General features: G+C 72.5%; 52 protein-coding genes and 1 pseudogene (2 of these 53 cut by a window edge). 35 read left to right on the top strand and 18 right to left on the bottom strand.

Going from position 1 to position 57,308, the window contains the following annotated elements:
• The 6 genes from AB0950_RS15740 to AB0950_RS15715 form a co-directional block, all read left to right on the top strand.
• On the top strand, window positions 1–357 hold the 3' end of the coding sequence (locus AB0950_RS15740; protein WP_366778714.1) for a histone H1-like repetitive region-containing protein. Its footprint begins 1,158 nt before the window's first position; the window shows 357 of its 1,515 coding nt (coding positions 1,159–1,515); the start codon falls outside the window, past its left edge; the stop codon is at window positions 355–357.
• Between the two features lie 59 nt (window positions 358–416).
• Entirely contained in the window at window positions 417–986 is a 570-nt protein-coding gene (gene lspA / locus AB0950_RS15735) for a signal peptidase II (protein WP_366778713.1), read from the top strand.
• A 73-nt stretch (window positions 987–1,059) separates the two neighbouring features.
• Window positions 1,060–2,004 (top strand): RluA family pseudouridine synthase, encoded by a 945-nt coding sequence (locus tag AB0950_RS15730; RefSeq protein WP_360150087.1) that lies wholly within the window; start codon window positions 1,060–1,062, stop codon window positions 2,002–2,004.
• Window positions 2,001–2,468 (top strand): GNAT family N-acetyltransferase, encoded by a 468-nt coding sequence (locus AB0950_RS15725; RefSeq protein WP_366778712.1) that lies wholly within the window; start codon window positions 2,001–2,003, stop codon window positions 2,466–2,468. Before AB0950_RS15730 ends, AB0950_RS15725 begins: the two co-directional genes overlap by 4 nt.
• Before the next feature lie 95 nt (window positions 2,469–2,563).
• The gene (locus tag AB0950_RS15720; RefSeq protein WP_366778711.1) at window positions 2,564–4,150 is read left to right on the top strand and encodes a Na+/H+ antiporter; all 1,587 of its coding nucleotides are present in this window, start codon (window positions 2,564–2,566) and stop codon (window positions 4,148–4,150) included.
• Between the two features lie 101 nt (window positions 4,151–4,251).
• Entirely contained in the window at window positions 4,252–4,992 is a 741-nt protein-coding gene (locus tag AB0950_RS15715; protein WP_360150096.1) for an SDR family oxidoreductase, read from the top strand.
• A 14-nt stretch (window positions 4,993–5,006) separates the two neighbouring features.
• On the opposite strand, the gene AB0950_RS15710 is transcribed toward AB0950_RS15715, so the two are convergent.
• Window positions 5,007–6,113: a mechanosensitive ion channel domain-containing protein gene (locus AB0950_RS15710; protein ID WP_360150099.1), complete on the bottom strand. Its 1,107-nt coding sequence runs from the start codon at window positions 6,111–6,113 to the stop codon at window positions 5,007–5,009.
• A gap of 104 nt (window positions 6,114–6,217) precedes the next feature.
• Between AB0950_RS15710 and AB0950_RS15705 the strand changes: the two genes are divergently transcribed.
• Window positions 6,218–6,796, top strand: coding sequence for a dienelactone hydrolase family protein (locus tag AB0950_RS15705; protein WP_366778710.1), 579 nt, complete (start codon window positions 6,218–6,220; stop codon window positions 6,794–6,796).
• Window positions 6,797–6,817: 21 nt separating this feature from the next.
• On the opposite strand, the gene AB0950_RS15700 is transcribed toward AB0950_RS15705, so the two are convergent.
• From AB0950_RS15700 to AB0950_RS15685, 4 genes are all read right to left on the bottom strand, one after another.
• Complete coding sequence (locus AB0950_RS15700; protein ID WP_360150103.1) at window positions 6,818–8,488, bottom strand: alkaline phosphatase D family protein; 1,671 nt, start codon at window positions 8,486–8,488, stop codon at window positions 6,818–6,820.
• A 126-nt stretch (window positions 8,489–8,614) separates the two neighbouring features.
• Window positions 8,615–9,427 (bottom strand): DsbA family protein, encoded by an 813-nt coding sequence (locus AB0950_RS15695; RefSeq protein ID WP_360571446.1) that lies wholly within the window; start codon window positions 9,425–9,427, stop codon window positions 8,615–8,617.
• Window positions 9,428–9,546: 119 nt separating this feature from the next.
• Complete coding sequence (locus tag AB0950_RS15690) at window positions 9,547–10,236, bottom strand: hypothetical protein (protein ID WP_360150109.1); 690 nt, start codon at window positions 10,234–10,236, stop codon at window positions 9,547–9,549.
• Window positions 10,237–10,303: 67 nt separating this feature from the next.
• The gene (locus tag AB0950_RS15685) at window positions 10,304–11,629 is read right to left on the bottom strand and encodes a DUF2252 domain-containing protein (RefSeq protein ID WP_360150112.1); all 1,326 of its coding nucleotides are present in this window, start codon (window positions 11,627–11,629) and stop codon (window positions 10,304–10,306) included.
• Between the two features lie 209 nt (window positions 11,630–11,838).
• Between AB0950_RS15685 and dnaE the strand changes: the two genes are divergently transcribed.
• The gene (dnaE, locus tag AB0950_RS15680; protein ID WP_360150115.1) at window positions 11,839–15,378 is read left to right on the top strand and encodes a DNA polymerase III subunit alpha; all 3,540 of its coding nucleotides are present in this window, start codon (window positions 11,839–11,841) and stop codon (window positions 15,376–15,378) included.
• Between the two features lie 115 nt (window positions 15,379–15,493).
• Here dnaE and AB0950_RS15675 read toward each other — a convergent pair whose 3' ends face one another.
• Entirely contained in the window at window positions 15,494–15,673 is a 180-nt protein-coding gene (locus AB0950_RS15675) for a hypothetical protein (protein ID WP_330340615.1), read from the bottom strand.
• 225 nt (window positions 15,674–15,898) lie between these two features.
• Here AB0950_RS15675 and AB0950_RS15670 point away from each other — a divergent pair, with 225 nt between their 5' ends.
• The 4 genes from AB0950_RS15670 to AB0950_RS15655 all read left to right on the top strand — a co-directional run bounded on the left by AB0950_RS15670 (window position 15,899) and on the right by AB0950_RS15655 (window position 19,789).
• On the top strand, window positions 15,899–17,113 hold the full coding sequence (locus AB0950_RS15670; protein ID WP_360150118.1) for an NYN domain-containing protein: 1,215 nt from the start codon (window positions 15,899–15,901) through the stop codon (window positions 17,111–17,113).
• A 100-nt stretch (window positions 17,114–17,213) separates the two neighbouring features.
• Window positions 17,214–18,227 (top strand): ABC transporter ATP-binding protein, encoded by a 1,014-nt coding sequence (locus AB0950_RS15665; protein ID WP_366778709.1) that lies wholly within the window; start codon window positions 17,214–17,216, stop codon window positions 18,225–18,227.
• A gap of 64 nt (window positions 18,228–18,291) precedes the next feature.
• Window positions 18,292–19,113 carry an ABC transporter permease gene (locus AB0950_RS15660; RefSeq protein WP_360150124.1) on the top strand — a complete coding sequence of 274 codons (822 nt, stop codon included), beginning with the start codon at window positions 18,292–18,294 and terminating at the stop codon, window positions 19,111–19,113.
• Between the two features lie 34 nt (window positions 19,114–19,147).
• Window positions 19,148–19,789, top strand: a complete 642-nt coding sequence (locus AB0950_RS15655; protein ID WP_360571444.1) for an AAA family ATPase — start codon at window positions 19,148–19,150, stop codon at window positions 19,787–19,789.
• Between the two features lie 168 nt (window positions 19,790–19,957).
• On the opposite strand, the gene ybaK is transcribed toward AB0950_RS15655, so the two are convergent.
• The 4 genes from ybaK to AB0950_RS15635 all read right to left on the bottom strand — a co-directional run bounded on the left by ybaK (window position 19,958) and on the right by AB0950_RS15635 (window position 24,019).
• A complete protein-coding gene (gene ybaK / locus AB0950_RS15650; protein WP_360150130.1) occupies window positions 19,958–20,458 on the bottom strand; it encodes a Cys-tRNA(Pro) deacylase in 501 nt (166 codons plus the stop codon).
• An 18-nt stretch (window positions 20,459–20,476) separates the two neighbouring features.
• Window positions 20,477–21,217 (bottom strand): LON peptidase substrate-binding domain-containing protein, encoded by a 741-nt coding sequence (locus AB0950_RS15645; RefSeq protein ID WP_360150133.1) that lies wholly within the window; start codon window positions 21,215–21,217, stop codon window positions 20,477–20,479.
• Window positions 21,218–21,228: 11 nt separating this feature from the next.
• A complete protein-coding gene (locus AB0950_RS15640; RefSeq protein ID WP_360150136.1) occupies window positions 21,229–22,275 on the bottom strand; it encodes a hypothetical protein in 1,047 nt (348 codons plus the stop codon).
• 166 nt (window positions 22,276–22,441) lie between these two features.
• Complete coding sequence (locus AB0950_RS15635) at window positions 22,442–24,019, bottom strand: oxidoreductase (protein ID WP_360150139.1); 1,578 nt, start codon at window positions 24,017–24,019, stop codon at window positions 22,442–22,444.
• 174 nt (window positions 24,020–24,193) lie between these two features.
• Between AB0950_RS15635 and hisD the strand changes: the two genes are divergently transcribed.
• From hisD to AB0950_RS15585, 10 genes are all read left to right on the top strand, one after another.
• Complete coding sequence (hisD, locus tag AB0950_RS15630) at window positions 24,194–25,519, top strand: histidinol dehydrogenase (RefSeq protein ID WP_360150142.1); 1,326 nt, start codon at window positions 24,194–24,196, stop codon at window positions 25,517–25,519.
• Complete coding sequence (locus AB0950_RS15625; protein ID WP_366778708.1) at window positions 25,516–26,622, top strand: histidinol-phosphate transaminase; 1,107 nt, start codon at window positions 25,516–25,518, stop codon at window positions 26,620–26,622. Before hisD ends, AB0950_RS15625 begins: the two co-directional genes overlap by 4 nt.
• Window positions 26,619–27,212: an imidazoleglycerol-phosphate dehydratase HisB gene (hisB, locus tag AB0950_RS15620; protein WP_030783530.1), complete on the top strand. Its 594-nt coding sequence runs from the start codon at window positions 26,619–26,621 to the stop codon at window positions 27,210–27,212. The genes AB0950_RS15625 and hisB overlap by 4 nt, the downstream gene beginning before the upstream one ends.
• A gap of 4 nt (window positions 27,213–27,216) precedes the next feature.
• Window positions 27,217–27,381, top strand: coding sequence for a hypothetical protein (locus AB0950_RS15615; protein WP_360150148.1), 165 nt, complete (start codon window positions 27,217–27,219; stop codon window positions 27,379–27,381).
• Entirely contained in the window at window positions 27,372–28,016 is a 645-nt protein-coding gene (hisH, locus tag AB0950_RS15610; RefSeq protein ID WP_360150151.1) for an imidazole glycerol phosphate synthase subunit HisH, read from the top strand. Before AB0950_RS15615 ends, hisH begins: the two co-directional genes overlap by 10 nt.
• 4 nt (window positions 28,017–28,020) lie before the next feature.
• Window positions 28,021–28,743 carry a bifunctional 1-(5-phosphoribosyl)-5-((5-phosphoribosylamino)methylideneamino)imidazole-4-carboxamide isomerase/phosphoribosylanthranilate isomerase PriA gene (gene priA, locus AB0950_RS15605; RefSeq protein ID WP_366778707.1) on the top strand — a complete coding sequence of 241 codons (723 nt, stop codon included), beginning with the start codon at window positions 28,021–28,023 and terminating at the stop codon, window positions 28,741–28,743.
• Window positions 28,744–28,759: 16 nt separating this feature from the next.
• A complete protein-coding gene (locus tag AB0950_RS15600) occupies window positions 28,760–29,152 on the top strand; it encodes a RidA family protein (protein WP_360150157.1) in 393 nt (130 codons plus the stop codon).
• A gap of 6 nt (window positions 29,153–29,158) precedes the next feature.
• On the top strand, window positions 29,159–29,914 hold the full coding sequence (hisF, locus tag AB0950_RS15595) for an imidazole glycerol phosphate synthase subunit HisF (protein WP_360150160.1): 756 nt from the start codon (window positions 29,159–29,161) through the stop codon (window positions 29,912–29,914).
• A gap of 85 nt (window positions 29,915–29,999) precedes the next feature.
• Window positions 30,000–30,587, top strand: a complete 588-nt coding sequence (locus AB0950_RS15590) for a helix-turn-helix domain-containing protein (RefSeq protein WP_360150163.1) — start codon at window positions 30,000–30,002, stop codon at window positions 30,585–30,587.
• 13 nt (window positions 30,588–30,600) lie between these two features.
• A complete protein-coding gene (locus AB0950_RS15585) occupies window positions 30,601–31,833 on the top strand; it encodes an MFS transporter (RefSeq protein ID WP_366778706.1) in 1,233 nt (410 codons plus the stop codon).
• Window positions 31,834–31,853: 20 nt separating this feature from the next.
• On the opposite strand, the gene AB0950_RS15580 is transcribed toward AB0950_RS15585, so the two are convergent.
• Complete coding sequence (locus AB0950_RS15580; RefSeq protein ID WP_360571440.1) at window positions 31,854–32,489, bottom strand: TIGR03085 family metal-binding protein; 636 nt, start codon at window positions 32,487–32,489, stop codon at window positions 31,854–31,856.
• Window positions 32,490–32,572: 83 nt separating this feature from the next.
• Here AB0950_RS15580 and hisI point away from each other — a divergent pair, with 83 nt between their 5' ends.
• From hisI to lgt, 10 genes are all read left to right on the top strand, one after another.
• Window positions 32,573–32,974: a phosphoribosyl-AMP cyclohydrolase gene (gene hisI, locus AB0950_RS15575; RefSeq protein WP_360150172.1), complete on the top strand. Its 402-nt coding sequence runs from the start codon at window positions 32,573–32,575 to the stop codon at window positions 32,972–32,974.
• Window positions 32,975–32,985: 11 nt separating this feature from the next.
• The gene (locus AB0950_RS15570; RefSeq protein WP_366778705.1) at window positions 32,986–34,464 is read left to right on the top strand and encodes an anthranilate synthase component I; all 1,479 of its coding nucleotides are present in this window, start codon (window positions 32,986–32,988) and stop codon (window positions 34,462–34,464) included.
• 71 nt (window positions 34,465–34,535) lie between these two features.
• On the top strand, window positions 34,536–35,174 hold the full coding sequence (locus AB0950_RS15565) for a TIGR02234 family membrane protein (protein ID WP_360150178.1): 639 nt from the start codon (window positions 34,536–34,538) through the stop codon (window positions 35,172–35,174).
• 178 nt (window positions 35,175–35,352) lie between these two features.
• The gene (locus tag AB0950_RS15560) at window positions 35,353–35,613 is read left to right on the top strand and encodes an HGxxPAAW family protein (RefSeq protein ID WP_366778703.1); all 261 of its coding nucleotides are present in this window, start codon (window positions 35,353–35,355) and stop codon (window positions 35,611–35,613) included.
• Between the two features lie 188 nt (window positions 35,614–35,801).
• Window positions 35,802–36,194 carry a DUF2752 domain-containing protein gene (locus AB0950_RS15555; protein ID WP_366778743.1) on the top strand — a complete coding sequence of 131 codons (393 nt, stop codon included), beginning with the start codon at window positions 35,802–35,804 and terminating at the stop codon, window positions 36,192–36,194.
• 133 nt (window positions 36,195–36,327) lie between these two features.
• Window positions 36,328–37,137, top strand: a complete 810-nt coding sequence (gene trpC / locus AB0950_RS15550) for an indole-3-glycerol phosphate synthase TrpC (protein WP_360150184.1) — start codon at window positions 36,328–36,330, stop codon at window positions 37,135–37,137.
• A 323-nt stretch (window positions 37,138–37,460) separates the two neighbouring features.
• Entirely contained in the window at window positions 37,461–38,744 is a 1,284-nt protein-coding gene (trpB, locus tag AB0950_RS15545) for a tryptophan synthase subunit beta (protein ID WP_360150187.1), read from the top strand.
• A complete protein-coding gene (gene trpA, locus AB0950_RS15540; protein WP_360150190.1) occupies window positions 38,741–39,559 on the top strand; it encodes a tryptophan synthase subunit alpha in 819 nt (272 codons plus the stop codon). The genes trpB and trpA overlap by 4 nt, the downstream gene beginning before the upstream one ends.
• A gap of 111 nt (window positions 39,560–39,670) precedes the next feature.
• Window positions 39,671–40,450: a thioredoxin domain-containing protein gene (locus tag AB0950_RS15535; RefSeq protein ID WP_360150193.1), complete on the top strand. Its 780-nt coding sequence runs from the start codon at window positions 39,671–39,673 to the stop codon at window positions 40,448–40,450.
• 100 nt (window positions 40,451–40,550) lie between these two features.
• The gene (gene lgt / locus AB0950_RS15530; RefSeq protein ID WP_366778702.1) at window positions 40,551–41,567 is read left to right on the top strand and encodes a prolipoprotein diacylglyceryl transferase; all 1,017 of its coding nucleotides are present in this window, start codon (window positions 40,551–40,553) and stop codon (window positions 41,565–41,567) included.
• Window positions 41,568–41,642: 75 nt separating this feature from the next.
• On the opposite strand, the gene AB0950_RS15525 is transcribed toward lgt, so the two are convergent.
• From AB0950_RS15525 to AB0950_RS15495, 7 genes and pseudogenes are all read right to left on the bottom strand, one after another.
• Window positions 41,643–42,455 carry a CoA ester lyase gene (locus AB0950_RS15525; protein WP_366778701.1) on the bottom strand — a complete coding sequence of 271 codons (813 nt, stop codon included), beginning with the start codon at window positions 42,453–42,455 and terminating at the stop codon, window positions 41,643–41,645.
• Complete coding sequence (locus AB0950_RS15520; RefSeq protein WP_366778700.1) at window positions 42,452–43,648, bottom strand: CoA transferase; 1,197 nt, start codon at window positions 43,646–43,648, stop codon at window positions 42,452–42,454. Before AB0950_RS15520 ends, AB0950_RS15525 begins: the two co-directional genes overlap by 4 nt.
• Window positions 43,645–44,538 (bottom strand): ribokinase, encoded by an 894-nt coding sequence (gene rbsK, locus AB0950_RS15515; RefSeq protein ID WP_360150205.1) that lies wholly within the window; start codon window positions 44,536–44,538, stop codon window positions 43,645–43,647. The genes AB0950_RS15520 and rbsK overlap by 4 nt, the downstream gene beginning before the upstream one ends.
• On the bottom strand, window positions 44,535–45,965 hold the full coding sequence (locus tag AB0950_RS15510; RefSeq protein WP_366778699.1) for an ADP-ribosylglycohydrolase family protein: 1,431 nt from the start codon (window positions 45,963–45,965) through the stop codon (window positions 44,535–44,537). The genes rbsK and AB0950_RS15510 overlap by 4 nt, the downstream gene beginning before the upstream one ends.
• A complete protein-coding gene (locus tag AB0950_RS15505) occupies window positions 45,953–47,140 on the bottom strand; it encodes an ADP-ribosylglycohydrolase family protein (RefSeq protein WP_366778698.1) in 1,188 nt (395 codons plus the stop codon). The genes AB0950_RS15510 and AB0950_RS15505 overlap by 13 nt, the downstream gene beginning before the upstream one ends.
• Before the next feature lie 20 nt (window positions 47,141–47,160).
• Window positions 47,161–48,279: an ADP-ribosylglycohydrolase family protein gene (locus AB0950_RS15500; protein ID WP_360571427.1), complete on the bottom strand. Its 1,119-nt coding sequence runs from the start codon at window positions 48,277–48,279 to the stop codon at window positions 47,161–47,163.
• Between the two features lie 548 nt (window positions 48,280–48,827).
• A pseudogene (locus tag AB0950_RS15495) lies at window positions 48,828–49,817 on the bottom strand (ADP-ribosylglycohydrolase family protein); the annotation flags it as partial.
• A gap of 289 nt (window positions 49,818–50,106) precedes the next feature.
• Here AB0950_RS15495 and AB0950_RS15490 point away from each other — a divergent pair.
• The 3 genes from AB0950_RS15490 to AB0950_RS15480 form a co-directional block, all read left to right on the top strand.
• Window positions 50,107–50,838: a VIT1/CCC1 transporter family protein gene (locus AB0950_RS15490; RefSeq protein ID WP_360150220.1), complete on the top strand. Its 732-nt coding sequence runs from the start codon at window positions 50,107–50,109 to the stop codon at window positions 50,836–50,838.
• Window positions 50,839–51,319: 481 nt separating this feature from the next.
• Complete coding sequence (gltB, locus tag AB0950_RS15485) at window positions 51,320–55,915, top strand: glutamate synthase large subunit (protein ID WP_360150223.1); 4,596 nt, start codon at window positions 51,320–51,322, stop codon at window positions 55,913–55,915.
• A protein-coding gene (locus AB0950_RS15480; protein WP_360150226.1) for a glutamate synthase subunit beta crosses the window boundary here: on the top strand, window positions 55,908–57,308 show its 5' portion. It continues 63 nt past the right edge of the window; only the first 1,401 of its 1,464 coding nucleotides appear in the window; its start codon is at window positions 55,908–55,910; its stop codon lies beyond the right edge, outside the window. The genes gltB and AB0950_RS15480 overlap by 8 nt, the downstream gene beginning before the upstream one ends.

Here is a 57,308-nt window from a genome sequence, read left to right as displayed (position 1 = left end):
GCGGACGAGGTCGCCGGGGCCCGTGCCGAACTGCTGTCCGAGGCGGAACGGCTGCAGGAGGAGATCAGCTCCTCCGAGGCGTCGCTCGCGGGTCTGATGCGGGACTCCGGGGACGGCGCGGGCGACGACCAGGCCGACATCGGCGCCAAGAACATCACCCGTGAGCACGAGATGGCGCTGGCCGCGGGCGCGCGCGACATGCTGGTCCAGACCGAGCGCGCCCTGGAGCGGCTGGACGCGGGCACCTACGGCCTGTGCGAGAGCTGCGGCAACCCCATCGGCAAGGCCCGGATGCAGGCCTTCCCCCGGGCCACCCTGTGCGTCGAGTGCAAGCAGAAGCAGGAACGCCGCTCCTGAATGCGCGCGGCCGTGTCGTAGTCTCGTCCTCAGTCAGGCACCTAGGTTGAGGGACTCACGTGGCAGAGGCGGAGCGCATCATCGGTACGCCGGACACCCCGGACGGAAGCGGCGAGCAGGCCCCGGCCCAGGAGCGGGGGCGTCGCGGGCGCCGGATCGCCCTGCTGTTCGCGGTGGCCGCCTTCGCGTACGCCCTCGATCTGATCAGCAAGCTGCTCGTGGTCGCCAAGCTGGAGGGCCGTGAGCCGGTCAAGCTGCTCGGGGACTGGCTGGAGCTGAACGCCACCCGCAACCCGGGTGCGGCCTTCGGCTTCGGCCAGGCCTTCACGATCATCTTCACCCTGATCGCCGCGGCGGTGATCGTGGTGATCATCCGGCTGGCCCGCAAGCTCTACAGCTACCCCTGGGCCATCGCGCTCGGCCTGCTGCTCGGCGGCGCGATCGGCAACCTCACCGACCGGATCTTCCGGTCGCCCGGCGTCTTCGAGGGCAAGGTCGTCGACTTCATCGCGCCCAAGGGCTTCGCGGTGTTCAACCTGGCCGACTCGGCGATCGTGTGCGGCGGCATCCTGATCGTGCTGCTGTCCTTCCGGGGCCTCGACCCGGACGGCACGCTCCACAAGGACTGAGCCCGGGGCCGTCCACGGCAGGTTTTCCACAGGCTCGTGCGGGCCGGTTCCGCCCGTCCGGCATACTCGACGGGTGAGCACGATTCCCGAGATCCGTACCCTGCCCGTGCCCGACGGCCTGGAGGGCGAGCGCGTCGACGCCGCCATCTCCCGCATGTTCGGCTTCTCCCGCAGCAAGGCGGCTGAGCTGGCCGCCGCCGGCAAGGTCCAGGTCGACGGCGCGGTGGTCGGCAAGTCCGAGCGGGTGCGCGGCGGCGCCTGGCTCGAGGTCGAGATGCCCCAGGCGCCCGCGCCGGTGCAGATCGTCGCCGAGCCGGTCGAGGGCATGGAGATCGTGCACGACGACGAGGACGTGGTCGTGATCGTCAAGCCGGTCGGCGTGGCCGCGCACCCGTCGCCGGGCTGGAGCGGCCCCACCGTCATCGGCGGTCTCGCCGCCGCCGGATACCGGATCTCCACCTCCGGCGCCGCCGAGCGCCAGGGCATCGTGCACCGCCTCGACGTGGGCACGTCGGGTCTGATGGTGGTCGCCAAGTCGGAGCGGGCCTACACCTCGCTCAAGCGCCAGTTCAAGGAGCGCACGGTCGACAAGCGCTACCACACCCTGGTCCAGGGCCACCCGGACCCCACGAGCGGCACGATCGACGCGCCGATCGGCCGCCACCCGAACCACGACTACAAGTGGGCGGTCACGGCCGACGGCAAGCCCTCCGTCACGCACTACGACCTCATCGAGGCGTTCCGCGCGGCCTCGCTGCTGGACGTGAAGCTGGAGACCGGCCGTACCCACCAGATCCGCGTCCACATGGCCGCCCACCGCCACCCCTGCGTCGGTGACCTCACCTACGGCGCCGACCCGACCCTCGCCAAGCGGCTGCGCCTGACCCGCCAGTGGCTGCACGCCGTGCGCCTCGGCTTCGAGCACCCCGGCGACGGCCAGTGGGCGGAGTTCGAGAGTGAGTACCCCGCGGACCTGCAGGAGGCCCTCGACCAGGTACGCGAGGAGACGTACGCATGAGCGTGCCGTACACCGTCCGGGTCGCCGAGGATCCCGCCGACCGCGAGGCCTGCTTCGCGGTCCGCAAGGAGGTCTTCGTCCGCGAGCAGGGCGTCGCCGAGGACATCGAGTACGACGCCTACGACGCGGTCGCCGTGCATGTGCTGGCGGTCCGCGACGACGGCGTGCCGCTGGGCACCGGGCGGCTGCTGCACGGCGAGGCCGCCGCGGCCAAGACGGGCGGGGATGCCTCGGTGGGCTCCCTGGGGCGGCTCGCCGTGACCCGCGAGGCCCGCGGGCTCGGCGTCGGCGCGGCCCTGGTGCGGGCCGTCGAGGACGCGGCACGCACGCGAGGCCTCACCGCGGTCGACCTGCACGCCCAGACCCACGCGCTGGGTTTCTACGAGCGCCTCGGCTACACGGCGTACGGCCCGGAGTTCCCGGACGCCGGGATACCGCACCGGGCGATGCGCCGCGCCCTGTAGAGGCCCGAGCCGGGCCCGGGGGCGGCGGGCGTTCCCGCCGGCCGGATGGCAGTCTTGAAGCCTGCGAGATGATCGTCGACCCCGGAGCGCCGTCCGTGGATCAGTTGGCTCTGCTGTTCGTCCTGCTGCTCGGGGCCCTGGTGAGCGTCCCGCTGGGAGACCGGTTCGGGGTGCCGGCGCCGGTCCTGATGACCCTGTTGGGCGGGGTCCTCGCGGTGGCCGACTTCGTGCCCGACGTGAACATCCCGCCGGAGCTCATCCTGCCGGGGCTGCTTCCGCCCCTGCTCTACGCCGCCGTACGGCGCACCTCATGGCGGCAGTTCGCGGCCAACATCCGCCCGATCCTCCTGCTGGCCGTCGCCCTGGTCTTCATGACGACGGTGTGTGTGGCGGTCGTCGCCCACGCGATCGTGCCGGGCCTGACGGTCGCCGCCGCCGTCGCGCTCGGCGCGCTGATCGCCCCGCCCGACCCGGTCGCCGCGACCAGCGTCGCCGGGCAGCTCGGGCTGCCGCGCCGCCTGGTGTCCATCCTCGAGGGCGAGGGGCTCTTCAACGACGTCACCGCCATCGTGCTGTACCACGTGGCGATCGCCGCGGTGCTGAGCGGGTCGTTCTCGGCCTGGCGGGCCGGCGCGGACTTCGTGCTGTCCGCCGTCGTCGCCGTGGTCGTGGGCCTGGTGCTGGGCTGGGGCGCGAACAGGCTGATGGACCTGCTGGGCGATCCGACCCTGCAGATCGGCATGACCCTGCTGGTGCCGTACGCCTCCTACGTGCTCGCGGAGAAGCTGCACGGCTCCGGGGTGCTCGCGGTGCTCACCACGGCGCTGTTCCTGGCCGAGTACGCCACCGACGCCGACGACGTGATGACCCGGCTGGCCGGGCACGCCTTCTGGGACATCATCGACACCCTGGTCACCGGGGTGGCCTTCGGGCTCATCGGTCTGGAACTGCACAACGCCATCCGCACGGCCCAGGGACGCTGGGGCGAGTTGCTCGGCTGGGCCGCCGTCGTCGTGGGCGTGGTGATCGTCGTACGGCTGGTGTGGCTGCTGCCCGCGACCTGGCTGACCAAGCGGCTGCACGCGCGGCGGGACTCCGACGAGGAGATCCCGGTGAGCTGGCGCGAGACCGTCGTGATGTGGTGGTCCGGGATGCGCGGGGTGGCCTCGGTGGCGCTGGCGCTGGCCGTCCCGCTGAAGACCGACGACGGCTCCCCGTTCCCCGACCGGGACGAGATCGTCTTCATCGCCTTCGGGGTCATCATCGTCACGCTGGTCCTGCAGGGGCTCACCCTGCCGTCGCTCGTCAGGTGGCTCGGGGTGCGGGCCGACTCCGAGCGGGAGAAGGAGTTCGAGAAGGAGCTGGCGGTACGCGCCGCGAAGGCGGCCAAGCGCCGGCTGCGGGAGATCGAGCAGGTGGAGGAGCTGCCCGAGGAGCTGTCCGAGCAGATGCTGCGGCGCGCCTTCGACATCGGGATCCGGATCAGCCCCGACATGGGGGAGGAGGAGCGGCGCGAGGCGCAGCACCAGCGGGTCAGGCGGCTGAAGCGGATCCGGAAGATCCAGAACGAGATGCTGAGCGCGGCGCGGCACGAGGTGCTGGCGGCGCGGAGCGAGCCGGGCGCGGATCCGGAGATCGTGGACCGGGTGCTCAGGCATCTCGACGTCCGCAGCCTGCGGTGATCAGGGGCACGCATAGCCCCTGTGGATGAATAGTCATATGAACATGCCGAGCCTGTGGATAAATCCGGGCGCGGCCGGTGACTCGCTCCTACTCTCGGATCATGACTCGCAACATCGTGATCAGTGGGGGCGGCACGGGCATCGGGCGGGCGACGGCGCAGACGTTCGCGGCGGACGGCGACCGGGTGCTGTTGCTCGGGCGGCGCGCGGAGGTGCTGGAGAAGGCCGCGGTGCCCGGGGCCCTGACCCACGCCGCGGATCTCTCCGAGCCGGACCAGGTGCGCCGGGCGGCGCGGTTCGTGGCCCAGGAGCTGGGCACCGTGGACGTCCTCGTGCACGCGGCCGGCGGCGCCGGGTACCGGGAGCAGCCGGCCGCGGGGGACGACCCTCTGGACCGGGTGGCCCACGACTGGACCGCCGCCTTCCGGCAGAACGTCCTGACCGCCGCCCTCCTGACCGAGGCGCTCAAGGACCGGCTCGCCGCGCCCGGCGGCCGGGTGCTGTTCATCAGCTCCATCGCCGCCTACCGCGGTTCCGGCAGCGGCGCCTACGCGGCGGCCAAGGCCGGGCTGCATCCCTACGCGCACGACCTGGCCCGGCAGCTGGGACCGCGCGGCATCACCGTGAACGTGGTCGCGCCGGGATACGTCGAGGACACCGAGTTCTTCGGGGACTCCATGGGCGAGGAGCGGCGGGCGCGGCTCATCGCCGAGACGCTGAACGGCCGCCCCGGGATACCGGGCGACGTCGCCGCGACCCTGCACTGGCTGTCCTCGCCCGGCGCCGCGCATGTCACCTCGCAGATCATCCAGGTCAACGGCGGTGCCGAGCGCGGTCATTGAGACGGCGGCGCCGGTCAGCCCCGGCCGGTGCGCGGCAGGTCGTAGTCCTTGCGCAGCGACGTGCCGTCGGGCGACGGGCGCCGCTGCGGCGGGAGCACCGCGTCGGAGTGGTTGACGCGGGGAAGCGCGTAGGGGTGCTCGGCCACCAGCCACGAGATCATCTCCTCGCGGACCGCGACCCGCACCGTCCAGATGTCGTCGGCGTCCTTGGCGGTCACCAGGGCGCGCACCTCGATGGTGTTGGGTGTGCTGTCGGTCACCACCAGGCCGTAGGCGCGGCCGTCCCAGGCCGGACACTCGCGCAGGATGTCGCGCAGCTTCTCGCGCATCGCCTCGACGGGCGCGGTGTGGTCGAGGTGCCAGAAGACGGTGCCGGTCATCTGCGGGGTGCCCCGCGACCAGTTCTCGAAGGGTTTGGAGGTGAAGTACGACACAGGCATCGTGATCCGGCGCTCGTCCCAGGTCCGTACCGTCAGAAAGGTCAGGGTGATCTCCTCGACCGTGCCCCACTCGCCGTCCACGACGACCGTGTCGCCGATGCGCACCATGTCGCCGAAGGCGATCTGCAGCCCGGCGAACATGTTCGACAGGGTCGACTGGGCGGCCACACCGGCGATGGCGGCGATGATGCCCGCCGAGGCCAGCAGCGAGGCGCCGGCGGCGCGCATCGCCGGGAACGTCAGCAGCATGGACGCGACGGCGACCACGATGACGATCGCGGACACCACCCGCATGATCAGCTCCACCTGGGTGCGCACCCTGCGCACCCGGGCCGGATCCCGGTGCGCGCGGGCGTAGCGGCTGTAGGTGGTCTCGACGATCGCCGCGGCGATGCGGATCACCAGCCAGGCGGCGGAGCCGATCAGCACCAGGGTCAGTGTCCGGCCGATGCCCACCTGGTGCCGCTCCAGCACCTTCGCCTGGTCGTAGGAGCCGCGGAGCAGGGCGGCGCAGAGCACGAGCTGGTAGGGGATGCGGCCGCGGCGCAGCAGTTCCCACAGGGGTGAGTCGTGGTCGCGTTCGTCGGCCTTGCGCAGCAGCCGGTCGGTGACCCAGCCGACGGCCAGGGTGAGCAGCACCGAGCCACCGATCACGATCACGGGGCGGACCAGATTCATCATGCCACCGCTCCTAACCGGTGGTCGGCGGGCATGAACATGTGAGTTCTGGCTGTTCCCGGGTACGGCGGCCCCGGCGCTCCGGCATCGGCTGGCACCATGGCCTCATGAACATCATGCTTTTTCACTCGGCGTACGGGCTCAGGCCCGCGGTGCGCGACGCCGCGGACCGGCTGCGCAGGGCGGGCCACGAGGTGTGGACGCCGGACCTCTTCGAGGGGCGCACGTTCGACACCGTCGAGGAGGGCATGGAGTTCAACGAGTCGGTCGGCAAGGAGGAGCTGCTGAAGCGGGCCGTGCTGGCGGCGGCCCCGTACTCCGACCGCGGGCTGGTGTACGCCGGGTTCTCGCTCGGCGCGTCCGTCGCCCAGACCCTCGCGCTCGGCGACGACAAGGCGCGCGGGCTGCTGCTTCTGCACGGCACCTCGGACATCGCGCCGAACGCCTCCACGGACGGTCTGCCGGTGCAGCTGCACGTGGCCGAGCCGGACCCGTTCGAGACGGACGACTGGCTGACCGCCTGGTATCTGCAGATGGGCCGGGCCGGAGCCGATGTGGAGGTCTACCGGTACCCCGCCGCCGGGCACCTCTACACCGACCCCGGTCTCCCGGACTACGACCGCGAGGCCGCCGAGGCCACCTGGCGGGTGGCGCTCGGCTTCCTCGACGCCCTGCCGGCCGGGTAGCCGCAGGCCGGCCGGCGCCGGCTACACCGGGTCGTAGGTCCGCTCGACCTTCTGCGTGCCGCTGCGGGTGCGGTAGGAGCGCACCCACTGCGCGGTCGCGTCCGGGTCGGTGCGGTCGGACAGGACGTAGTAGTCCATCTGCGCGCGGTCGGCGGTGATGTCGAGTACGCCGTAGCCGTGCCGGTCGGTGTCCACCCAGTGCACATGCCGGTTGGCGGCCTCGATGAGCGGCGCGGCGACGGCGGAGAGCGTGCCCTCGGGAACCTTGACGATGTCGTCGAGATTGTCGGAGGTGACCGAGGTGATCACGAACTCGGTGGCCGCCGACGGCGACAGCGGGTAGGTGCCCGCGTCCACCGGCACGTCGTTGGCCCAGGACATGTGGATGTCGCCGGTCAGGAAGACGGTGTTGCCGATGCCGTTCGAGCGCAGATGGTCCAGGAGTTCGCGGCGGTCGTGGGTGTAGCCGTCCCACTGGTCGGTGTTGACGCCGACGCCGTCCTGCGGCAGGTCCAGCAGCTTGGCCAGCGGCTTGAGGAGGTCGGCGGTGAGGGAGCCGATGACGAACGGCGCGATCATCACCGAGTTGCCGACCAGCCGCCACCTGGTGTCGGAGGCCTTCAACCCCGCCTTGAGCCAGTCCAGTTGGGCCCGGCCGGTGATCGTCCGGTCCGGGTCGTCCACCGAGCCGCTGCCCGTGGAGGCCTGCTGGGAGCGGAAGGACCGCAGGTCCAGCAGCGACAGATCGGCGAGCTTGCCGAAGCGCAGCCGGCGGTAGGTGGTGCCCTCGATCGCGGGGCGGACCGGCATCCACTCGAAGTAGGCCTGCTTGGCGGCGGCCTTGCGGGCGGTCCAGGTGCCCTCGGCGCCCTCGGTGTGGTTGACGGCGCCGCCCGACCAGGCGTTGTCGGCGAACTCGTGGTCGTCCCAGATCGCGATGACCGGCGCCTTCAGGTGCAGGGCCTGAAGGTCGGGGTCGGTCTTGTACCTGGCGTGCCGGATCCGGTAGTCGGCGAGCGTGATGGTCTCGTTGGCCGGCGCGTGCGGGCGGACGACCGTGCCGCGCGCCGCGTACTCGCCGGACTTGTACTCGTAGACGTAGTCGCCGAGATGCAGCCAGGCGTCCAGGTCACTCCGGGCGGCGAGGTGGCGGTAGGCGGCGAAGTAGCCGGCCTCCCAGTTGGCGCAGGTGACCACGCCGAAGCGCAGGGAGGACACGTTCGCGTCCGCCGCGGGTGCGGTGCGGGTGCGGGCCACCGGGGAGTCGGTGCCGCCGGCCGAGAAGCGGAACCAGTAGTCGGTCGCCGGCGCGAGACCGCGGACGTCGGCCTTCACGGTGTGGTCGGAGGCCGCGGTCGCGGTGACCGAGCCCTTGGCGACGATGCTGGTGAGCGCCTTGTCCCTGGCGACGACCCAGCTCACCTCGGTGTCCGGGCCGAGCCCGGAGCCGGGTACGGCCTCCGGGGCCGGGGTCACCCGGGTCCACAGCAGGACGCCGTCGGGCAGCGGGTCACCGGAGGCGACGCCGTGCAGGAAGGCGGGGGCCTGGGCGGCGGCGCGCGCCGGAAGGGAGGCGGCGAGCGGGCCGGCCAGGACAGCGGTCGCCGCCGCGGCCTTGACGACCGTACGGCGGCGGGGCGAAAGGGAGTTGCGGCCCTCGGAGGCCGGAAGCGATCTGTATCGACTGGTCACGACCGATCAGGTTACTGATCGGTATGCGCACGAGCGGGCGAACTCCCAAAGTTCGCCCGCTCTTCACGCGGCGCGAAGGCCGGTTTCCGACGGGCCGTCAGCCCACGGAGCCGGTCACCAGCGTCATCAGCCCTTCAGGGCCGCGTCGACGGCCGTGTTGAACTCGGCCACGGTCATCGGCGGGTTCTTGCCGTCGGCGCCCGTCAGCGTCTTGCCGTCCATCTTCAGGGTCGGGGTGCCCTGGATGCCGTCCTTGTCGAAGATCTTGGACTCCTCCAGCGCCCACCGGTCGTAGGTGCCGTCCTTCACCGCCTTCTGGAACGCCGCGTTGCCCTTCAGGGCGGGCACCGTGTCGGCGATCTTGATCAGGTAGGAGTCGTCCTTGAACTTGTCGTCGTTCTCGTCGGGGTGCCACTTCGTCGAGTACATCGCGGCCTTGTACTCGAGGAACGCCTCGGGGCTGACGTTGAGCGCGGCGCCGAGGGCGCTCAGGCCGTTCTTGGAGCCCACCCCGGGCAGGTTCTTGTCGAGGAAGGTGGCGCCGACGTAGCGCAGCTTGAACGTGCCGTCGTCGACGTCCTTCTTCACGGTCGCGCCGACCGTCTGCTCGAACTGCGCGCACACCGGGCAGCGCGGGTCCTCGTAGATGGTGAGGGTCTTCTTGGCGGTGCTCTTGCCTATGAGGACGGTCGTCCCGTCCGCGCCCGTGGTGTTGGCCGGCTTCACGAGCGGCTTGCTCTTCGCGGCGTCCCACCCGGTGGGCTTGTTGGCCTGGACGACGGCGTAGCCGATGCCGCCGGCGGCGGCCAGCACGGCCACCACCGAGGCGGCCACGATGATCTGCCGCTTGGCCTTGGCGCGCTTGGCCTGCCGCTCGCGCTCCTGGCGCAGCCGCTCCCGGGCCGCCGTCTTCGCCGACTGGTTGTTCCGCTTGCTCATGGTGGTGATCTCCGTATGGGACGCGCACATGCCGTACGCGGGAAAGGTGTGGGACTGGGGTGCTCGGTGCCGCCGTCCGGACGGGCGCCGCGGAGCGGATGTCGCTCAGGCGGCGCCGCTCAGCGGAGGGCGAGGGCGGGGGAGCACGGCGGTCCACGCCGTCCCAGGGAGTGCACGAGGAGCCGGTCGCGGGCGGCGGCCCGGCGCGGGGCCGGGCGCGGCAGCCGGCGCACCGGCGCGGGCCGCACGGCGACCGAGGCCACCGCGAGCAGCAGCGGCCGGAAGGTGCCGGCGGCGACCGCGCGCAGCAGCTGCACCAGCGCCCGCTCGCCCCGGCGCAGCCAGGCGGCGGCGAGCAGGCCCACGCCGACGTGCGCGGCGAGCAGCAGCCAGGCGGCCGCCGGGGTGGCGTGCGCGAGCAGCGCGTCGGGGCGGCCCTGCGCCGCGGTCATCCGGGCCAGCGGGGAGCCGACGGCGCCGCCCTGGCACAGCACGTTGAAACCGAACGCGTGCAGCGGTCCGGCGACCGGGCCGCCCGCCCGGCCGTAACAGGTGTTCTGGCCGGTGGTGAAGACGGTGTCGGCGGCCAGTTCCACCGGGACCAGCAGGGCCGCGATCCGGCCGAAGCCGCGCTCGCGGCCCGCCAGCGCGTACGCGGTGACGAAGACCCCGGCGCAGACCACCAACACCGTAGCCACCGGCAGCGGGGCCCGGGACAGCAGGACGTGCGACGCGGTGCTGAGCGTCACGACGACAGCCGTGAACAGCGCCGCGCGCACGGCTCTGAGCTGGGTCCCGGATATGTCCATAACGAGAGAGAGTCTGGCACGTGGGCGGGTAAGCGACCCTTAAAGGGTGCCTGTGAGTGTGCGGAGCTTACAGCCCCGGAATCCGGCCGTTGCGGAACAGGTCGACGAAGATCTGGTGGTCGGCACGCGCGCGTGCGCCGTAGGCGTGCGCGAAGTCCACCAGAAGGGGTGCGAAGCCCTCCTCGTCGGCCGCGATGGCCGCGTCGATGGCCCGCTCGGTGGAGAACGGCACCAGGGACTCGCCGGAGGTGTCGTCCGCCGCCGCGTGCATCGCCGCCGTGGCCCGGCCCAGGTCGGCGACGACCTGCGCGATCTCCTCGGGGTCGTCGATGTCGCCCCAGTCCAGGTCGACCGCGTACGGCGAGACCTCGGCCACCAGCTGGCCCGCCCCGTCCAGCTCGGTCCAGCCCAGCCACGGGTCGGCGTGCGCCTGCAGGGCGCGCTGGGAGATCACGGTGCGGTGGCCCTCGTGCTGGAAGTAGCCGGCGATGGCCGGATCCGTGACGTGCCGGGAGACGGCCGGGGTCTGGGCCTGCTTGATGTAGATGACGACATCGTTCTCCAGGGCGTCGCTGTGCCCCTCCAGGAGGATGTTGTACGACGGCAGCCCCGCCGAGCCGATGCCGATGCCGCGGCGTCCGACGACGTCCTTCACGCGGTAGGAGTCCGGGCGGGCCAGCGAGGAGTCCGGCAGCGTCTCCAGGTAGCCGTCGAAGGCGGCCAGCACCTTGTAGCGCGTCGCCGCGTCCAGCTCGATGGAGCCGCCGCCCGGCGCGAAGCGGCGCTCGTAGTCGCGGATCTCCGTCATCGACTCCAGCAGCTCGAAACGGGTCATCGAGCGGGCGGCGCGCAGGGCGCCCAGCAGCGGACCCTCGGCGGTGTCCAGCGTGAACGGCGGCACCTCGTCGCTCTTCGCGCCCGTGGCCAGGGCGTGGATGCGCTCGCGGTAGGCGCCGGCGTAGATCCGCACCAGCTCGGTGATCTGCTCGTCACTGAGCGCCTTCGCGTACCCGATGAGCGCGACCGACGCCGCGAAGCGCTTCAGGTCCCAGGTGAACGGGCCGACGTAGGCCTCGTCGAAGTCGTTGACGTTGAAGACCAGGCGGCCGCCCGCGTCCATGTACGTGCCGAAGTTCTCCGCGTGCAGATCGCCGTGGATCCACACGCGCGAGGTGCGGTCGTCCAGGTACGGGCCGCCGCGCTTGTCCGCGTCGAGGTCGTGGTAGAAGAGGCACGCCGTGCCCCGGTAGAACGCGAAGGCCGATGCCGCCATCTTCCGGAACTTCACCCGGAACGCGGCCGGGTCGGCGGCCAGGAGCCGGCCGAAGGCGGTGTCGAAGACGGCGAGGATCTCCTCGCCGCGCTGCTCGTCGTTGAGCCGGTGGACCGACATCGCTGGGTGCCTCCTGGTGCTTGCCTGTATGACCTGTACGACAGCGTTTCTGCCGTCTTCAACGGGCGACGCCACGCGGGAGTGCCCGGTTCCCGGATGAAGGTACGCGGGGAAGACCGCCGAGTGTCAGTGCCCGGGCATAGACTTCGACGCTGACCCCAGAACTGTCCGCCAGCCCGTCGCCGAGTGTTTCCCCCGGAGGCTCAACCGTGTCGAAGCCGCCCTTCACGCACCTGCACGTCCACACCCAGTACTCGCTGCTGGACGGTGCCGCGCGGCTCAAGGACATGTTCAACGCCTGCAACGAGATGGGCATGACGCACATCGCCATGTCCGACCACGGCAACCTCCACGGGGCGTACGACTTCTTCCACTCCGCGAAGAAGGCCGGAATCACCCCGATCATCGGGATCGAGGCGTATGTCGCCCCCGAGTCCCGGCGCAACAAGCGCAAGATCCTCTGGGGCCAGCCGCACCAGAAGCGGGACGACGTCTCCGGTTCCGGCGGTTACACCCACAAGACGATGTGGGCGGTGAACAAGACCGGCCTGCACAACCTCTTCCGGCTCTCCTCCGACGCCTACGCCGAGGGCTGGCTGCAGAAGTGGCCCCGGATGGACAAGGAGACCATCGCCCAGTGGTCCGAGGGCATCGTCGCCTCCACCGGCTGTCCCTCGGGCGAGGTGCAGACCCGGCTGCGCCTCGGCCACTTCGACGAGGCCCTGAAGGCCGCCGCCGACTACCAGGACATCTTCGGCAAGGACCGGTACTTCCTGGAGCTGATGGACCACGGCATCGAGATCGAGCGCCGGGTCCGCGACGGCCTGCTGGAGATCGGCAAGAAGCTCGGCATCCCCCCGCTGGTCACCAACGACTCGCACTACACGTACGCGCACGAGGCGGGGGCGCACGACGCCCTGCTGTGCATCCAGACCGGCAAGAACCTCTCCGACCCGGACCGCTTCAAGTTCGACGGCACCGGCTACTACCTGAAGTCCACGGACGAGATGTACGCCATCGACTCCTCGGACGCCTGGCAGGAGGGCTGCGCCAACACGCTCCTCGTCGCCGAGATGGTCGACACCACCGGCATGTTCGAGAAGCGCGACCTCATGCCCAAGTTCGACATCCCCGAGGGCTACACCGAGGTCACCTGGTTCCAGGAGGAGGTCCGCCGCGGCATGGAGCGCCGCTTCCCGGGCGGCATCCCCGAGGACCGCCAGAAGCAGGCCGAGTACGAGATGGACGTCATCATCCAGATGGGGTTCCCGGGCTACTTCCTCGTGGTCGCCGACTTCATCATGTGGGCCAAGCGCCAGGGCATCGCGGTCGGCCCCGGCCGAGGCTCCGCCGCGGGTTCGATCGTCGCCTACGCCCTCGGCATCACCGACCTGGACCCGATCCCGCACGGCCTGATCTTCGAGCGGTTCCTCAACCCCGAGCGCATCTCGATGCCCGACGTCGACATCGACTTCGACGAGCGCAGGCGCGTCGAGGTGATCCGGTACGTGACCGAGAAGTACGGCGCCGACAAGGTCGCCATGATCGGCACCTACGGCACCATCAAGGCCAAGAACGCCATCAAGGACTCCGCGCGCGTGCTGGGCTATCCGTACGCGATGGGCGACCGCATCACCAAGGCCATGCCCGCCGACGTCCTCGGCAAGGGCATCCCGCTGTCCGGCATCACCGACCCCAGCCACCCCCGCTACTCGGAGGCGGGCGAGGTCCGCGCGATGTACGAGAACGAGCCGGACGTGAAGAAGGTCATCGACACCGCGCGCGGCGTCGAGGGCCTGGTGCGGCAGATGGGCGTGCACGCCGCCGGCGTGATCATGTCCAGCGAGACCATCACCGAGCACGTCCCGGTCTGGGTGAGGCACACCGACGGCGTGACCATCACGCAGTGGGACTACCCGAGCTGTGAGTCGCTCGGCCTGCTGAAGATGGACTTCCTGGGCCTGCGCAACCTGACGATCATGGACGACGCGGTCAAGATGGTGAAGGCCAACAAGGGCCTCGACATCGACCTGCTGTCCCTGCCGCTCGACGACCCCACGACCTTCGAGCTGCTCCAGCGCGGCGACACCCTCGGCGTCTTCCAGTTCGACGGCGGCCCCATGCGCTCGCTGCTGCGGCTGATGAAGCCGGACAACTTCGAAGACATCTCCGCCGTGTCGGCCCTGTACCGCCCGGGCCCGATGGGCATGAACTCCCACACGAACTACGCGCTGCGCAAGAACGGGCAGCAGGAGATCACGCCGATCCACCCGGAGCTGGAGGAGCCGCTCAAGGAGGTCCTGGACGTCACCTACGGCCTGATCGTCTACCAGGAGCAGGTGCAGAAGGCCGCCCAGATCATCGCGGGCTACTCGCTCGGCGAGGCCGACATCCTCCGCCGCGTCATGGGCAAGAAGAAGCCCGACGAGCTGGCGAAGAACTTCGTCCTCTTCCAGGAGGGCGCTCGTAAGAAGGGCTTCAGCGACGAGGCCATCCAGGCCCTGTGGGACGTGCTGGTCCCCTTCGCCGGCTACGCGTTCAACAAGGCGCACTCCGCCGCGTACGGCCTGGTGTCGTACTGGACCGCCTACCTCAAGGCGAACCACCCCGCCGAGTACATGGCCGCGCTGCTGACCTCCGTCAAGGACGACAAGGACAAGTCGGCGGTCTACCTCAACGAGTGCCGCCGCATGGGCATCCGGGTGCTCCCGCCGAACGTCAACGAGTCCGAGGCGAACTTCGCGGCCCAGGGCGACGACGTGATCCTCTTCGGCCTCTCCGCCGTCCGCAACGTCGGCACCAACGTCGTCGAGTCGATCATCAAGACCCGCAAGGCCAAGGGGAAGTACATCTCCTTCCCCGACTACCTCGACAAGGTCGAGGCCGTGGTCTGCAACAAGCGCACCACCGAATCGCTGATCAAGGCGGGCGCGTTCGACACCATGGGCCACACCCGCAAGGGCCTCATGGCGCAGTACGAGCCGATGATCGACAACGTGGTCGCGGTCAAACGCAAGGAGGCCGAAGGGCAGTTCGACCTCTTCGGCGGCATGGGCGAGGACACCAGCAGCGAGCCCGGCTTCGGACTCGACGTGGAGTTCTCCCCCGACGAGTGGGACAAGACGTATCTGCTCGCCCAGGAGCGGGAGATGCTCGGTCTGTACGTCTCCGACCACCCGCTCTTCGGCCTGGAACACGTCCTCGCCGACAAGGCCGACGCGGGCATCGCGCAGCTCACCGGTGGCGAGCACGCGGACGGCGCGGTCGTCACCATCGGCGGCATCATCTCCGGCCTGCAGCGCAAGATGACCAAGCAGGGCAACGCCTGGGCCATCGCCACGGTCGAGGACCTCGCCGGCTCCATCGAGTGCATGTTCTTCCCGGCGACCTACCAGCTGGTGTCCACCCAACTCGTCGAGGACGCCGTGGTGTTCGTCAAGGGCCGCCTCGACAAGCGCGAGGACGTGCCCCGGCTCGTCGCCATGGAGCTGATGGTCCCGGACCTGTCCAACGCGGGCACCAACGCGCCCGTGGTCCTCACCATCCCGGCCGTGAAGGTCACTCCGCCCATGGTCAGCCGCCTCGGTGAGATCCTCAGCCACCACAAGGGCGACAGCGAGGTCCGCATCAAGCTCCAGGGCCCGCGCAAGACCACGGTGCTGCGCCTGGACCGGCACCGGGTCAAGCCCGACCCGGCGCTCTTCGGCGACTTGAAGGTGCTGCTCGGCCCGTCCTGCCTGGCCGGCTGACCCGTCACCACAAGCGTCACCACAGGCGTCACCCCACACGTCGCCGCACGAGCACGCGCGAAGGGGCGCACCCGTCAAGGGTGCGCCCCTCCTGTGTGCCGGGCTTCAACTGCCCTTAGTTGTGGCCGAAGCTCTTCCGCTTCTTACCAGCAGCATCCGCGGGGCTGCTCGCGACGCCCGCCATCGGGGACTCGTGCTCCTCCGCCGACGGACGCTGTGCGCGCTCCTGCGTGTGCTCGCTGTGCTGAGCGCGGTTCTGCGGGCCAGCCTGCTTGCGGTTCTTGTTCTTGGCCATGGTGATCTGCCTCCTGTGGGGGATCTAGGGGCCAGGGCCGGGACCAGATTCACATACGCTGACATCAAGCGCATGTCGGATAATTACCGTGTGTGACAGGGCAGGTGGGCGAGCGGGCCCCGCAAACGCCACGCCGAAGATCGAGTTCGGGCCGTTAACCCCCGCGCGGTCGGGCAGACTCGAAGGAAGTCCGAAGCAAAACCTGCCGGGAAGAGGGTGAGTCGCGTGGACCGCTGCATCGTCCTGGTGGACGCCGGGTACTTGCTGGGAGCCGCCGCCAGCCTCCTCGCCGGTGAGCCCTCGCGGTCCCGGATCACCGTCGACCACACCGCACTGATCCAGGCACTGCGGGTACGCGCCGAGTCGGAGACCGAGCGCCCGCTGCTGCGCATCTACTGGTTCGACGGCGCCCCGGACCGGGTCCCCCAACCGGAGCATCGCCGGCTGCGCGTGATGCCCCGGGTCACCGTCCGGCTCGGCGCCCTCACCCGCAGCGACGGACGCTGGGCCCAGAAGGGGGTGGACGCCGCCATGCACGCCGAGCTGACCGAGCTGGCCCGCAACCGCGCCTGCTCCGACATCGTCCTCGTCACCGGCGACGGCGATCTGCTGCCCGGCATGATGGCCGCCAAGGAGCACGGCGTCGCCGTCCACCTGTGGGCCGTACAGGCCGCCGACGGCGACTACAACCAGTCCGAGGACCTGGTCGCCGAGGCCGACGAGCGGCGCGTGCTGGACCGCGCCTGGATCATCCAGGCCGTCCGCGCCAAGGAACTGACCGGCGTCTGCGCCCCGCCGCCGGCGCCCCGGCCCGAGATCGCCGCGATCCTCTCCGCGCCGCTGCCCGAGTCCGCGCTCGGCACGGCGGCCGAGCGGCCGGCCGACCAGGGCGCGCCCCAGCCGGCCGCCGCCACGGAGAACGGCTCCCAGGAGCGGGTCACCGCCCACAAGGGCGTCCCCACCCCCAAGGACCTGGCCGCCCTGCGCGCCCCCGGCGCCCAGCCCGCCCAGCACCCGGCGACCGCGACCCTGCGCTGGTCCTCCGACAAGGGCTGGGTGGACCGGCCGGGCGCCGTCGCCGAGCCGCCCGACGTCGCCGCCATGCCGACACTGGCCCAGCTCACCACCGCCGAGCAGCGGTGGGCCGACCGGGAGGAGGACATCACCACCGTCGGCGGCGACCCGTACGAGGTGGGGCAGGTCTTCGCCCGCCGCTGGATGTCCCGGCTCGGCGACCAGAGCCATCTGCAGAAGCTGTCGCAGATGTACCCGCGCATCCCGCACCGCATCGACGGGGAGCTGCTGCGGTACGCCGCGCGGTTCGGGCTGCTCGCCCACAAGGACGACCAGATCGACGAGCACGACCGCTACGCCATTCGGGCGGGCTTCTGGCGGGAGATCGACGTGCCGGCGGCCGCGGAGAGCGCGACGGGGGAGTGACGCGGGGTTCCCCACCGGGCGGGCAGGGCTCCTTACCGGTCGCGTACGGAACCGGCCCCAAAGGCGAGTAAAGGGCCCCGACCCCGTACCCTCGTCCCTTGTGAGTACGCGCGCGGCACAGGCACTTCGGCAGGACGAGGTCGTCCGTGTGCGCGGGCTCGGCAAGACCTATCCGGCCGTGAAGGGCCGGCGCGGCGCGCCCGGCACCCCCGCGGTGCGGGCCACCGACGGCGTCGAGCTGGACGTGCGGCGCGGCGAGGTCTTCGGACTGCTCGGGCCGAACGGCGCCGGCAAGTCCACGCTCGTCCGGCAGCTCACCGGGCTGCTGCGGCCGGACACCGGCAGCGTCGAGATCCTCGGGCACGACATCGTCCGGCACCCCGAGCGGGCCGCGCGCCTGCTGGCCTACCTGGGCCAGGAGTCGTCCGCGCTGGACGAGCTGACCGTCTCCCTCGCCGCCGAGACCACCGGTCGCCTGCGCGGCCTGGACGTGACGCGGGCGCGGGCCGAGCGGGACGCCGTACTGGAGGAGCTGGGGCTCACCTCGATCGCCGGGCGGGCGCTGAAGAAGCTGTCCGGCGGGCAGCGGCGGCTGGCCTGCTTCGCCGCCGCCCTGGTCGGGGAGCGGCCGCTGCTCGTGCTGGACGAGCCGACCACCGGCATGGACCCGGTGGCCCGGCGCGCGGTCTGGGCGGCCGTGGACCGGCGGCGCGCCGAGCGCGGTACGACCGTGCTGCTGGTCACCCACAACGTCATCGAGGCGGAGACCGTGCTGGACCGGGTCGCCGTCATCGACCGGGGCCGGGTCATCGCCTGCGACACCCCGGCCGGCCTGAAGGAACAGGTGGCCGGCGAGGTGCGGGTCGAGCTGGTGTGGCGGGAGCGGGCGCCGCTGGAGGTGCCCGAGGTGGCCGTGCTGCGGGAGCGCGCGGTGGAGTCCGGCCGGCGCTGGACGCTGCGGCTCGCGCCCGAGGAGGCCCGTGCCGCCGTCGCCACCGTGACCGGCGGGGCCGCCTTCGCCGCCCTGGACGACTTCACGCTGGCCACGCCCAGCCTGGAGGATGTCTACCTGGCGCTGGGCGGAGCGGCCCGGCAGGGACTGGTGAAGGCGTGAGCGCGCGGGGCGCCGCATCCGTATGGGTGGGGGCGACCGCCGTAGGGAAGGGGAGCAGCTCGTCGTGAGTGTCGTACCCGCGGAGGTGCTGCCGGGCGGCGGCCGGGTCGTGCCCGAGCCGGCGCGGGGCGCGGCCGGACTCGCTCCGGCCGCGCGGCTGTGGCCGTCGCTGGCGGCCGTCTACCGGGCGCAGCTGTCCCGGGCCCGGGTGGCGCGGATCCCGCTGCTGTTCGTGGCCACCTTCCAGTCCGTCGGCATCACCGTGATGATGCGGGGCGTCGTCGACAGCACGGGGGAGGCCCGGTCCGTGGTGGCCGGGTCGTCGGTGCTGGTCGTCGCGTATGTGGCGCTGAATCTGCTGGCGCAGTACTTCGGGCAGCTGCGGGCGAGCGGCGGGCTCGACCACTACGCCACGCTGCCGGTGCCGCCGGCCGCCGTGGTGCTGGGCGCCGCGGCGGCCTACGCCTCCTTCACCGTGCCGGGGACGCTGGTGACGGCCGTCTTCGGATGTGTGCTGTTCGGGCTGCCGCTGGGCAGTCTGTGGGTCCTGCTGGCCGTGATCCCGCTCGCCGGGGCCGCGCTGTCCGGGCTCGGCGCCGCCTGCGGGCTGCTCGCCCCGCGTCCCGAGCTGGCCACGCTGCTCGGCCAGCTCGGCATGTCGGCGGCGCTGCTGCTGGGCGTGCTGCCGGCCGACCGGATGCCGGAGATCGTACGGCTGGCGCGGGATCTGCTGCCGTCGACGTACGGCGTGGAGGCGTACGCCCGGACCTTCGGGGCACACCCGGACTGGGCCGTCGTCCTTGTCGATCTGGGGGTGTGCGCGGGTGTCGGAGTCGTCTCGCTGGCCGTGGCGACGTGGGCGTACCGCAGGGCCGCCGTCCGGTGACGCGGCGCACAGCACGACCTGGCACGATGTCAGGGTGACCGCACCGTTGACTCCGCCTACGCCGCCGCACAACCAGTCCCCGGACGACGTCTGGCAGGCCCCGCCGCCCGCCGGTGTCCCCGGGGGCGTGTACGAACAGGACGGCCCCGGTATGAAGACCGAACTGCGACAGGCCGCCGTGATCACGGTGGCCGTGGCGTTGGGCGGGGTGCTGCTGGGGCTGCTGTGGTGGTGGCTAGCGCCGCACGTGCCGCTGGTCGGCGACCAGGTGGACCGCAGCTGGGTCGTCTATCTCAAGGACAGCGAGGGCGAGCAGGCGGTGGGGGTGGACGGCACGTTCATCCTGCTGGCGCTGGGCTTCGGGCTCCTCAGCGCGGTGCTGGTCTTTCTGCTGCGGCGGCGCGGGGGAGTGCCGGTCGTCGTGGCGCTGGGGCTCGGCGCGCTGCTCGGGTCGCTGCTGGCGTGGCGGCTCGGGGTGTGGCTCGGGCCCTCGACCGACGTGCTCGCCCATGCCAAGCAGGTGGGCAAGGGCGTCACCTTCTCCGCCCCCCTGAAGCTCTCGGCGAAGGGCGCGCTGCTGGCGTGGCCGCTGGCCGCGCTGCTGGTGCACCTCGGACTCACGGCGCTGTTCGGCCCCCGCGACCCCGAGCCGCCGTATCCGCAGCAGCAGGGCTAGGGCCTGTCCGGCCCTTCCCGTCCGCCGTCCGGCCCTTCCCGTCCGCCGCGACGCCGTGCCTCAGCGGTGTGGGACGCGCCCCCTCCCGCTGCCTCAATGGCGTGGGACGCGCCCCTCCCACCGCCTCAACGGCGTAGGACGCGCCCCGCTCGCCGCAGGCCCCGCGTCTCAGCCCCGCCCGATCGGCGCCAGCACCGCTTGCGTCAGCTTCGCCAGGTCCTGCGGGGACAGTTCGACCTCCAGGCCGCGGCGTCCCGCCGAGACGCAGATCGTCTCGTGGGCCTCGGCGGAGTCGTCCAGGACCGTCGGCAGCCGCTTGCGCTGGCCGAGCGGGGAGATGCCGCCGCGGACGTAGCCGGTCGTGCGCTCCGCCAGCGTCGGGTCGGCCATCGTCGCCCGCTTGCCGCCCACCGCCGCCGCCAGGGCCTTGAGGTCGAGGGAGCCGGAGACGGGGACCACGGCCACGGTCAGGGCGCCGTCGACATCCGCGACCAGGGTCTTGAAGACGCGGTCGGGGGAAACGCCCATCGCCTCCGCCGCCTCCTCGCCGTAGGAGGGGTGGGAGGGGTCGTGGTCGTAGGAGTGGACCGTGAAGGCCACACCGGCCGACGACAGGGCGACCGTCGCGGGGGTGCCGGCGGACTGCTGCTTCTTCGACTTCTTCGCCATCGGTGAGTGGTGGACCCCTCAGTTCAGACTGGTCGGCGTCCGCGTCAGCTCGAACGCGGGCAGTGACGGCAGGCTACGGATGATGGCCGTCTCCGCGCGAAGGAGTTTCAGCTCGTCCCGCAGCCGGGAGGCGGTGTCGGGGGCCTGCAGCAGCCGCTGCTTCGTCGGCGTGTCGTGCACCATCGCCGCCGCCACCAGGTACGACACCACCGACGGGTCGTCGGGCAGCTCCGCGCCCGTGGACAGCGAGCGCTCCCGCGCGCCCGCCAGCCGCTTCTGGTACTGGCGGAACGAGCGCAGCACCCCCTCGGCCAGCGCGCCCGCCTCGTCGCCCGGCTCCTCCGTCAGCTCCTCCAGCTCCGCCGTCAGGAACGGACCCGACGCGTCGACGGAGAGCAGCCGCACCCGGGTCGTCCCCGTCGCCAGCACCTCGAAGGTGCCGTCGGCGCGCTCCCGGACGGTCGCCGCGTCCGCCACACAGCCCACCCCGTGGAAGGCCTTGACCGGGTCAGGGCCGAAGCCCGCGCCCGGCCCCCGCTCCGGCTGCGCCGTGGGGTCCGGCATGCCGGGGGCGCTCGGCGCCACCTCGTGGCCGTCGCGGATGGCCACGACGGCGAACCGGCGCGGCTCGTCCTCCGGTGTCTTGAGCAACTCGCGCATCATCGCGCGATAGCGCTCCTCGAAGACGTTCAGCGGCAGCACGAGTCCCGGGAACAGCACGGTGTTCAGCGGGAAGAGCGGAAGACGGACGGTGGTCACGACGCCCCAGCCTAGTGGTCACCGGCGCGCGTGTGTCCGCCGCGCTCGCCGAGCGGCGCCGGGGGCCCGCTCATCAGGCCCGCCAGCGCCGCGGGCACCGGCCGCCGCCCCGGCGTCAGCAGATGCTCGCGCACCCGCAGGAAGTGCCCGAGCGGATCCTCGGAGAACCGCTCCCAGGGGAACGACGTGGCGTACGGGCCGATCAGCCGGAGCTGGGCCCGGGCGTCCTCCCAGCGGTCCAGGCGGATCAGCACGTACAGGAGCTTGTTGCGGACCTGCGCGGGCCACGGGTCGGCCGCCGGGAAGCGGGCGGACAGCGCGAGCGCCCGGTCGGCCGCGGCGTCCAGCCGGGCCCGCGGGATCCCGGCGCCGCCGCCGACCAGGTAGCCGAAGGCGGCCCGGGCCGGCAGGGCCTGGACGAGCGAGTCCGCCGGGGCGTCCTGCGCGGCCCCGTCGGCGAAGTCGAAGCACTCGGGGTGGGAGCCGCGCCAGCTCGCGGCGAGATAGCGCAGCGCGGCCACATGGCAGCCGTAGTGGTGCGGGGCGCGCCGGACCGCCGCCTCCCACAGCTCCTCGAAGTACCGGTGCCCGGCGCGCGAGCCGCGCGCGTGGTCCAGGGCGATCCGCCAGGGCACCGGATCGCGGTCGTCGGCGCGGGCGGCGGCGGTGATCAGCGGGCTCGCCTCGCGCAGCAGCTCGGCCCGGGCCGGCGACGGCCAGGCCCGGTCCACCGCCAGCTGCGCCCCGACCAGCAGGACGCCGGGATCCTCGGGCACGGCGGCGCGCCAGGCGTCGAACCACTCGGGGCGGGAGCGGGCGAAGGCGGCCAGGTGCCGGACGTACCGGTCGTGGTTCTCCCACTCGGCACCGGCGCGGGTGGCGGCGAGCAGAGCGGCGGCGGCCGGGTACTCGCCTCGGCCGGCCGCGACCAGTGCGGGCGAGAGGCGGTCGTCGGGGGCGTCGAGCAGGACCTCGTCCCCGGCGGGCGGGGGGCCGGCCGGGCGGGTGAAGCGTCTGGCCATCCGGGTGGGGCGGATGAACGGGGGGAGCGGAACCATCGTGCCGACTATTGAAAGTCCGCAGGTCGGCGGCGCGCCAGAGGCTTCCGGCAAGTAATGGAAAGTTGTACGACAGACGGTCAAGGACCGGTAAAGGTGAGGGTGCAACTTATGTCACAGCCGTGGCCGTGCGCCCCCCTGCCCTCACAGGCTCCGCCACCGGCGTTCAGCTCCGGCGCAGCAGCCGTGTCGCCCCCGCCGCCACGGTCGTCGCCAGGATCCAGCCGAGCAGGATCATCGCGGCCGCCAGCCACTGCCAGCCGCCGCGCAGCTGCCACTGGCCGGCCTGGCCCAGGTCGATCACCGGCAGCAGCAGGTCCAGCGTGAACAGGGCCGGGCTCCAGGCGGGATGGGAGTCGTGGTTCGTCGGCGGATGGTCGGCGTGCGCGAACGCCAGCGTGCCCGCCGCCCACAGCACCGCCATCCACACGGCGGCCCGGCCGGGCCGGTAGCCGTAGGCGACCGTCCAGTCCTGCACGTACCCCAGGAACTTCCCGGCCAGCGGCAGCGTCTCGCGGCGCCGGCGCTGCTTGGCGAGCAGCACCTCCCGCGCGTCCTCGTCCTCGCCCGCCGCCCGCAGCACCGCCGCCAGGCGCTCGTACGGTTCCGGAGCGTACTCGGCGGTGGCCGCCGCCACCCAGTCCAGCCGGCCGGTGAGCGGGAACGGGCCGCGCGGCACGAGGTTCTCGTACACGAAGCCGCCCATGTGCAGATTGCCCGGCCCCGGCCAGCTCGCCGCCCGGTCCACCAGGTTGACGATCCGCGCGCCGGACAGCACCACCTTCCCCCGCTGCGGTCCGTCGCCCAGGAAGCGCAGCTCCGAGGCGTGCACCCGGCGCAGCGACAGCTCCTGGTCGTCGGTGAGGGTGAACCGGGCCCGCTCGAAGTCGACGGCGTCCCCGAACCGCCCGTCGTCCAGGCGTATCCCGCCCCGGCAGTCGAAGCGCTGGATCCGCGTCCCGCGCGCCGGTGTGGTGCCGCTCAGCAGGGGGCTGCCGACGCCGGCCGGGGTGAGGTACAGGGTGCGCTCGACGGTCAGCTGGGGGGCGTTCAGGGCGTAGCGGGAGTACGGGTTGTCCAGGCTCGCCCCGCGCAGGCTCAGCGACACACCGACCTTGGCGCCGCGCAGCCGCAGCTCGCCGTGCGACTGCAGCATCTCCGCCTGCAGGTCCTGGCCGACGGTCACGCCGTCCCCGGAGATCGACCGCCCGCTGCGGTCGCGGTACACCACCGCCTCGTTGAGCAGCAGATCGGTGCCTATGTGCGCGTCCGTCAGCCGCACCCCGTTCTGGAAGCGGCAGCGCGGCAGATGCAGGTCGCCCTCGGTGTGCACGCGGGCCGCCTCCAGCCGGGGCACCGCGCAGTCCACCAGGCGCAGCGTGGTGAACCGGGCCTCCGGCAGCAGCACCTCGTCGTCGAAGCGGCAGCCGCGCAGCTCGACGTACGGCCGTACCGTCCCGCCCGACAGGTCCAGTGGGCCGGTGATCCGCACGCCGGCCAGCTTGAGCGACGACACCCGGCCCGCGAGCGCCGGCGGGCCGTCCAGCAGCAGCCACGCCACGGTCCGCGCCCGCACCGTGCGCTCCGGACCCCACGGGTGTCCGCCGTGCGGATCGTCCACCCCGGCGTCGCCGCAGCTCAGGTCGTACACACTGCCGTTGCGGAAGGCCTGCCACATGCCCGCCTCGGCCGCGGTCAGGTCGTCCGGCAGGTCCCCGGCCGCGAAGCCGGCCTCCTCGGTCACCTCTGTCCTCTCCCGGTCCCCGTGCTGTGCTGTGCTTTCGTACAGCCGTTCATGCCCGCTGGGTGACGTCCGGAACACTCAAGGTGAAGGTGATCTTCCAAGTCGCGCCACGTTCTGTATCAGCCATTGATACGCGCCACCGGCTCCGGACGGCGGTCTGAGAGTATTGAGACTGTGATTTCCCGAATCGATCTGCGCGGCGACGCCCTTCCCGAGGGCCTCGCCCTGCGCGACCTGCTGCCCCGAGCCGACTTCGACGTGTCGACCGCCCTGGAGAAGGTGCGTCCGATCTGCGAGGCCGTGCATCATCGGGGCGACGCGGCGCTGATCGACTTCGCCGAGAAGTTCGACGGAGTACGGCTGGAATCCGTCCGTGTCCCGGCCCAGGCGCTCACCGACGCCCTCGAGGCCCTCGACCCGGCCGTGCGCGCCGCGCTGGAGGAGTCCATCCGCCGCGCCCGCCTGGTCCACCGCGAGCAGCGCCGCAGCACCCACACCACCCAGGTCGTCCCGGGCGGCTCGGTGACCGAGAAGTGGGTGCCGGTCGAGCGCGTCGGGCTGTACGCACCGGGCGGCCGGTCGGTCTACCCCTCCTCCGTGATCATGAACGTCGTACCGGCCCAGGAGGCCGGGGTCGGGTCCATCGCGCTCGCCTCGCCGGCCCAGGCCGAGTTCGGCGGGCTGCCCCACCCGACCATCCTGGCCGCCTGCGCCCTGCTCGGCGTGGACGAGGTCTACGCCGCGGGCGGCGCCACCGCCGTCGCGATGTTCGCCTACGGCACCGAGTCCTGCCCGCCGGCGAACATGGTCACCGGCCCCGGCAACATCTGGGTCGCCGCCGCCAAGCGGTTCTTCACCGGCCGGATCGGCATCGACGCCGAGGCCGGCCCCACCGAGATCGCGATCCTCGCGGACTCCACCGCCGACCCCGTGCACGTCGCCTCCGACCTGATCAGCCAGGCCGAGCACGACCCGCTCGCGGCGGCCGTCCTCGTCACCGACTCCGTCGAGCTGGCGGACGCGGTGGAGCAGGAGCTGCAGCCGCAGGTCGCGGCCACCAAGCACGTCGACGACCGGATCGTGCCCGCCCTCAAGGGCCGGCAGTCCGCGATCGTCCTGGTCGACGGCGTCGAGGAGGGCCTGCGCGTGGTCGACGCGTACGGCGCCGAGCACCTGGAGATCCAGACCGCCGACGCCGCCGCGGTGGCCGACCGGGTGAAGAACGCGGGCGCGATCTTCATCGGCCCCTGGGCCCCCGTCTCGCTCGGCGACTACGCGGCCGGCTCCAACCACGTCCTGCCCACCGGCGGCTGCGCCTGCCACTCCTCGGGCCTGTCCGTCCAGTCCTTCCTGCGCGGCATCCACATCGTGGACTACACGAAGGACGCGCTCGCCGAGGTCGCCCACCACGTGGTGACGCTGGCGGAGGCGGAGGACCTGCCGGCGCACGGCGCGGCGGTCAAGGCACGGTTCGGCTGGAAGGTACCCGAGAGCAAGTGACCGGCATCGACGATCTCCCCGTACGGGACGAGCTGCGCGGCAAGTCCCCCTACGGCGCGCCCCAGTTGGACGTCCCCGTGCGGCTGAACACCAACGAGAACCCCTACCCGCTGCCCGAGCCGCTGGTCGAGCGGATCACGGAGCGGGTGCGGGAGGCCGCCCGCGACCTGAACCGCTACCCCGACCGGGACGCGGTGCAGTTGCGCACCGAGCTGGCCACGTACCTGACGAAGACCGGCAACCACCCGCTCGGAGTCGAGAACGTGTGGGCCGCCAACGGCTCCAACGAGGTCATCCAGCAGCTGCTGCAGACCTTCGGCGGACCGGGCCGTACGGCGATCGGCTTCGAGCCGTCGTACTCGATGCACGCGCTCATCGCGCGCGGGACCGGCACCGGCTGGATCTCCGGGCCGCGCAGCGAGGACTTCACGATCGACCTCGCCGCCGCCGAGCGGGCCGTCGCCACGCACAAGCCGGACGTCGTCTTCATCACCACGCCCAACAACCCCACCGGCAACGCCGTTCCGCCGGAGACGGTCCTCGCGCTGTACGAGGCGGCGCAGGCGGCCAAGCCGTCTATGGTGGTCGTGGACGAGGCGTACATCGAGTTCAGCCACGGCGCCTCGCTGCTGCCGCTGCTGCAGGGCCGCCCGCACCTGGTGATCTCGCGCACGATGTCCAAGGCGTTCGGCGCGGCGGGCCTGCGCCTCGGCTACCTCGCCGCCGACCCGGCGGTCGTGGACGCCGTGCAGCTGGTCCGGCTGCCGTACCATCTGTCGGCGATCACCCAGGCGACCGCCCTGGCCGCGCTGGAGCACACCGACACGCTGCTGGGCTACGTCGAGCAGCTGAAGGCGGAGCGGGACCGGCTCGTCGCCGAGCTGCGCGCGATCGGCTACGAGGTCACCGAGTCCGACGCCAACTTCGTGCAGTTCGGCCGGTTCCCGGACGCCCACGAGGCCTGGCAGAGGATCCTCGACCGGGGCGTCCTGGTCCGGGACAACGGCGTACCGGGGTGGCTGCGGGTGTCCGCCGGCACCCCGGAGGAGAACGACGCGTTCCTCGACGCGGTCCGTGATGTGAAGAAGGAGCTTGAGGCATGAGCCGCGTTGGACGCGTGGAGCGTACGACCAAGGAGACCTCCGTCCTGGTCGAGATCGACCTCGACGGCACCGGCAGAACCGACATCGCCACCGGCGTCGGCTTCTACGACCACATGCTCGACCAGCTCGGCCGGCACGGTCTGTTCGACCTGACCGTGAAGACCGACGGCGACCTGCACATCGACTCCCACCACACCATCGAGGACACCGCCCTCGCGCTCGGCGCCGCCTTCAAGCAGGCGCTCGGCGACAAGGTGGGGATCTACCGCTTCGGCAACTGCACGGTCCCGCTGGACGAGTCCCTCGCCCAGGTCACCGTCGACCTCTCCGGCCGCCCGTACCTGGTGCACACCGAGCCCGAGAACATGGCGCCGATGATCGGCGAGTACGACACCACCATGACCCGGCACATCCTGGAGTCCTTCGTCGCCCAGGCGCAGATCGCGCTGCACGTGCACGTGCCGTACGGGCGCAACGCGCACCACATCGTGGAGTGCCAGTTCAAGGCCCTCGCAAGGGCGCTGCGGTACGCCTCCGAGCGCGACCCGCGCGCGGCCGGCATCCTCCCCTCCACGAAGGGCGCGCTGTAGAGCCATGAACAGCCTCTCCTCCCTGCTGATCGTCGTCGGTCTGTTCCTGGCCGGCGGCATCTTCTCCTTCGTCAAGCAGAAGATGCCCAGGAGCCTGATCGTGCTGCTCTCCATCGGCGCGGGCATGTGCCTGGTCGCGGGCGTCATGCGGCTGGGGGTGTGGAATTGACCGGCAAGAAAGTCGTGGTCTTCGACTACGGCTTCGGCAACGTCCGTTCCGCCGAGCGTGCCCTCGCGCGCGTGGGCGCCGACGTCGAGATCACGCGTGACTTCGACGCGGCCATGAACGCCGACGGACTGCTGGTGCCGGGCGTCGGCGCCTTCGCCGCCTGCATGCAGGGCCTGCGCGCCGCGCGCGGCGACTGGGTGGTCGACCGCCGGCTGTCCGGCGGGCGCCCCGTCATGGGCATCTGCGTCGGCATGCAGATCCTCTTCGCGCGCGGCATCGAGCACGGCGTGGAGGCCGAGGGCCTGGACGAGTGGCCCGGCGCGGTCGAGCCGCTGCAGGCCGAGATCGTGCCCCACATGGGCTGGAACACCGTGGACGCCCCCGCCGACTCCCAGCTGTTCGCCGGCCTCGACGCCGACGCCCGGTTCTACTTCGTGCACTCCTACGCCGTCCACGACTGGCAGCTGGAGAGCCACAACCCCCGGATCGACGCCCCCAAGGTGACCTGGTCGACGCACGGCAAGCCGTTCGTGGCCGCCGTGGAGAACGGCGCCCTGTGGGCCACGCAGTTCCACCCCGAGAAGTCCGGCGACGCCGGCGCCCAGCTCCTCACCAACTGGATCGGAACCCTGTAGAGACATGGCCAAGCTCGAACTCCTCCCCGCCGTCGACGTCCGCGACGGCCAGGCCGTACGCCTCGTGCACGGCGAGTCCGGCACGGAGACCTCGTACGGCTCCCCCCTGGAGGCCGCCCTCGCCTGGCAGAGCGCGGGCGCCGAGTGGCTGCACCTGGTCGACCTCGACGCGGCCTTCGGCACCGGCGACAACCGCGAGCTGATCGCCGAGGTCACCCGGGTGATGGACATCAAGGTGGAGCTGTCCGGCGGCATCCGCGACGACGCCTCGCTGGCCGCCGCCCTGGCCACCGGCTGCACGCGGGTCAACCTGGGCACGGCCGCCCTGGAGAGCCCCGAGTGGGTCGCCAAGGTCATCGCCGAGCACGGCGACAAGATCGCCGTCGGCCTGGACGTGCGCGGCACCACCCTGCGCGGCCGCGGCTGGACCCGCGACGGCGGCGACCTGTACGAGACGCTGGAGCGCCTGAACAAGGAGGGTTGCGCCCGCTACGTCGTCACCGACATCGCCAAGGACGGCACCCTGCAGGGCCCCAACCTGGAACTGCTGAAGAACGTGTGCGCGGCCACCGACCGCCCGGTCGTGGCCTCCGGCGGCGTCTCCTCCCTGGACGACCTGCGCGCCATCGCCCGGCTGGTGCCGCTCGGTGTCGAGGGGGCCATCGTCGGGAAGGCGCTGTACGCGAAGGCGTTCACCCTGGAAGAGGCCCTGGAGGCCACATCTTGACGAAGGACACAGTGTCATGAGCGATGCCGTGCGGCGTGTGCAGAGCGGAAGTCCCTGGGAAGAGAGCTTCGGTTTCGCACGCGCCGTCGCGGCGGGCGACCGGGTGCTGGTGGCGGGCACGACGTCCTTCAAGGGCGATGTCCTCTACGGCGAGGGCGACCCGTACGAACAGACCAAGGTGGCCTTCACCAGCGCCCTCGAGGCGATCGCCGAGTTCGGGCTCGGCGTCGACTCCGTCGTCCGTACGCGGACGTACCTGACCCATGCCCGGGACGTGGACGCAGTGGGCCGCGCGCACAAGGAGCTCTTCGACTCCGTGCGCCCGGTGTCGACCCTGCTGGTCGTGGCGGGGTTCGTCGATCCGCGGATCCTGGTCGAAGTAGAACTCGAAGCATTCAGAGGAGCCTGAGCAGTCATGACCCTGGCGGTCCGAGTCATCCCCTGCCTGGACGTGGACAACGGCCGGGTCGTCAAGGGCGTGAACTTCCAGAACCTGCGCGACGCGGGCGACCCCGTCGAGATGGCCAAGGTGTACGACGCCGAGGGCGCCGACGAGCTGACGTTCCTGGACATCACCGCGTCCTCCGGTGACCGGGAGACGACGTACGACGTGGTACGCCGCACCGCGGAGCAGGTGTTCATCCCGCTGACGGTCGGCGGCGGCGTCCGGACCGCCGAGGACGTCGACAAGCTGCTGCGGGCGGGCGCCGACAAGGTGGGCGTGAACACCGCCGCCATCGCCCGGCCCGACCTGATCCGTGAGATCGCCGAGCGCTTCGGCCGGCAGGTGCTGGTGCTGTCGGTGGACGCCCGCCGCACGCCGACCGGATCCTTCGAGGTCACCACGCACGGCGGCCGGCGCGGCACCGGCATCGACGCGGTGGAGTGGGCGCACCGGGCGGCGGAGCTGGGGGCCGGCGAGATCCTGCTCAACTCCATGGACGCCGACGGCACCAAGGACGGCTACGACCTGGAGATGATCGCCGCCGTCCGCAAGCACGTCACCGTCCCCGTCATCGCCTCGGGCGGCGCCGGCAAGCTGGCCGACTTCCCCCCGGCGATCGAGGCGGGCGCGGACGCCGTGCTGGCCGCGTCGGTGTTCCACTTCGGCGACCTGCGCATCGGCGAGGTGAAGCAGACACTGCGGGAGGCGGGCCACCCGGTGCGGTGACGCTGCGCTGAGCTTCGCCAGATACGAAAGAGAAGTTGCGCAAAATCTGTTGTGCAACTTCTCTTTCGTATCTACGGTCGGGCGCATGGCGAGAGACGAGAACCGCCGCATCACCGACCTGGGCACGCTCAAGGCCCTCGCGCATCCGCTGCGGGCCAACCTGTACCGGCTGCTGTGCATGGAGGAGGTGGCAACCGCCTCCCGGCTCGCGGAGCACGTGGACGAGGCCGTCTCCCTGGTCAGCTACCACCTGCGCAAGCTCGCCGATCACGGGCTGATCGAGGAGGCCGAGCCGCAGACGGCGGACGGCCGTGAGCGCTGGTGGCGGCCGGCGTCGGACGGGGTGACCATCCGGGACGAGGACTTCCGGGGCGAACCGGGGAAGGCCGCCGCGCACCTGGCGGCCACCCGGCTCTTCCACGACCAGCGGGCCGACCAGTACCGCCGCTACCTGGACGAGCGCCCCACCTGGGGGCCCGAGTGGAACACCGCGTCGATGGACACCGAGTCCTGGATGCGGCTGACCCCGGCCGAACTCACCGAGCTGAAGGACGAGTTCGCCGCCCTTCTGCGCAGGTTCGACGCGCGGGGCCGGGCCGCCGAGGCCGCGGGCGAGACCGAGGGGCGTGAGCACGTGGCGCTCCACCTGTACGGCTTCCCGTTCCGCGCCTGAAAGGACCCCTCCCGTGACCGCCACGCTCATACCGCCGGCGACCGCGCCGCAGGCCCATCGCGACCCCAACGTCCGGCGCTGGCTCGCCGCCTACACCTCCTCGATGCTCGGCGACAGCGTCTACTACCTCGCCCTGTCCTGGGCCGCCGTCCAAGCCGGAACCCCGGCCCAGGCCGGACTCGTGATGTCGGCGAGCGCGCTGCCCCGGGCCGTGCTGATGCTGGGCGGGGGAGTCGTCGCCGACCGGTTCGGGCCGCGCCGGGTCGTCATCGGCAGTGACGCCGTGCGGTGTGCGGCCGTCCTCGCCGTGGCCGCGCTGCTGTTCCTCACCAGCCTTGGGCTGTGGCCGCTCGCCCTGCTGGCGCTGGTCTTCGGCACGGTCGACGCCGTGTTCCTGCCCGCCGTGGGCGCCCTGCCGGCCCGTCTCACCGACAAGGACCAGCTCGCCCGGGTCCAGGGGATGCGGGGCCTGGCCATCCGGATTTCCAGCGTGGTCGGCGCCCCGCTGGGCGGGCTGGCCGTGGCCCTCGGCGGCGCGGCCGCGGCGTTCGCACTCGCCGGGCTGCTCATCGCCGTCTCGGTGCCCCTGCTGCTCTCCGTGCGGGTACGGCAACTGCCCCGATCCGGGAACGGCACCACCACCTGGAGCGACCTCGGCGCCGGTCTGCGCTACATCCGCCGCCACCGCGTCCTCGCCCCGCTGATGCTGGCCATCGCCCTCGGCGACCTGGGTTTCGTCGGTCCGCTGAACGTCGGCCTGACCCTGCTCGCCGAGCGGCGCGGCTGGGGCGCCGCCGGGATGGGCTGGGTGCTGGCCGGGTTCGGGACCGGCGCCGGAGCCGCCTCGCTGCTGCTGGCGGTGCGGGGGCGGCTGCCGCGCGCCGGGCTGGTCACCGGGTGGGCCTGTGCGGTGGGGGCCGTGGCCGTCGGCGCCCTCGCCTACGTCCCCACCCTCCTGGCGGCCGCCGCCACCGCCCTGCTCGTCGGCCTGCTCACCGGGCTCAGCGGCGCGCTGTGCGGCGCCCTGCTGCAGACCCAGTCCGACCCCGCGTACCTGGGCCGGGTCACTGCCGTCTCCAGCCTGGTCAGCCTCGGTCTGACCCCGCTGTCCATGCCGTTCGCGGCCGCCGCGATCGGCGCCTGGGGGCTCCGCCCGGTCTACGCCGTCAGCGCCGCCGTCTGCGGTCTCGGCGGGGTCGTCGCCCTCGCCGTACCGGCCCTGCGCCGCGCGCAGCTCCCGGGCTGAGCGCGGCACGCCCCGTCGGCTCAGATGCCCAGCTGCTTCGACTCGTGCAGCTTGGCGATCGCGTCCGCGTCGCCCTGCACGTCCACCTTGGCCGCGTCCTGCCTGCCGAACGCGTACATCAGCAGCTCCGACGGCTCGCCGGTCACCGTCACCACCGGCGCGCCCCGGTGCGCCACCGCCGTCTGCCCGTCCGGGCGGCGCAGCACCAGACCCGTCGGCACCCCCCGGGCCACCAGCCGCGCCGTGCGCTCGAGCCGCGACCACAGGGCGTCCTGGAAGACCGGGTCCAGCTCGCGCGGCGTCCAGTCCGGCTGGGCGCGCCGGACGTCCTCGGTGTGGACGTAGAACTCGACGATGTTGGCCGCCTCGTCGACCTGCTTCAGCTGGAACGGCGAGAACCGCGGCGGGCCGGTACGGATCAGCTGGATCAGCTCCTCGTACGGCTTCGCGGTGTACTCGGCCATCACCTTCTCCAGGCGCGGCGCGAGCTGTTTGATCAGGGAGCCCCCGGCCGCGTCCGGGCGGCGCTCGCGCACGACGACGTGCGCGGCCAGGTCCCGGGTCCGCCAGCCCTCGCAGAGGGTCCCGGCGTCCGGACCGACGGTTTCCAAGAGGTCGGCGAGCAGCAGCCGTTCACGCTTGGCGAAGGTCGACATGGGGCCAGCCTACGACCAGCCGGCGAGTCCGCGCAGTGGACACGGCACCGGCACTGTCATACCCGCGCGGCACAATGGCACCCATGACCAGTACGACCGGGACTCCCCGGCCCAGCAGCCTCGACCCGGAGATCGCCGCCCGCCTCAAGCGCAGCGCCGACGGTCTCCTGCCCGCCATCGCCCAGCAGTACGACACCGGAGAGGTGCTCATGCTCGGCTGGATGGACGACGAGGCGCTGCACCGCACGCTGACCACCGGCCGCTGCACCTACTGGTCGCGCAGCCGCCAGGAGTACTGGGTCAAGGGCGACACCTCCGGCCACGTCCAGTGGGTGAAGTCGGTCGCGCTGGACTGCGACGCCGACACCGTGCTGGTCAAGGTCGACCAGGTGGGCGCGGCCTGCCACACCGGCGCGCGCACCTGCTTCGACGAGGACGTGCTCCTCAAGGACGCCTCCGCCTCTCCCGCAGGCTCGGATCAGTAAGGTCAGCGGCCATGGACCTCGAGACCTTCCGCAAGCTCGCCACCGACCGGCGCGTCATCCCCGTCACGCGCAAGCTCCTCGCCGACGGCGACACCCCGGTCGCGCTCTACCGCAAGCTGGCCGCCGAGCGCCCCGGCACCTTCCTGCTGGAGTCCGCGGAGAACGGCCGCTCCTGGTCCCGGTACTCCTTCGTCGGCGTCCGCTCCGCCGGGACCCTGACGGAACGCGACGGACAGGCCCACTGGCTCGGCACCCCGCCGGTCGGCGTCCCCGTGGACGGCGACCCGCTGCAGGCCCTGCGCGCCACCATCCAGGCCCTGCACACCCCGCAGCAGGACGGCCTGCCGCCCTTCACCGGCGGCATGGTCGGCTACCTGGGCTACGACATCGTCCGCCGCCTGGAGAAGATCGGCCCCGGCGAGCGCGACGACCTGAAGCTCCCCGAGCTGACCATGCTGCTGACCAGCGACCTCGCCGTCATGGACCACTGGGAGGGCTCGGTCCTGCTGATCGCCAACGCGATCAACCACAACGACCTCGACACCGGCGTCGACGAGGCCTACGCCGACGCCGTCGCCCGGCTCGACGCCATGGAGGCCGACCTCACGCGCGCGGTCGCCCAGCCCCCGGCCGCGCTGCCGCCGTCCGAGCTGCCCGAGTACACCGCGCTGTGGGGCGGCCCCGACTTCCAGGTGGCCGTCGAGGACGTCAAGGAGCGCATCCGCGCGGGCGAGGCCTTCCAGGTCGTGCCCTCCCAGCGGTTCGAGACCCCGTGCACGGCGAGCGCCCTGGACGTCTACCGGGTGCTGCGGGCCACCAACCCGTCGCCGTACATGTACCTGTTCCGCTTCGACGGCTTCGACGTCGTCGGCTCCTCCCCCGAGGCCCTGGTCAAGGTCGAGGACGGCCAGGCGATGGTCCACCCCATCGCCGGCACCCGGCCCCGCGGCACCACCCCGCAGGAGGACCAGGCCCTCGCCGAGGAACTGCTCGCCGACCCCAAGGAGCGCGCCGAGCACCTGATGCTGGTCGACCTCGGGCGCAACGACCTGGGCCGGGTCTGCGAGCCCGGCTCGGTCGAGGTGGTCGACTTCATGTCCATCGAGCGCTACTCGCACGTCATGCACATCGTCTCGACCGTCACCGGCAAGGTGGCCGAGGGCCGCACCGCCTTCGACGTGCTCACCGCCTGCTTCCCCGCGGGCACCCTCTCGGGCGCCCCCAAGCCCCGCGCGATGCAGATCATCGACGAACTGGAGCCGTCCCGGCGCGGCCTGTACGGCGGCTGCGTCGGCTATCTGGACTTCGCCGGCGACTCCGACACCGCGATCGCCATCCGTACGGCCCTGCTGCGCGACGGCACGGCGTACGTCCAGGCGGGCGCCGGCATCGTCGCCGACTCCGACCCGGTCGCCGAGGACCAGGAGTGCCGCAACAAGGCGGCGGCGGTCCTCCGCGCGGTCCACACGGCCAACCGGCTCGGCGCGTAGGGCCCCTCCCGGCACATGGGGCGTTTGTCATACGAACCCCGGGTGACGGTTCGCCCGGGGTTCAGGCGATAGTGGACTACGTGACTGCTGCACCTCACCCCCGTACCGAAGCCGCCGGCCCCGCCGGATCCGGTCGCCGGAGCCTCGCCGTGGCCCTCCTGTGCGGTGCGCTCGGCGCGGCCGTGGCGCTGCTCGCGACCCGGCAGCGCTGGGCGGAGGGCACCGCGACGGTGGCCGGCGGAACCTTCCCGCTGACCGCCAAGGGCAGCGACGTCACGGGCGTCCCCGCGGCCCTCGCGATAGTGGGCCTCGCCGCGCTCGTCGCCGTCTTCGCCGTCCGCAGGGCCGGCCGGCTCCTCGTCGCCGGGCTGCTCGCCCTGTCCGGCGCGGGCATCGTGGCCGCCGCCCTCCTGGCCGCCTCCGACAGCTCCGCGCTGGACGAGAAGGCGGCCCAGGCGAGCGGCGACACCTCCGCCACCGTCGCCGCGCTCAGCCACACCGGCTGGCCCTATGTCGCGGCCGCCGGCGGCGCGCTGATCCTGCTGGCCGGCCTGCTGGCGCTGCGCTTCGGCAACCGCTGGCCCGCGATGTCCGGCCGCTACGAGCGCGGCGCCGACCGCCCGCGCCGCACCGCCCGCCCGGTCGACCCGGAGCGCCCCGAGGAACTCTGGAAGGCCCTGGACCGGGGCGAGGACCCGACCGGCTCCTGACCCCCGCCATGACCCCGCCCGGATGTGGCGAACCAGACGCCACCCCCGCGTCCGGCGCACACGCGCGTACGGGACAATGGACGCGAGCGTCCGGCTCGGTCAGCGACGGACGGGCTCGGAGCCGTACGTCGCGTACGACGCTCCCCTGGACACGTACACAGCAACGAGGAGCACAGACATGGCGGGCAGCAGCCACGGCCACGGTCACACCCCGGCCGCCTGGACCGGTGTCATCATTTCGTTCATCGGTTTCTGCGTGGCGGGCGCCTTCATGGTGATGGCCCAGCCCGTCGGCTTCTGGGCCGGCATGGTGCTCATCGTCGCCGGCGCGGTGGTCGGCGGCGTCATGCGCGCCATGGGCCTCGGCCAGACCCCCAAGCCGCTCGAGGCCACCGGCGCCCCCGCCGCGACCCGCGAGCCGGCCGGCGTGGAGAGCTGACCGCGCACACGGCTTCCCCCGAGGGGCGGCCCGGCACCCGTACAGGGTGCGGGCCGCCCCTCGGCGTCTCCCGGCCCGCCTTCGCACACCGGCGCGCGGGGCGATGGATCGCAGGGGACAATGCTGGGGTGAACCCCGACACGTGCCCGGCTCCGTCCACGGTCGCACCACCGGCCCCGCACGCCACCGTGTGGCGGCGGCTCGCCGTCCCCGCGGGACTGCTCGCGGCCGTCGCCGGCGCCTTCGCATACGTCGGGGCCGTCGACCCGAACCAACCGGGTCACTACCCCGTCTGCCCCCTGTACCGGCTCACCGGCCTGTACTGCCCCGGCTGCGGCGGGCTGCGCAGCGCGCACGCCTTCGTCCACGGCGACCTGTTCGCCGCCCTGCGGGACAACGCGCTGGGCGTGGCCGCCTACCTGGGCTTCGCCGTGCTGTGGACCGTATGGGTGGTCCGCGCGGTGCGGGGCCTGCCGTTCCGGCTGGAGCTGCGGCCGGCGCCGATGTGGGGGATCGGCGTGCTGCTGCTGGTGTTCACCGTTGTCCGGAACCTGCCGTCCGGTGGCTGGTTGCATCCTTGATCATCACTGGAACGTCCAGGTAGTGGGACCGGCGTCCACCGGATGCGAGAGCCGGCCACACCTCCGGATACCATCGCAATGACCACGGGTTTCACAACCTGAAGGAACCACCGTCTGAAAGGGGGCCGCTCGCGTGAGTGTGCTCGACGAGATCATCGACGGCGTCCGTGCCGACCTCGCGGAGCGGCAGGCACGCGTCAGCCTCGACGAGCTCAAGGAGCGCGCGGCCAAGGCCCCCGCCGCCAAGGACGGGGTGGCCGCGCTCAAGGGCGACGGCGTGAAGGTGATCTGCGAGGTCAAGCGCTCCAGCCCCTCCAAGGGCGCGCTGGCGGCGATCGCCGACCCGGCCGGGCTGGCCGCGGACTACGAGGCGGGCGGCGCGGCCGTCATCTCCGTCCTCACCGAACAGCGCCGCTTCGGCGGCTCGCTGGCCGACCTGGAGGCCGTCCGCGCGCGCGTGGACATCCCGGTCCTGCGCAAGGACTTCATCGTCACGTCGTACCAGCTGTGGGAGGCACGCGCGTACGGCGCCGACCTCGCGCTGCTGATCGTGGCCGCCCTGGACCAGCCGGCCCTGGAGTCGCTGATCGAGCGCGCCGAGTCCATCGGGCTGACCCCGCTCGTCGAGGTGCACGACGAGGACGAGGTGGAGCGGGCCGTGGACGCGGGCGCCAAGATCATCGGCGTCAACGCGCGCAACCTGAAGACGCTGGAGGTCGACCGCGGCACGTTCGAGCGGGTCGCGCCGGAGATCCCCGGCCACCTCGTCAAGGTCGCCGAGTCCGGCGTCCGCGGCCCGCACGACCTGATCGCCTACGCCAACGCCGGCGCCGACGCGGTCCTGGTCGGCGAGTCCCTGGTCACCGGCCGCGATCCCAAGACCGCCGTCGCCGACCTGGTCGCCGCGGGCGAGCACCCCGCGCTGCGGCACGGCCGGAGCTGATCACCCGCTAGGCTGACCCCGATGACTCTCACCGTGACGACCGTGGACCGGCACGCGCGCCTGGCGCGCGGCTGCCGCCCGAGAGGCTGCCGTGCCCCGGCGCGGCGTGTCCACGGTCGTCGCGTGCGGTACGTCATCGGTGACGAACCTGGGCAGGTGAACGGACGTCGATGGCAGCGCGCCCCAAAGGGGCGCGGGGCTGTATCCGACCATGCGACTCCGTCGCGCGGGCCCGACCAGCCACATACGGCCTGAGGTCGTACGACAGGCTCCGCCCCCACGGCGATCAGTGTCTTTTCACGCACTCACCGTGAGGTATTCGCATGCCCAGCGATTTCTTCTTCCCTGACCCCAGCGGCCAGGTGCCCAGCGCCGAGGGCTACTTCGGCGCGTTCGGCGGCAAGTTCATCCCGGAGGCCCTCGTCGCCGCCGTGGACGAGGTCGCCGTCGAGTACGACAAGGCCAAGCAGGACCCCGAGTTCGCCCGCGAACTCGACGACCTGCTGGTCAACTACACCGGCCGCCCCAGCTCCCTCACCGAGGTCCCCCGTTTCGCCGAACACGCCGGCGGCGCCCGCGTCTTCCTCAAGCGCGAGGACCTCAACCACACCGGCTCCCACAAGATCAACAACGTTCTCGGCCAGGCGCTGCTCACCAAGCGCATGGGCAAGACGCGCGTGATCGCGGAGACCGGCGCCGGACAGCACGGCGTCGCCACTGCCACCGCCTGCGCGCTGTTCGGCCTCGACTGCACCATCTACATGGGCGAGGTCGACACCAGGCGGCAGGCCCTGAACGTGGCCCGGATGCGCATGCTCGGCGCCGAGGTCGTCGCCGTGAAGTCCGGAAGCCGCACCCTGAAGGACGCCATCAACGAGGCGTTCCGGGACTGGGTCGCCAACGTCGACCACACCCACTACCTGTTCGGGACCGTCGCCGGGCCGCACCCCTTCCCGGCCATGGTCCGCGACTTCCACCGCGTGATCGGCGTGGAGGCCCGCCGCCAGCTCCTGGAGCGCGCCGGCCGGCTGCCCGACGCCGCGATCGCCTGCGTCGGCGGCGGCTCCAACGCCATCGGCCTCTTCCACGCCTTCATCCCCGACGAGGGCGTGCGGCTCATCGGCTGCGAGCCCGCCGGGCACGGCATCGAGAGCGGCGAGCACGCGGCCACCCTGACCGCGGGCGAGCCGGGCATCCTGCACGGCTCCCGCTCCTACGTCCTGCAGGACGACGAGGGCCAGATCACCGAGCCGTACTCCATCTCGGCCGGTCTGGACTACCCGGGCATCGGCCCGGAGCACTCCTACCTCAAGGACACCGGCCGCGGCGAGTACCGCGCGGTCACCGACGACGCGGCCATGCAGGCCCTGCGCCTGCTGTCCCGCACCGAGGGCATCATCCCGGCCATCGAGAGCGCCCACGCCCTCGCCGGCGCCCTGGAGGTCGGCAGGGAGCTGGGCCGGGACGGGCTGATCGTCGTCAACCTGTCCGGCCGCGGCGACAAGGACATGGACACCGCCGCCCGCTACTTCGGCCTGTACGACACCGACGCAGAAGTGGCCGCCGACGAAACCGCCACCGCCGAGATCGAGGGGGACGCCAAGTGAGCGGGAACATCCGGCTGCTGACGGACACCCTCGCGGGCGCCAAGGCCGAGGGCCGCTCCGCGCTCATCGCCTACCTCCCGGCCGGGTTCCCGACCGTGGACGGCGGCATCGAGGCGATCAAGGCCGTCTTCGACGGCGGTGCGGACGTCGTGGAGGTCGGTCTGCCGCACAGCGACCCCGTCCTCGACGGCCCGGTCATCCAGACCGCCGACGACATCGCCCTGCGCGGCGGCGTCAGGATCGCCGACGTCATGCGCACGGTCCGCGAGGTCTACGACGCGACCGGCAAGCCGGTGCTCGTCATGACGTACTGGAACCCCATCGACCGCTACGGCGTCGAGCGGTTCACCGCCGAGCTGGCCGAGGCGGGCGGCGCGGGCTGCATCCTGCCCGACCTGCCCGTGCAGGAGTCGGCGCTGTGGCGGGAGCACGCCGAGAAGCACGGCCTGGCGACCGTCTTCGTCGTGGCGCCGAGCAGCAAGGACGAGCGGCTCGCCCGGATCACCGCGGCGGGCAGCGGCTTCGTCTACGCCGCCTCCCTGATGGGCGTCACCGGCACCCGGGAATCCGTCGGCGCACAGGCCCAGAACCTGGTCGAGCGCACCCGCGCCACCGGCACCGAGCTGCCCGTCTGCGTCGGCCTCGGCGTCTCAGGCGGCGCCCAGGCCGCCGAGGTCGCCGGCTTCGCCGACGGCGTGATCGTCGGCTCGGCCTTCGTGAAGCGGATGCTGGACGCCCCGGACCACGCGGCCGGCCTCGAGGCGGTCCGCGAACTGGCCGAGGAGCTGGCGAAGGGCGTGCGCGGACAGGCGTAACCGCAGGTCACTTTCCCTATCAGAACACCCCTGTCAGAACAGGCGGTCACTCGAACGGGTGGACCTGGGACCGGGGAGGCGCGCTGTGCCTCCCCGGTTCGTTCTGGGGGTGTGAGCGAGAAGAACCATGAGGGAAAGCGCTCGGCCCGGGAGCGGCTGGCGGTCGAGCGCGAGAAGCAGAAGGCCTCGGAGAAGCGTCGGCGCACCCTGATCGTGGGCGCGAGCGTCGTCTGCGTGCTGGGCCTCGCGGCGGTGATCGGCATCGTCGCCGCGAACGCCGGCAAGGACAAGGGCGGTGAGAAGGCGGCGGGCCCGGTCGTGGCGCCCTCGGGCGCGCAGGGCAAGGACAGTCTCGCGATCCCGGTCGGCAAGGACGGCGCGAAGTCCACGCTCACCGTCTGGGAGGACGTCCGCTGCCCGGCCTGCCAGGCCTTCGAGGTCGCCTACCGCCCCACGCTCCACGAATTGGCCGACTCCGGCAAGCTCAGAATCGAGTACCACCTGGTCCGGCTGATCGACGGCAATCTCGGCGGCACCGGCTCGCTGCGCGGGGCCAACGCCGCGGCCTGCGCCCAGGACGCCGGAAAGTTCCGCGACTACCACGACGTGCTGTACGCGAACCAGCCCAAGGAGACCGACGACGCGTTCAGCGACAACGGCAAACTCATCGAGCTGGCCGGCAAGGTCGGCGGCCTGGACACGCCCGCCTTCCAGAAGTGCGTCAAGAACGGCACCCACGACAGCTGGGTGGACAAGTCCCACAAGGCGTTCCAGTCCGGCGGCTTCACCGGCACGCCCGCGGTCCTGCTCAACGGCAAGAACATCTACCAGGACCGGACGATGACCCCAGCCAAGCTCAAGCAGATGGTGGAGGCGGCCGACCGCGGCTGAGGATCTTCCTCGCGGGGCCCTTTTCACCCGCCCCCGTTATGCACCCGTAGCCGGGCTGCTTGCCGTCACCACGGCCCGGCACGGTAGCGTCGGACCTGCCATGGAACTTGCCTACATTCCCAGCCCGTCGCGCGGGGTGCTGTACCTCGGCCCCATCCCGCTGCGCGGCTACGCCTTCTGCATCATCATCGGCGTCTTCGTCGCCGTCTGGCTCGGCAACAAGCGCTGGATCGCCCGCGGCGGGCGGGCCGGGACGGTCGCCGACATCGCGGTCTGGGCTGTGCCGTTCGGCCTGGTCGGCGGCCGGCTGTACCACGTGATCACGGACTACGAGCTGTACTTCAGCCCCGGCCGTGACTGGGTGGACGCCTTCAAGGTGTGGCAGGGCGGCCTGGGCATCTGGGGCGCGATCGCGCTCGGCGCGCTCGGCGCGTGGATCGGCGCGCGCCGCCGCGGCATCCCCATGCCGGCGTACGCGGACGCCGTCGCCCCCGGCATCGCGTTGGCGCAGGCCATCGGCCGCTGGGGCAACTGGTTCAACCAGGAGCTGTACGGCCGCGAGACGCATGTTCCCTGGGCGCTGCACATCACCTCCTCCGAGGGCGGCCGGGTGCCGGGCTACTACCACCCGACCTTCCTGTACGAGTCCCTGTGGTGCATCGGCGTGGCCCTGCTGGTGATCTGGGCCGACCGCCGCTTCTCGATGGGGCACGGCCGGGCGTTCGCCCTGTACGTCGCCGCGTACTGCGTGGGCCGCGGCTGGATCGAGTACATGCGCGTGGACGACGCCCACCACATCCTGGGCCTCCGCCTGAACGACTGGACCGCGATGCTCGTGTTCCTCGCGGCGGTCGCGTACATCGTGGTGTCGTCGAAGAAGCGGCCGGGCAGGGAAGCCGTGGTGGAACCCGAGGCGGTGTCCGAGGCGGCCGGTGAGACTCCGGACCCCGCCGACGCGGAGGAGAAGCCCGAGCCGGAGGAGAAGCCCGAGCCGGAGGAGAAGCCCGAGCCGGAGGAGAAGCCCGAGGCGGAGGAGAAGCCCGAGCCGGAGGCCGCGGAGCAGGCGGACCCGGTGGAGGCGAAGGACGAACCCGAGTCGGCGACCAAGAAGAGCTGACCGCCGGCCGTACGACGCCGAGGGCGCCCGGAACTCCCCGGGCGCCCTCGGCGTGTGCGGGGCCTGCCCAAAAGGTCACCTTCTGTGGGCCAGTGACAGGGTGCGCTGGGCCGTCGTCACCACTGCCGCGTCGATGAAGCGGCCGTCCGGGAGGGCCTGGGCGCCGGGTTGGGCCGCCGCCGCCTTGATGACCGTCTCGGCGTGTTCGATCTCCGCCGGGGTGGGCAGATAGGCCCGCTCGATCACCGGGAGCTGGCGGGGGTGGATCGCGGCGCGGCCCAGGAAGCCGAGGGCGCGGCCGTGCGCGCAGGACGCGGCGAGCCCGTCCAGGTCGCGGATGTCGGGGTGGACCGACTGCGGCGGTGGGGCGAGACCGGCCGCGCGGGCGGCGACGATCACCCGGGAGCGCGGCCAGTCGAGGCCCGCGTCGGCCCGTACGCCCAGGTCGGCCCGGAGATCCGCCTCGCCGAGGGCGATGCCCCGCAGCGCGGGGTGCGCGGAGGCGATGGCGTAGGCGTGCTCGACGCCGAGGGCCGTCTCCAGCAGGGCGTACAGCGGCACCGGGGTGGCGGCGGCGACCCGCAGGATCTCGGCCGGGCCCGTCACGTTCGGCAGCCGCAGGCCGGACAGGCCCGGCAGCCGCGCCAGCGCGCCCAGGTCGGCCGCCGCCCAGGGGCTGTCCAGGGCGTTGACGCGGACGTGCACCGGCACCGGCTGGGGGTCGGCGAGGCGGTCGGCCGTGGCGGCGCGGGCGTAATCCTTGCGGTCGGGGGCGACCGCGTCCTCCAGGTCGATGACCACCACGTCGGCGCCCGCGGCCAGCGCCTTGGCCACCACGGGCGGGCGGTCGCCGGGGACGTAGAGCCAGGTCAGCGGGTGCGGTGTCACAGGGCGCCCTCCTCGCGCAGGGTGTGCAGCTCGGCCGGGGTGAGACCCAGCTCGGTGAGGACCGCCTCGGTGTCGGCGCCGTGCGGGCGGCCGGCCCAGCGGATCGCGCCGGGCGTCGCGGAGAGCCGGAACAGGACGTTCTGCATGCGCAGCGGGCCCAGCTCCGGGTCGTCGACGGTGGCGACCGTGCCCAGGGCCTGGTACTGGGGGTCGGCCAGCACGTCCCGGACGTCCTGGACCGGGGCCACCGCCGCCTCCGCCTTCTCGAACGCCGCGAGCACCTCGGCGCGGGTGCGGGCGGCGATCCACGAGCCGACCGCCTCGTCCAGTTCGTCGGCGTGGGCGGCCCGGTCCGCGCCGGTGGCGAACCACGGTTCCTCGGCCAGCTCGGGGCGGCCCACCAGCCGCATCACCCGCTCCGCGACCGACTGCGCGGAGGTGGAGACGGCGACCCAGTGGCCGTCGGCGGTGCGGTAGGTGTTGCGCGGGGCGTTGTTCGCGGAGCGGTTGCCGGTGCGCTGCTGGACGTGACCGAGTTGGTCGTACCAGGTGAGCTGGGGGCCGAGGACCGACAGGATCGGCTCGATGATCGCCATGTCCACGACCTGCCCGGCGCCGGTGCGCCCCCGCGCGGCCAGCGCGGTGAGCACCGCGCAGGCGGTCGCGAGACCGGCGACGGAGTCCGCGAGCCCGAAGGGCGGCAGCGTGGGCGGCGCGTCCGGTTCGCCGGTGATCGCGGCGAAACCGCTCAGCGCCTCGGCGAGGGTGCCGAAGCCGGGCCGGTGCGCGTAGGGGCCGAACTGGCCGAAGGCCGTCACCCGGGCGAGGACCAGCCGGGCATTGACGGCCGACAGCTCCTCCCAGCCCAGCGCCCACTTCTCCAGGGTCCCGGGGCGGAAGTTCTCGATCACCACGTCGGCGGTGGCGGCGAGCCGCAGCAGGGTGGCCCGGCCGCCGGGCGTGGACAGGTCCAGGGTGATGGTGCGCTTGTTGCGGCCCAGCACCTTCCACCACAGGCCGACGCCGTGCTTGGCCGGGCCGTGCCCGCGGGAGGGATCGGGCCTGCGCGGATGCTCGACCTTGATCACGTCGGCGCCGAAGTCGCCGAGCAGAGTGGCGGCCAGCGGGCCCGCGAACAGCGTCGCCAGGTCCAGCACCCGCACACCGGCGAGCGGCGGGGTCGTCGTACTCATGCGGTGCACAGGGCGTCGATCTCCGGACGGTACGGCATCGACACCGACGCCCCGGCCCGCTGGACGGAGATCGCCGCGGCGGCCGCCGCCCAGGACAGCGCCTCCCGCACCGGCTTCTCCTCGGCCAGGGCCACCGCGAGCGCGCCGGCGAAGGTGTCCCCGGCGCCGGTGGAGTCGACGGCCGTCACCCGCGGCGCCGGGACCACCAGCGGCTCGGCGCCCCGGGCCAGATACAGGCAGCCGGTCGCGCCCAGGGTGACGACGACCTCGGGCACCAGCTGCAGCAGGTCGGCGGCGGCCTCGCGCGGGTCGGTGCGGCCGGTGAGGGTGACCGCCTCGTACTCGTTGGGCACCAACAGGTCGGTGACGGCGAGGAGTGCGGGCGGCAGCTGCTGCGCGGGGGACGGGGTGAGCACCGTACGGACCCCGTGCCGGCGGGCCGCTTCGGCGCCCAGGACGACCGCGCGCAGCGGGATCTCCAGCTGGAGCAGCAGGGCGTCGCCGGAGGCGATCACCCCCTCGTCGCCGGGGGAGAGGTGGTCGACGGTGCCGTTCGCGCCGGGGATGACCACGATCGAGTTGGCGCCCTCGTCGTCCACCACGATGTGCGCGGTGCCGGACGGGCCCTCGACCGTGCGCAGGGAGTCGGTGTCCACACCGGAGTGTTCCAGGGTGTCGCGCAGCCGCAGGCCGAAGGCGTCGTTGCCGACCGCGCCGATCATCGAGACGGTGGCGCCGGCGCGGGCCGCGGCGATCGCCTGGTTGGCGCCCTTGCCACCGGGGATCGTGCGGAACTCCCGTCCCGTCACCGTCTCCCCGCGCTGCGGGGCCTTGGCGACATAGGTGACGAGGTCCATGTTGGTACTGCCGAGGACGACGATGTGGGTCATGAGCGGATCGCCTCCCAGTGGGCTGCCTGGTGGGTGAGGTGGGCGAGGGTGTCGAAGCCGGTGCCGTCGAAGTCGGCGACGGTGGTGGCGAGCCGGTTCTTCAGCGGGGCGCGCCAGCGCTCGGGGAGGGCGGCGGGGTCGCCCGCGAGCAGCCCGGCGACGCTTCCGGCGGTGGCGCCGGTGGAGTCCGTGTCCCAGCCGCCCGACACGGCACGGCAGACGGAGCCGCTGAAGTCGCCGTCGGCGTGGGTGAGGGCCGCGGCGAGCAGTGCGGTGTTGGGGATGGCGTGGACCCAGTGGTGGGTGGGGGAGTAGCGGGCGTGCAGCCGGTCCACGACCTCGTCGAAGTCCTCGTGGTCCGTGGCCAGCCGGACGGCGTGGTCGACCGCCCGCGCGAGCCGGGAGCGGGGCGGGATCACCGTACGGCCGGTGCGCAGACAGGCGTGGACGTCATGGTCGCCGGTGGCGGCCGCGGCGATGACGGCGGCGGTGAACATCGCCGCGTAGACGCCGTTGGCGGTGTGCGTGAGGACCGCGTCCCGGTGCGCCTGCTCCGCCGCGGCGGCCGGGTCGCCGGGGTTGGTCCAGCCGTGCACGTCGGCGCGGATCAGGGCGCCGATCCACTCCCGGAAGGGGTTGCGGTGGCGGGCCGTGTGCGGGGGTTCGATGCCGGTGAGCAGGTTGCGGTAGGCGATGCGCTCGGCGGTGAAGGCGCGGCCGGGCGGGAGTTCGTCCAGCCAGAGCCGGGCGACGTCGGCGGTGGTGAACCTCCTTCCGTGGCGCTGCAGGAGCAGCAGATTGAGCAGGGGGTAGTCGAGGTCGTCGTCCTGCGGCATGCCGTCGATGTTCTCGGCGAGCGAGGTGGCGGCCGAGCGCCGGTTCCAGGGGTACTCGGCGAGCAGGTCGCCCGGTACGCCGCGAGCCGTGAAGTACGCGGTGAGGGGCCAGTTGCCGGTGGCCCGGGCGAGGGCGCGGAGGCCGTCGAGGGGGAGTTTCTCGACGGGTTTGCCGAGGAGGCACCCGATGGCCCGGCCCAGCCAGGCGGCTTCCAGGGCGGCCGGGAAGCGCCCCGAAGGGGGAACTGCGCGAGCAGCCGCGTCCTGCCCGCGGTCGCGTGACGGCGCTTCGCCGCCACCCCGTGGCACCGGCCAGTCCGGGCACAGGGACTTGATGCGGGCCAGGTCCGTCGGCTCGTCCTCCGACAACGCACTGGGCAGGTCGGCCAGTTCGTCCAGCAGGTCCTCCGCCAGCAGCCGGAGATAGCGGGACACCCCGTGGGCGGACGCTCCCGCGCGGGGCGGCGCGTCCGGGCCGCCCGCCGCCCGCCAGCGCGCCTCGATCCGCGACGGCTCGCGCCCGTCCAGGCGGGCCTGGCGGATCTCGTGGCCGAGCAGGTCCTCCGGCTGGACCCAGGTCAGTCGGAGCATGCGGCGCCTCCGAGGTCCGCGAACGCCCGCTCGTGCGCGCGCCGCCTGTGTACGTCCTGCCGGAAGACCTCCCGCGTGACCTCGGCGAGCGTGCGGGCCGGCTCCCACAGGTCCAGCCGGCTGGCCTCCGCCACCGTCTTCGCCCAGTCCTCCGGGACCGGCGAGCCCAGGGCGCCGGCGAGCGCACCGGCCATCGTCGCGATCGAGTCGCAGTCGCGGCCGTAGTTGACCGCGCCGAGCACGGCGTGCCGGTAGTCGCCGCCGGAGACCAGCAGCATGCCCAGCGCGACGGGGAGTTCCTCGATCGCGTGCAGCCGGGAGGGGCGGCGGGCGCCGAGGGAGGGCGCGCGGTAGTCGGGGCCGACGGTGTCGTACGGGGCGACCGCCGCGCGCAGCGGCCGTAGCGCCGACTCGAAGTCCCGGTGCCCCGCGGCCACTTCGCAGACCTTCTCGATCGCCTCACGGGTGCCGTCCTTCGCCAGGGACAGGCACGCGGTGACCACCGAGTCCGGGGTCGCGCCCGGTGCCGTGGCGGCGGCGACGGCCGCGGCGAGGACACCGGCCGCCTCACGGCCGTACGACGACTGGTGGGCGCCGGCGACGTCCAGCGCCTCGGCGTAGGCGGCGGCCGGGTTGGCCGCGTTGACCAGGCCGACGGGGGCCATGTACATCGCCGCGCCGCAGTTGACGATGTTGCCGACGCCCGCCTCCCGGGGGTCCACGTGACCGTGGGCGAGCCGGGCCACGAGCCACTTCTCGGCGAGGAAGAGGCGGTGCAGCGGCAGGGTCTCGGTCTCCAGCTCCGGGACCCAGCGCGGGTTGGTCATCAGGTCCGGCACCAGATGGTCCGCGACGGCGTAGGCGTCGAGGTGGTCGCGGACGCGGGCGTACACCCGGATCAGGGCGTGCGTCATCAGGGTGTCGTCGGTGACGTGGCCGTCGCCCTTGTGGTACGGGGCGAGCGGGCGGGCGGTGCGCCAGGCGTCGCCGTGCCAGGGGCCGACGATGCCGTGGACGCGGCCGCCGTGGCGCTCGGAGATCTGGTCGGGGGAGTACCCCTCGACGGGGCCGCCGAGGGCGTCGCCGACGGCGGCCCCGACGAGGGCGCCGGTGATCCGTTCGTCGAGACCGGGCGAGGACCGCCGACCGCGTTCTTCTTCGGGCTCTTGGGGCACTTTGGGCATCATGCCCCGAATCATCCTCCTGGCTGGGCAGGTTGCGCGGCTTCCAGGAGTCCGGCGAGTTCCACCAGGTCGGTGCCGGTGAGGCGGGGCAGGACGCAGCCGGAGAGGGTGCGGCAGGCGTCCCGCCAGGTCTCCGGGATCGCCGCGCCGCCGCCGAGGGCTCCGGTGAGGGCGCCCGCGAGGGCGGGGGCGGAGTCGGCGACCCGGGACAGGCAGGCGGCGGCCGGGACGGCGTCGGCGATCCGGCCGCCGGCCGCGCCGGCCAGGGCGAGGGCGACCGGGACGGTCTCGGCGGCGGCGATGCCGTAGCTGTAGACGTGGTCGACGATCTGGTGCTCCAGGAGCGGGACGAGGGCGAAGGCGGACATGCCGTCCTCGGCGAGGGCCAGCGCGTGGCGGGCGTTGCGGCCGATCTCCGTGCCGGCCGGAAGCTCGGCGAGCGCGGCGGCCACGCAGGTGTCCAGACCGGTGCCGGTGAGGGCGAGCGAGAGGGCCGCGGCCATGGCGCGGGCACCGTGCACGCCGTCGCCGTCCTGGGTGTAGCGGGCGTCGAACTCGGCGAGCGCGGCGGCGCGTTCGGGGTCGCCGGGGTGGGCGACGGCGAGGACGCAGGCGCGGACGCAGGCGGCGTCGTCGAAGTAGTGCGGGTTGTCGTGGCCGGTGGCGGGCGGGCGCAGCCCGGTGGCGAGGTTGCCGAGGCCGGCGCGCACGGAGATGCGGGCGCGCAGCGGCAGGACGGCGGACTCGACCTCGGGTGCGCGGTCCGCGGCGGCGGCGACCTCCGCGGCCACGGCGGTCCAGGTGAGGTCGATGGCGGCGCGGGTACGGCGCTCCCGGCTGAGGTCGCCGAGCGCGTCGTCGGCGCCGGCCCGCAGCACCGCCTCCGCGGCGAACGCCGCCCACTCGGCGTCGTCGGAGGGGCCGAGGCGGAGGGGCTCGGGGGGCTGGTTGAGGGCGATCGGCACGGGGAGGGTTGTGGTGGCGTTCTGCTCGGCGAAGGTGTCCAGCTCGCGGGTGAGGCGCCGGGTCCACTCCGGCATGCGGGCGGCCCGGTGCCGCGCGGCCGGCCAGCCGGCGGCATCACCCACGGCGAGACCGAGCAGAAGCCCTTCGATACGACGCGCTGTCATGACTGCCCCTCGCCCTCCGGGTGCCCTGCGTTCCCGGCCCCAACCAGCGGCCCGTGCGCCCGGCCGTCCCACTCACCGGCTCCCGACACCGGCTCGACCGGCTGGGGGGTGGGGGTGGGGGAGGGGTGCGGCTCGGTCGCGGGCGGGCCTGGCTCGGTGGGTTGGGCGGTGGCGGTGAGGGAGGGGTGTGGCTCGGTCGTGTGTGGCCTGGTCTCGGTCGGGTGGGAGGCGGTGGTGAGGAGTGGGGGCGGCTCGGGCGGGGCGAGGGCGGGGTGGGGCTGATGCCGTCGGGAGGGGTGTGGCTCGGTCGCGGGCGGGCCTGGCTCGGTGGGTTGGGCGGTGGCGGTGAGGGAGGGGTGTGGCTTGGCCGGCTGGGGGGCGGGGGTGAGGGAGGGGTGCGGTTCGGTCGCTCGTGGTCCGGTCTCGGTCGGGTGGGAGGCGGGGGTGAGGGGCGGGGGCGGCTCGGTCGGGGGCAGGGTGGGGTACGGCTGGCGCGGGCCGGATGTGGTCGGCTCGGAGGTCGGGGGCTGGAAGGGCGTCGGTGGTGGGGGTACCAGCCGATCGGCCACGTCCAGGACGTGGTGGCCCGCCATGGACGGCAGGCAACGGCCGCGGGCCGGGCCGATCGCCGCGGCCCAGGGGGCCGGAATCGCGGCGGTCCCCTGCGCCGCTCCGGCGAGGGCGCCGGCCACCGCCGCCGTCGTATCGGCGTCGCGGCCCATGTTGACGGCCGTCAGCACCGCCTCCCTGAAGTCGCCGTCGGCCGCCGCGTACGCGCCGAAGGCGAGGGCGACCGCCTCGGGGGCCAGGTCGGTCCAGGGGTAGCCGCCGATGACGACGGTGGAGCGGAGCGCGCGTTCGCCGCGGTGGGACACGGCCACCGCACGCCGCAGGGAGCGGGCCGTCCAGGAGTCCTCGGGGATCACCGCCAGCGCGGAGGCGATGACCACCGCCACCGGGGCGCCGGTCATCGCCGTCGCCACCCCCGCGGCGACGGCCTGGCCGCCGTAGATGCCCTCGCCCTCGTGGCTGACCGAGCCGTCGATCGCCACCAGTCGGGCCGCCTCGCCGGGGCGGCCGGCGGCGAAGACGCCGAAGGGCGCCGCCCGCATCGCCAGGCCGTCGCTCCAGGCGTGGCGGTGCTGGGCCGAGATGGGGGCGGCGAGGCCGCGGCGCAGGTTCTCCAGCGTGCCGCGTTCGCTGAACCCCGCACCCCGGAAGGGGCCCTCGGCGCGGTCGGCGATCCACTCGTGCCAGGCCGCCTCCACATGCGCGGCAGTCAGCGCCGAGCCGTGCCGGGCCAGCAGCAGACCCGAGAAGATCGCGTACTCGGTGTCGTCCGTGCCGCAGGGGCTGTCGGTCACGTAGCCGGTGATCCGGCCCCAGCGGGCGCGGATCTCGGACGGCTTGAGATTCTCCGCGGGCGCCCCGAGCGCGTCTCCGACGGCCAGGCCGAGCAGCGCGCCGCGGGCCCTGTCCCGGAGCGCGGCGGCGCCGTCGGGCGCCGGGGCCGGGGGAGTGCGGACGATCGATGCCATGGGCGGCCTCCTTCGGCGGGACCACGGACTCGGCGGGGCGGCGAAGACGCTCTGCGGATGTGTGCCACGCGCCGCCGCCGCGCGTGCCTCCCCCCGGCCCGCGTCACCCGCTTGGCATCTGAGCAAGATCATGCACGGATGAGCAAATCGCCCGCGAATCCAGGCAAAGGCGCAGGTTAGCCCAGCCTTTCCTTGCTGGCGGCATAAACGGAATCGGCGTAGGTTCTGTGGTGTCGAAAAGTAGAACTCGTCCAAAGTTAGCTTTGGCTAAGCTATCCGGGGGGCCCGCATGGCCGTCATCGAAACGCAGGCCGCGCTCCACGAGGCGCACCGCGACAACCACACGCACCGCGATGTCAACGGCGGCTGGCTGCGCCCCGCCGTCTTCGGCGCCATGGACGGCCTCGTCTCCAACCTCGCCCTGATGACCGGTGTGGCCGGCGGTTCCGTGAGCCACCAGACCATTGTCATCACCGGGCTCGCCGGGCTGGCCGCCGGCGCCTTCTCCATGGCGGCCGGCGAGTACACCTCCGTCGCCTCCCAGCGCGAGCTGGTCGAGGCCGAGCTGGACGTCGAGCGCCGTGAGCTGCGCAAGCACCCGCAGGACGAGGAGAACGAACTCGCCGAGCTGTACGTCTCCCGCGGGGTCGAGCCCGAGCTGGCCCGGCAGGTCGCCCGGCAGCTGTCCAAGGACCCCGAGCAGGCCCTGGAGATCCACGCCCGCGAGGAACTGGGCATCGACCCCGGGGACCTGCCCTCGCCGCTGGTCGCCGCCGTGTCCTCCTTCGGCTCCTTCGCCCTCGGCGCCCTGCTGCCCGTCCTGCCGTTCCTGCTCGGTGCGACCGCGCTGTGGCCCACCCTGCTGCTCGCCCTCGCCGGGCTCTTCGGCTGCGGCGCCGTGGTGGCCAGGGTGACCGCGCGCACCTGGTGGTACAGCGGCCTGCGGCAGCTCGCGCTGGGCGGCGCCGCGGCCGGTGTGACGTACGCCCTGGGCAGCCTGTTCGGTACGGCCGTAGGATAGCCACGCTGGTACTTATGCGTTGGGCCGCATACGTACCCGCCAAAGTCCCGTTACTCGTGGGTTTCGACCACGTGACCAGCGGGCATGAGCCGTAAGCGCTGCGGGCAACGACGCCCGTCGCACCCCCGTGGGATGAGTGAAGCCGCTCCTCCCGCCCCCATCGGGCCGCCGGACACCGATCCGACCGATCTCGTCCGTACGGTCCCCTCTCGCCTTCGCCGCCACCGCGCGGCGTCCCCCGGCCGCCACGCGCGGCACGCACACCGCCTTCGCGCGGTGACCGCCGCCCCGCGCGGCACCTCTGCCACGGACCCCGTGGCGTCCGCATGTTGGAACGGAGTATCCGGTTCCCGAGAACCGCTCCATCATGTAACCTGCACGAAATTTTGAGATCACGCCTCTTGCGCGGGGATCTCACGCAGAGGGCCAACGTCGTCCCTCGGCACCTGCCACATGCCACATGACGACGACGGGAGAGCCGATGCGTACGCCGCGCCAGCCGTCCCAGCACTCTGCGAACGGCCAGAACTGGTCGTTCATGGATGCTCGCCCTGCTGCGCAGGGTATGTACGACCCCCGCAACGAACACGACGCGTGCGGCGTCGGTTTCGTCGCCACCCTCACCGGCGAGGCGTCCCACACCCTGGTCGAGCAGGCGCTGACCGTGCTGCGCAACCTCGAGCACCGCGGTGCCACCGGCTCCGAGCCGGACTCGGGTGACGGCGCGGGCCTGCTCTCCCAGGTGCCCGACGCGTTCCTCCGCGAGGTGGCCGGATTCGAGCTGCCCGCCGCCGGCTCCTACGCCGTCGGCATCGCCTTCCTGCCCACCGAGGGCACCGAGGACGCCGTGGCGAAGATCGAGACGATCGCCGCCGAGGAGGAGCTGACCGTCCTCGGCTGGCGCGAGGTCCCGGTCGCGCCCGAGCTGCTCGGCGCCACCGCCCGCTCCACCATGCCGTCCTTCCGGCAGATCTTCGTCGCCGACGGCGCCAGCGAGGGCATCGCGCTGGACCGCAAGGCGTTCGTGCTGCGCAAGCGCGCCGAGCGCGAGGTGGGCGTCTACTTCCCGTCGCTGTCCGCGCGCACCCTCGTCTACAAGGGCATGCTGACCACCGGCCAGCTGGAGCCCTTCTTCCCGGACCTGTCCGACCGCCGCTTCGCCTCCGCGATCGCGCTCGTGCACTCCCGGTTCTCCACGAACACCTTCCCGTCGTGGCCGCTCGCGCACCCGTACCGCTTCGTCGCGCACAACGGTGAGATCAACACCGTCCAGGGCAACCGCAACTGGATGCGCGCCCGCGAGTCGCAGCTGACCTCCGACCTGTTCGGCGGCAAGGAGAAGCTGGAGCGGATCTTCCCGGTCTGCACCCCGGACGCCTCCGACTCCGCCTCCTTCGACGAGGTGCTGGAGCTGCTGCACCTCGGCGGCCGCTCCCTGCCGCACTCCGTGCTGATGATGATCCCGGAGGCGTGGGAGAACCACGACTCCATGGACCCGGCCCGGCGCGCCTTCTACGGCTTCCACTCCACGATGATGGAGCCCTGGGACGGCCCGGCCTGCGTCTGCTTCACCGACGGCACCCAGGTCGGCGCCGTGCTCGACCGCAACGGCCTGCGCCCGGGCCGCTACTGGGTCACCGACGACGGCCTGGTCGTCCTCGGCTCCGAGGTCGGCGTCCTGGACATCGACCCGGCCAAGGTCGTCCGCAAGGGCCGCCTGCAGCCCGGCAAGATGTTCCTCGTCGACATCGCCGAGCACCGCATCATCGAGGACGACGAGATCAAGGCGACCCTCGCCGCCGAGAAGCCGTACGCCGAGTGGCTGGAGGCCGGCGAGATCGAGCTGTCCGACCTGCCCGAGCGCGAGCACATCGTCCACACCCACGCCTCGGTCACCCGCCGCCAGCAGACCTTCGGCTACACCGAGGAGGAGCTGCGCGTCATCCTCGCCCCGATGGCCCGCACCGGCGCCGAGCCGATCGGCTCCATGGGCACGGACTCGCCGATCGCGGCCCTGTCCGAGCGCCCGCGGCTGCTCTTCGACTACTTCACCCAGCTGTTCGCGCAGGTCACCAACCCGCCGCTGGACGCGATCCGCGAGGAGCTGGTCACCTCCCTGCGCAGCTCGCTGGGCCCGCAGGGCAACCTGCTGGAGCCGACCGCGGCCTCCTGCCGCTCGGTCACCCTGCCCTTCCCGGTGATCGACAACGACGAGCTGGCCAAGCTCATCCACATCAACGCCGACGGCGACATGCCCGGCTTCAAGGCCGCGACCCTCTCCGGCCTGTACCGGGTGAGCGGCGGCGGCGAGGCGCTGGCCGCCCGCATCGAGGAGATCTGCGCCGAGGCCGACGCGGCCATCGAGAACGGCGCCCGCCTGATCGTCCTGTCCGACCGCCACTCGGACGCCGAGCACGCGCCGATCCCGTCGCTGCTGCTCACCTCCGCCGTCCACCACCACCTCATCCGCACCAAGCAGCGCACCCACGTGGGCCTGCTGGTCGAGGCCGGCGACGTCCGCGAGGTCCACCACGTCGCCCTGCTCATCGGCTACGGCGCCGCCGCCGTCAACCCGTACCTGGCGATGGAGTCGGTCGAGGACCTGCTGCGCGCGGGCACCTTCATCGACGGCATCGAGCCGGAGAAGGCCATCAAGAACCTGATTTACGCCCTCGGCAAGGGCGTGCTGAAGGTCATGTCGAAGATGGGCATCTCCACCGTCGCCTCCTACCGCGGCGCCCAGGTCTTCGAGGCCGTCGGCCTGGACGAGGAGTTCGTCGACACGTACTTCAGCGGTACGGCCACCAAGATCGGCGGCGTCGGCATCGACGTCATCGCCCGCGAGGTCGCCGCCCGCCACGCCAAGGCCTACCCGGCCTCCGGCATCGCCCCGGCGCACCGCGCGCTGGAGATCGGCGGCGAGTACCAGTGGCGCCGCGAGGGCGAGCCGCACCTGTTCGACCCGGAGACGGTCTTCCGCCTGCAGCACTCCACGCGCACGGGCCGCTACGACATCTTCAAGAAGTACACCTCGCGGGTGAACGAGCAGTCCGAGCGCCTGATGACGCTGCGCGGCCTGTTCGGCTTCAAGTCCGGCCGGGGGCCGATCCCGATCGAGGAGGTCGAGCCGGCCAGCGAGATCGTCAAGCGCTTCTCCACCGGCGCGATGTCGTACGGCTCCATCTCCAAGGAGGCGCACGAGACCCTCGCCATCGCCATGAACCAGCTGGGCGGCAAGTCCAACACCGGTGAGGGCGGCGAGGACTCGGAGCGCCTGTACGACCCGGCGCGCCGCTCGGCGATCAAGCAGGTGGCCTCCGGCCGCTTCGGCGTGACGTCGGAGTACCTGGTCAACGCGGACGACATCCAGATCAAGATGGCCCAGGGCGCCAAGCCCGGCGAGGGCGGCCAGCTGCCCGGCCACAAGGTGTACCCGTGGGTGGCGAAGACCCGGCACTCGACGCCGGGCGTGGGGCTCATCTCCCCGCCGCCGCACCACGACATCTACTCCATCGAGGACCTGGCGCAGCTGATCCACGACCTGAAGAACGCGAACCCGCAGGCGCGGATCCACGTGAAGCTGGTCTCCGAGGTCGGCGTCGGCACGGTCGCCGCGGGTGTGTCCAAGGCGCACGCGGACGTGGTGCTGATCTCCGGCCACGACGGCGGTACCGGCGCCTCGCCGCTGACGTCGCTCAAGCACGCCGGCGGCCCCTGGGAGCTGGGTCTCGCCGAGACCCAGCAGACCCTGCTGCTCAACGGCCTGCGCGACCGGATCGTCGTGCAGACCGACGGCCAGCTCAAGACCGGCCGCGACGTGGTCATCGCCGCGCTGCTGGGCGCCGAGGAGTTCGGTTTCGCGACCGCTCCGCTCGTCGTCTCCGGCTGCGTGATGATGCGCGTGTGCCACCTGGACACCTGTCCGGTCGGCATCGCCACCCAGAACCCTGTGCTGCGTGACCGCTTCGCCGGCAAGGCCGAGTACGTGGTGAACTTCTTCCAGTTCATCGCCGAGGAGGTCCGCGAGCTGCTGGCCGAGCTGGGCTTCCGCTCCATCGAGGAGGCCGTCGGCCACGCCGAGGTGCTGGACGTCGAGCGCGCGGTGGACCACTGGAAGGCGCAGGGCCTGGACCTGGAGCCGCTGTTCCACGTGCCCGAGCTGCCCGAGGGCGCGGTGCGCCACCAGGTCGTCGCACAGGACCACGGCCTGGAGAAGGCGCTGGACAACGAGCTGATCAAGCTCGCCGCCGACGCCCTGGCCGCGAACGACGCGACCGAGGCCCAGCCGGTGCGCGCCCAGGTCGCCATCCGCAACATCAACCGCACGGTCGGCACCATGCTCGGCCACGAGGTGACGAAGAAGTTCGGCGGTGCGGGCCTGCCCGAGGACACCATCGACATCACCTTCACGGGCTCCGCCGGCCAGTCCTTCGGCGCCTTCCTGCCGCGCGGCGTCACGCTGCGCCTGGAGGGCGACGCCAACGACTACGTCGGCAAGGGCCTCTCCGGTGGCCGGATCATCGTCCGACCGGACCGCGCGGCCGACCACCTCGCCGAGTTCTCGACCATCGCGGGCAACACCATCGGCTACGGCGCCACCGGCGGCGAGCTGTTCCTGCGCGGCCGTACCGGCGAGCGGTTCTGCGTCCGCAACTCCGGCGCGCTGGTCGTGTCCGAGGGCGTGGGCGACCACGGCTGCGAGTACATGACCGGCGGTCACGCGGTCGTCCTCGGCCCGACCGGCCGCAACTTCGCGGCGGGCATGTCCGGCGGCGTCGCCTACGTCATCGACCTCGACCGCGACAACGTCAACGCCGGCAACCTGGAGTCGGTCCAGGCGCTGGACGAGGCCGACAAGCAGTGGCTGCACGACGTGGTGCGCCGCCACGCCGAGGAGACCGGTTCGACGGTCGCCGAGAAGCTGCTCGCCGACTGGGACACGGCAGTGGAGCGGTTCAGCAAGATCATCCCCAGCACCTACCAGGCAGTGCTCGCCGCCAAGGACGCCGCCGAGCGGGCCGGTCTCTCCGAGAACGAGACCCACGAGAAGATGATGGAGGCTGCGCTCCATGGCTGACCCCAAGGGCTTCCTGAACCACGGCCGCGAGGTCGCCAAGACCCGTCCCGTCGCCGAGCGCGTCAAGGACTGGAACGAGGTCTACGTCCCCGGCTCCCTGCTGCCGATCATCAGCAAGCAGGCCAGCCGGTGCATGGACTGCGGCATCCCCTTCTGCCACAACGGCTGTCCGCTGGGGAACCTGATCCCCGAGTGGAACGACTACGCCTACCGCGAGGACTGGTCGGCCGCGCAGGAGCGGCTGCACGCGACCAACAACTTCCCGGAGTTCACCGGTCGCCTCTGCCCGGCCCCCTGCGAGTCGGCGTGTGTGCTCGGCATCAACCAGCCGCCGGTCACCATCAAGAACGTCGAGGTCTCGATCATCGACAAGGCGTGGGAGACCGGTGACGTCGCCCCGCAGATCCCGGAGCGCCTGTCCGGCAAGACGGTCGCGGTGATCGGCTCGGGCCCGGCGGGTCTCGCCGCCGCCCAGCAGCTGACCCGGGCCGGCCACACGGTCGCCGTCTACGAGCGCGCGGACCGCATCGGAGGCCTCCTCCGGTACGGCATCCCCGAGTTCAAGATGGAGAAGCGGCACATCAACCGCCGTATCGAGCAGATGCGCGCGGAGGGCACCCGCTTCCGCACCGGTGTGGAGATCGGCCGCGACATCAACGCCCGCGACCTGAAGAAGCGGTACGACGCGATCGTGATCGCCGCCGGTTCGACCACGGCCCGTGATCTGCCCGTCCCCGGGCGGGAGTTGAAGGGCATCTACCAGGCGATGGAGTACCTGCCGCTGGCCAACAAGGTCCAGGAGGGCGACTACGTCACCTCCCCGATCTCGGCCGAGGGCAAGCACGTCGTCGTCATCGGCGGCGGCGACACCGGCGCGGACTGCGTGGGCACCGCCCACCGCCAGGGCGCGGCCTCGGTGACACAGCTGGAGATCATGCCCCGCCCGAACGACGAGCGGCACCCGACCAACCAGCCCTGGCCGACCTTCCCGATGCTCTACAAGGTCACCTCGGCGCACGAGGAGGGCGGCGAGCGGGTCTACTCCGTCTCCACCACCCACTTCGAGGGCGACGAGGACGGCAACGTCCAGTGGCTGCACCTGACCGAGGTGGAGTTCATCGACGGCAAGCTGACCCCGAAGCCGGGCACCGAGCGCAAGATCCCGGCCCAGCTGGTCACCCTCGCCATGGGCTTCACCGGCACCGACCGGGAGAACGGCCTGGTGGAGCAGTTCGGCCTGGAGCTCGACGAGCGCGGTAACATCGCCCGCGACGCCGACTTCCAGACCAACGTGCCGGGCGTGTTCGTCGCCGGCGACGCCGGCCGCGGCCAGTCCCTCATCGTGTGGGCGATCGCGGAGGGCCGCTCGGCCGCCCGCGGCGTCGACCGGTTC

The sequence above is a fragment of the Streptomyces sp. NPDC007189 genome, assembly GCF_040703635.1.
In the GTDB taxonomy this organism is placed as follows: domain Bacteria; phylum Actinomycetota; class Actinomycetes; order Streptomycetales; family Streptomycetaceae; genus Streptomyces.
Note: the sequence above shows the minus strand (reverse complement) of the source record. Positions and strands in the feature narration are given on the sequence as shown.

Bases quoted from the DNA above. Each gene is read 5' to 3' on its own strand.
- AB0950_RS15725 (WP_366778712.1), top strand. From the start codon at position 2,001: ATGAGCGTGCCGTACACCGTCCGGGTCGCCGAGGATCCCGCCGACCGC.
- AB0950_RS15715 (WP_360150096.1), top strand. From the start codon at position 4,252: ATGACTCGCAACATCGTGATCAGTGGGGGCGGCACGGGCATCGGGCGG.
- AB0950_RS15710 (WP_360150099.1), bottom strand. From the start codon at position 6,113: ATGATGAATCTGGTCCGCCCCGTGATCGTGATCGGTGGCTCGGTGCTG.
- AB0950_RS15705 (WP_366778710.1), top strand. From the start codon at position 6,218: ATGAACATCATGCTTTTTCACTCGGCGTACGGGCTCAGGCCCGCGGTG.
- AB0950_RS15695 (WP_360571446.1), bottom strand. From the start codon at position 9,427: ATGAGCAAGCGGAACAACCAGTCGGCGAAGACGGCGGCCCGGGAGCGG.
- AB0950_RS15690 (WP_360150109.1), bottom strand. From the start codon at position 10,236: ATGGACATATCCGGGACCCAGCTCAGAGCCGTGCGCGCGGCGCTGTTC.
- AB0950_RS15685 (WP_360150112.1), bottom strand. From the start codon at position 11,629: ATGTCGGTCCACCGGCTCAACGACGAGCAGCGCGGCGAGGAGATCCTC.
- AB0950_RS15675 (WP_330340615.1), bottom strand. From the start codon at position 15,673: ATGGCCAAGAACAAGAACCGCAAGCAGGCTGGCCCGCAGAACCGCGCT.
- ybaK (WP_360150130.1), bottom strand. From the start codon at position 20,458: ATGGCGAAGAAGTCGAAGAAGCAGCAGTCCGCCGGCACCCCCGCGACG.
- AB0950_RS15640 (WP_360150136.1), bottom strand. From the start codon at position 22,275: ATGGTTCCGCTCCCCCCGTTCATCCGCCCCACCCGGATGGCCAGACGC.
- hisB (WP_030783530.1), top strand. From the start codon at position 26,619: ATGAGCCGCGTTGGACGCGTGGAGCGTACGACCAAGGAGACCTCCGTC.
- AB0950_RS15615 (WP_360150148.1), top strand. From the start codon at position 27,217: ATGAACAGCCTCTCCTCCCTGCTGATCGTCGTCGGTCTGTTCCTGGCC.
- priA (WP_366778707.1), top strand. From the start codon at position 28,021: ATGGCCAAGCTCGAACTCCTCCCCGCCGTCGACGTCCGCGACGGCCAG.
- AB0950_RS15600 (WP_360150157.1), top strand. From the start codon at position 28,760: ATGAGCGATGCCGTGCGGCGTGTGCAGAGCGGAAGTCCCTGGGAAGAG.
- hisF (WP_360150160.1), top strand. From the start codon at position 29,159: ATGACCCTGGCGGTCCGAGTCATCCCCTGCCTGGACGTGGACAACGGC.
- AB0950_RS15590 (WP_360150163.1), top strand. From the start codon at position 30,000: ATGGCGAGAGACGAGAACCGCCGCATCACCGACCTGGGCACGCTCAAG.
- AB0950_RS15580 (WP_360571440.1), bottom strand. From the start codon at position 32,489: ATGTCGACCTTCGCCAAGCGTGAACGGCTGCTGCTCGCCGACCTCTTG.
- hisI (WP_360150172.1), top strand. From the start codon at position 32,573: ATGACCAGTACGACCGGGACTCCCCGGCCCAGCAGCCTCGACCCGGAG.
- AB0950_RS15570 (WP_366778705.1), top strand. From the start codon at position 32,986: ATGGACCTCGAGACCTTCCGCAAGCTCGCCACCGACCGGCGCGTCATC.
- AB0950_RS15560 (WP_366778703.1), top strand. From the start codon at position 35,353: ATGGCGGGCAGCAGCCACGGCCACGGTCACACCCCGGCCGCCTGGACC.
- trpB (WP_360150187.1), top strand. From the start codon at position 37,461: ATGCCCAGCGATTTCTTCTTCCCTGACCCCAGCGGCCAGGTGCCCAGC.
- lgt (WP_366778702.1), top strand. From the start codon at position 40,551: ATGGAACTTGCCTACATTCCCAGCCCGTCGCGCGGGGTGCTGTACCTC.
- AB0950_RS15520 (WP_366778700.1), bottom strand. From the start codon at position 43,648: ATGAGTACGACGACCCCGCCGCTCGCCGGTGTGCGGGTGCTGGACCTG.
- rbsK (WP_360150205.1), bottom strand. From the start codon at position 44,538: ATGACCCACATCGTCGTCCTCGGCAGTACCAACATGGACCTCGTCACC.
- AB0950_RS15510 (WP_366778699.1), bottom strand. From the start codon at position 45,965: ATGCTCCGACTGACCTGGGTCCAGCCGGAGGACCTGCTCGGCCACGAG.
- AB0950_RS15500 (WP_360571427.1), bottom strand. From the start codon at position 48,279: ATGACAGCGCGTCGTATCGAAGGGCTTCTGCTCGGTCTCGCCGTGGGT.
- AB0950_RS15490 (WP_360150220.1), top strand. From the start codon at position 50,107: ATGGCCGTCATCGAAACGCAGGCCGCGCTCCACGAGGCGCACCGCGAC.
- gltB (WP_360150223.1), top strand. From the start codon at position 51,320: ATGCGTACGCCGCGCCAGCCGTCCCAGCACTCTGCGAACGGCCAGAAC.